General features: G+C 41.2%; 51 protein-coding genes. All 51 read left to right on the forward strand.

The annotated features are described in order from the left end of the window. Nucleotides 1-491 (forward strand): DUF3347 domain-containing protein (locus tag E1163_RS25780; protein ID WP_246223906.1); only part of this gene is annotated, 491 nt, incomplete at its 5' end. An 89-nt stretch (nt 492-580) separates the two neighbouring features. Next, nucleotides 581-976: a hypothetical protein gene (locus tag E1163_RS25785; RefSeq protein ID WP_155175831.1), complete on the forward strand. Its 396-nt coding sequence runs from the start codon at nt 581-583 to the stop codon at nt 974-976. 56 nt (nt 977-1,032) lie between these two features. Further along, nucleotides 1,033-1,521: a hypothetical protein gene (locus E1163_RS25790; protein WP_155175832.1), complete on the forward strand. Its 489-nt coding sequence runs from the start codon at nt 1,033-1,035 to the stop codon at nt 1,519-1,521. Nucleotides 1,522-1,659: 138 nt separating this feature from the next. Continuing rightward, entirely contained in the window at nt 1,660-2,364 is a 705-nt protein-coding gene (locus tag E1163_RS25795) for a hypothetical protein (RefSeq protein WP_155175835.1), read from the forward strand. Between the two features lie 17 nt (nt 2,365-2,381). Continuing rightward, entirely contained in the window at nt 2,382-2,951 is a 570-nt protein-coding gene (locus E1163_RS25800; RefSeq protein ID WP_155175837.1) for an AraC family transcriptional regulator, read from the forward strand. 402 nt (nt 2,952-3,353) lie between these two features. Beyond that, complete coding sequence (locus E1163_RS25805; RefSeq protein ID WP_155175839.1) at nt 3,354-5,678, forward strand: multicopper oxidase domain-containing protein; 2,325 nt, start codon at nt 3,354-3,356, stop codon at nt 5,676-5,678. 59 nt (nt 5,679-5,737) lie between these two features. After that, entirely contained in the window at nt 5,738-6,301 is a 564-nt protein-coding gene (locus E1163_RS25810; protein WP_155175841.1) for a DUF305 domain-containing protein, read from the forward strand. 110 nt (nt 6,302-6,411) lie between these two features. Beyond that, entirely contained in the window at nt 6,412-6,774 is a 363-nt protein-coding gene (locus E1163_RS25815) for a DUF302 domain-containing protein (RefSeq protein WP_246223911.1), read from the forward strand. A gap of 29 nt (nt 6,775-6,803) precedes the next feature. Beyond that, nucleotides 6,804-7,559, forward strand: a complete 756-nt coding sequence (locus E1163_RS25820; RefSeq protein WP_155175843.1) for an SDR family NAD(P)-dependent oxidoreductase — start codon at nt 6,804-6,806, stop codon at nt 7,557-7,559. 61 nt (nt 7,560-7,620) lie between these two features. After that, nucleotides 7,621-7,860 (forward strand): hypothetical protein, encoded by a 240-nt coding sequence (locus tag E1163_RS25825; protein ID WP_246223907.1) that lies wholly within the window; start codon nt 7,621-7,623, stop codon nt 7,858-7,860. A 96-nt stretch (nt 7,861-7,956) separates the two neighbouring features. Next, nucleotides 7,957-8,160 carry an SHOCT domain-containing protein gene (locus tag E1163_RS25830; RefSeq protein WP_155175847.1) on the forward strand — a complete coding sequence of 68 codons (204 nt, stop codon included), beginning with the start codon at nt 7,957-7,959 and terminating at the stop codon, nt 8,158-8,160. A gap of 3 nt (nt 8,161-8,163) precedes the next feature. Then, a complete protein-coding gene (locus E1163_RS25835) occupies nt 8,164-9,480 on the forward strand; it encodes an APC family permease (RefSeq protein WP_343033975.1) in 1,317 nt (438 codons plus the stop codon). Between the two features lie 12 nt (nt 9,481-9,492). Further along, on the forward strand, nt 9,493-9,615 hold the full coding sequence (locus E1163_RS31465) for a hypothetical protein (protein WP_262918868.1): 123 nt from the start codon (nt 9,493-9,495) through the stop codon (nt 9,613-9,615). A 17-nt stretch (nt 9,616-9,632) separates the two neighbouring features. Continuing rightward, on the forward strand, nt 9,633-11,300 hold the full coding sequence (locus E1163_RS25845) for a multicopper oxidase family protein (RefSeq protein ID WP_155175849.1): 1,668 nt from the start codon (nt 9,633-9,635) through the stop codon (nt 11,298-11,300). Between the two features lie 3 nt (nt 11,301-11,303). Next, nucleotides 11,304-11,825: a hypothetical protein gene (locus tag E1163_RS25850; RefSeq protein WP_155175851.1), complete on the forward strand. Its 522-nt coding sequence runs from the start codon at nt 11,304-11,306 to the stop codon at nt 11,823-11,825. 64 nt (nt 11,826-11,889) lie between these two features. Then, nucleotides 11,890-12,105 carry a hypothetical protein gene (locus tag E1163_RS25855; protein WP_155175853.1) on the forward strand — a complete coding sequence of 72 codons (216 nt, stop codon included), beginning with the start codon at nt 11,890-11,892 and terminating at the stop codon, nt 12,103-12,105. A gap of 104 nt (nt 12,106-12,209) precedes the next feature. Beyond that, nucleotides 12,210-13,496: a permease gene (locus tag E1163_RS25860; protein WP_221418083.1), complete on the forward strand. Its 1,287-nt coding sequence runs from the start codon at nt 12,210-12,212 to the stop codon at nt 13,494-13,496. Between the two features lie 8 nt (nt 13,497-13,504). Further along, nucleotides 13,505-14,410 (forward strand): potassium channel family protein, encoded by a 906-nt coding sequence (locus tag E1163_RS25865; RefSeq protein ID WP_155175855.1) that lies wholly within the window; start codon nt 13,505-13,507, stop codon nt 14,408-14,410. Next, a complete protein-coding gene (locus tag E1163_RS25870) occupies nt 14,407-14,709 on the forward strand; it encodes a phosphoribosylpyrophosphate synthetase (protein ID WP_155175857.1) in 303 nt (100 codons plus the stop codon). The genes E1163_RS25865 and E1163_RS25870 overlap by 4 nt, the downstream gene beginning before the upstream one ends. A 108-nt stretch (nt 14,710-14,817) precedes the next feature. Continuing rightward, on the forward strand, nt 14,818-15,474 hold the full coding sequence (locus E1163_RS25875; RefSeq protein WP_155175859.1) for a DUF2231 domain-containing protein: 657 nt from the start codon (nt 14,818-14,820) through the stop codon (nt 15,472-15,474). A gap of 108 nt (nt 15,475-15,582) precedes the next feature. Beyond that, on the forward strand, nt 15,583-16,050 hold the full coding sequence (locus E1163_RS25880) for a hypothetical protein (protein ID WP_155175861.1): 468 nt from the start codon (nt 15,583-15,585) through the stop codon (nt 16,048-16,050). 240 nt (nt 16,051-16,290) lie between these two features. Further along, nucleotides 16,291-17,148 carry a helix-turn-helix domain-containing protein gene (locus tag E1163_RS25885; protein ID WP_155175863.1) on the forward strand — a complete coding sequence of 286 codons (858 nt, stop codon included), beginning with the start codon at nt 16,291-16,293 and terminating at the stop codon, nt 17,146-17,148. A 104-nt stretch (nt 17,149-17,252) separates the two neighbouring features. Beyond that, nucleotides 17,253-17,666 (forward strand): c-type cytochrome, encoded by a 414-nt coding sequence (locus E1163_RS25890; RefSeq protein ID WP_155175865.1) that lies wholly within the window; start codon nt 17,253-17,255, stop codon nt 17,664-17,666. A 54-nt stretch (nt 17,667-17,720) separates the two neighbouring features. Next, nucleotides 17,721-18,848 carry a hypothetical protein gene (locus E1163_RS25895; RefSeq protein ID WP_155175867.1) on the forward strand — a complete coding sequence of 376 codons (1,128 nt, stop codon included), beginning with the start codon at nt 17,721-17,723 and terminating at the stop codon, nt 18,846-18,848. Nucleotides 18,849-18,857: 9 nt separating this feature from the next. Then, nucleotides 18,858-19,169: a cytochrome c gene (locus E1163_RS25900; RefSeq protein WP_155175869.1), complete on the forward strand. Its 312-nt coding sequence runs from the start codon at nt 18,858-18,860 to the stop codon at nt 19,167-19,169. Further along, nucleotides 19,169-19,711, forward strand: a complete 543-nt coding sequence (locus tag E1163_RS25905; protein WP_155175871.1) for a c-type cytochrome — start codon at nt 19,169-19,171, stop codon at nt 19,709-19,711. The genes E1163_RS25900 and E1163_RS25905 overlap by 1 nt, the downstream gene beginning before the upstream one ends. Further along, nucleotides 19,712-20,293, forward strand: coding sequence for a hypothetical protein (locus E1163_RS25910; RefSeq protein WP_155175873.1), 582 nt, complete (start codon nt 19,712-19,714; stop codon nt 20,291-20,293). Nucleotides 20,294-20,306: 13 nt separating this feature from the next. Beyond that, entirely contained in the window at nt 20,307-20,696 is a 390-nt protein-coding gene (locus E1163_RS25915; RefSeq protein ID WP_155175875.1) for a DUF302 domain-containing protein, read from the forward strand. Nucleotides 20,697-20,699: 3 nt separating this feature from the next. Further along, complete coding sequence (locus E1163_RS25920) at nt 20,700-21,053, forward strand: YHS domain-containing protein (protein WP_155175877.1); 354 nt, start codon at nt 20,700-20,702, stop codon at nt 21,051-21,053. Nucleotides 21,054-21,204: 151 nt separating this feature from the next. Continuing rightward, nucleotides 21,205-21,417, forward strand: coding sequence for an SHOCT domain-containing protein (locus E1163_RS25925; protein ID WP_155175879.1), 213 nt, complete (start codon nt 21,205-21,207; stop codon nt 21,415-21,417). Continuing rightward, entirely contained in the window at nt 21,414-21,758 is a 345-nt protein-coding gene (locus E1163_RS25930; RefSeq protein WP_155175881.1) for a P-II family nitrogen regulator, read from the forward strand. The genes E1163_RS25925 and E1163_RS25930 overlap by 4 nt, the downstream gene beginning before the upstream one ends. Then, nucleotides 21,755-22,588, forward strand: a complete 834-nt coding sequence (locus E1163_RS25935) for a universal stress protein (protein ID WP_155175883.1) — start codon at nt 21,755-21,757, stop codon at nt 22,586-22,588. Before E1163_RS25930 ends, E1163_RS25935 begins: the two co-directional genes overlap by 4 nt. A 4-nt stretch (nt 22,589-22,592) precedes the next feature. Further along, complete coding sequence (locus tag E1163_RS25940) at nt 22,593-23,081, forward strand: hypothetical protein (RefSeq protein ID WP_155175885.1); 489 nt, start codon at nt 22,593-22,595, stop codon at nt 23,079-23,081. A 12-nt stretch (nt 23,082-23,093) separates the two neighbouring features. After that, nucleotides 23,094-23,333, forward strand: a complete 240-nt coding sequence (locus tag E1163_RS25945; protein WP_155175888.1) for a hypothetical protein — start codon at nt 23,094-23,096, stop codon at nt 23,331-23,333. Further along, on the forward strand, nt 23,314-23,595 hold the full coding sequence (locus E1163_RS25950; protein ID WP_014022540.1) for a DUF5676 family membrane protein: 282 nt from the start codon (nt 23,314-23,316) through the stop codon (nt 23,593-23,595). Before E1163_RS25945 ends, E1163_RS25950 begins: the two co-directional genes overlap by 20 nt. Nucleotides 23,596-23,605: 10 nt before the next feature. After that, nucleotides 23,606-24,325: a lycopene cyclase domain-containing protein gene (locus tag E1163_RS25955; protein WP_155175890.1), complete on the forward strand. Its 720-nt coding sequence runs from the start codon at nt 23,606-23,608 to the stop codon at nt 24,323-24,325. Beyond that, nucleotides 24,318-25,646 (forward strand): NAD(P)/FAD-dependent oxidoreductase, encoded by a 1,329-nt coding sequence (locus E1163_RS25960; protein WP_155175892.1) that lies wholly within the window; start codon nt 24,318-24,320, stop codon nt 25,644-25,646. The genes E1163_RS25955 and E1163_RS25960 overlap by 8 nt, the downstream gene beginning before the upstream one ends. A 20-nt stretch (nt 25,647-25,666) precedes the next feature. Then, nucleotides 25,667-26,971 (forward strand): Na+/H+ antiporter NhaA, encoded by a 1,305-nt coding sequence (gene nhaA, locus E1163_RS25965; protein WP_246223909.1) that lies wholly within the window; start codon nt 25,667-25,669, stop codon nt 26,969-26,971. A 10-nt stretch (nt 26,972-26,981) separates the two neighbouring features. Continuing rightward, the gene (locus E1163_RS25970) at nt 26,982-27,539 is read left to right on the forward strand and encodes an ion channel (protein ID WP_155175897.1); all 558 of its coding nucleotides are present in this window, start codon (nt 26,982-26,984) and stop codon (nt 27,537-27,539) included. A gap of 4 nt (nt 27,540-27,543) precedes the next feature. Beyond that, complete coding sequence (locus E1163_RS25975) at nt 27,544-28,560, forward strand: type II glyceraldehyde-3-phosphate dehydrogenase (protein ID WP_155175899.1); 1,017 nt, start codon at nt 27,544-27,546, stop codon at nt 28,558-28,560. Continuing rightward, nucleotides 28,560-29,882: a dicarboxylate/amino acid:cation symporter gene (locus E1163_RS25980; protein ID WP_221418084.1), complete on the forward strand. Its 1,323-nt coding sequence runs from the start codon at nt 28,560-28,562 to the stop codon at nt 29,880-29,882. Before E1163_RS25975 ends, E1163_RS25980 begins: the two co-directional genes overlap by 1 nt. Nucleotides 29,883-29,921: 39 nt before the next feature. Next, nucleotides 29,922-30,479 (forward strand): hypothetical protein, encoded by a 558-nt coding sequence (locus E1163_RS25985; protein ID WP_155175901.1) that lies wholly within the window; start codon nt 29,922-29,924, stop codon nt 30,477-30,479. Nucleotides 30,480-30,590: 111 nt separating this feature from the next. Further along, on the forward strand, nt 30,591-31,445 hold the full coding sequence (locus E1163_RS25990) for a restriction endonuclease (protein ID WP_155175903.1): 855 nt from the start codon (nt 30,591-30,593) through the stop codon (nt 31,443-31,445). A 19-nt stretch (nt 31,446-31,464) separates the two neighbouring features. Beyond that, nucleotides 31,465-32,835 (forward strand): MBL fold metallo-hydrolase RNA specificity domain-containing protein, encoded by a 1,371-nt coding sequence (locus tag E1163_RS25995; RefSeq protein WP_155175905.1) that lies wholly within the window; start codon nt 31,465-31,467, stop codon nt 32,833-32,835. After that, nucleotides 32,835-34,355, forward strand: a complete 1,521-nt coding sequence (locus E1163_RS26000) for a thymidine phosphorylase family protein (protein WP_155175925.1) — start codon at nt 32,835-32,837, stop codon at nt 34,353-34,355. The genes E1163_RS25995 and E1163_RS26000 overlap by 1 nt, the downstream gene beginning before the upstream one ends. Nucleotides 34,356-34,359: 4 nt before the next feature. Further along, complete coding sequence (locus E1163_RS26005; RefSeq protein ID WP_155175907.1) at nt 34,360-35,256, forward strand: ribose-phosphate pyrophosphokinase; 897 nt, start codon at nt 34,360-34,362, stop codon at nt 35,254-35,256. Next, nucleotides 35,249-35,932, forward strand: coding sequence for a hypothetical protein (locus tag E1163_RS26010; RefSeq protein ID WP_155175909.1), 684 nt, complete (start codon nt 35,249-35,251; stop codon nt 35,930-35,932). The genes E1163_RS26005 and E1163_RS26010 overlap by 8 nt, the downstream gene beginning before the upstream one ends. 3 nt (nt 35,933-35,935) lie before the next feature. Then, nucleotides 35,936-36,667 (forward strand): PPK2 family polyphosphate kinase, encoded by a 732-nt coding sequence (locus E1163_RS26015; protein ID WP_155175911.1) that lies wholly within the window; start codon nt 35,936-35,938, stop codon nt 36,665-36,667. A gap of 11 nt (nt 36,668-36,678) precedes the next feature. Further along, nucleotides 36,679-38,832: a copper-translocating P-type ATPase gene (locus E1163_RS26020; RefSeq protein WP_155175913.1), complete on the forward strand. Its 2,154-nt coding sequence runs from the start codon at nt 36,679-36,681 to the stop codon at nt 38,830-38,832. Then, a complete protein-coding gene (locus E1163_RS26025; RefSeq protein WP_155175915.1) occupies nt 38,832-40,067 on the forward strand; it encodes an MFS transporter in 1,236 nt (411 codons plus the stop codon). The genes E1163_RS26020 and E1163_RS26025 overlap by 1 nt, the downstream gene beginning before the upstream one ends. A gap of 119 nt (nt 40,068-40,186) precedes the next feature. Then, nucleotides 40,187-41,237 (forward strand): class I fructose-bisphosphate aldolase (locus E1163_RS26030; protein ID WP_155175917.1); only part of this gene is annotated, 1,051 nt, incomplete at its 3' end.

Raw genomic sequence — 41,237 nt, forward strand, 5'->3', positions numbered from 1 at the left:
TGGCTCTGGCTTTCGTAACCTTCGGGGCCTTGGCACAACACGATCATGCAGGACATGGTAAACAATCCGGTGGACAACAGATGGATCCAATGTTCAAAGATGAAGCGATGAGCAAAGCTTACGGCCATTATATTCACCTCAAAGAAGCATTGGTAGCATCTCAGCCGGATGAAGCTAAAGGGGCTGCTGATAAGCTTCAAAAGTCTTTGGCTTCCTTAGAGAATACCAAATCTGCACAGGCCGAAGCAGGTAAAGTAGCTTCAGCTTCCACCCTGGATGAGCAGCGAAAAGCCTTTGCCGTGTTAAGTAATGAAATGACAACATTGGTTAAAGCCAGTACACTCTCAATGGGTGAAATATACCTGGAGTACTGCCCGATGGCCAATGGAAACACCGGTGCTTTTTGGTTATCAAATGAGAAGGAGATCAAAAATCCTTATTTCGGTGACAAAATGTTGAAATGTGGAAGTGTGAAGGAAACGATCAATTAAATCTCAAACCCTGTGGGAAAGGTTGCAGTTATTTCATCAATCAGATGATGATCATTGCATTCCCACAGGTACCATAAATCTTTTCAATTATGGACAGACAATCAATAATAATACTTTCTGGATTTGGCCTTTTAATCATTGGAGGCCTTTTCTGGCAATTTTCTGATGTGTTTAACCGAATTCCGGTTGAAGTAAAGGAAAATGAGCAAATACCGAACGAACTGGTTTGTATGGTCAATGATGCCTTCATGGGGGTAGAGCAAATTCCCGTTGAAGCAGACGGTAAAACGTACTATGGCTGCTGCCAAATGTGTGTTGCCAAAATAAAAGAGAATACCGACAATGTGCGGTACACCATAGACCCTTATTCAGGAGAAAAGGTGGATAAAGCGGAGGCATTTATTGCTTTTAAACCGGGACAGCAAAAGGAAGTCCTGTATTTTTCTTCTAAAGGAAACTATAACGCTTATTTGGATAAGCATTAAGTATACCTTTAAATGTACCGGCATAATTATTATATTTAAATATCCATTTCAGGTAAATGCTTCAATTTGTAAGAAATAAAAACCTTGTGATTGCCATACTGGTACTTTTTGTAAGTACCGGGGCTATTCGTATTGCCTGTGGCATGGGAAGTTGTTTCTGCATTGAAGAAGTAAGTTGCCCTCCATTAGCCGATGTTCATGAGGTTAAGCAGCATAACCACAATAAAAAAAGTGATTTATCAAAACCGCATAGAGGTAATGAAGATCATCATACAAAAAGTGATTCGGAAGATAAGGGAGGTTGCTGTCCAACACAAAAGTGCTGTGATTCAATAAGCCAAATTTACCTGTACAAAAAGGCTGGTGAATTTAGCCTGATTGACCTGGGCCAGAAAGAGTTGAAAGTATTTGTGAGCAATGAGTTATGGACTGCTTACTCTACATACCTATTAAATACCAACCACTGGATTAAATGGATACGACTTAAAGCTCCCCCCTTTAAGAATATTAACATTAGAATCTTTATCCAGTCATTTTTGAATTAGCCTATCATTTCTACTTACTGAATTACCCGAAGTAGAGATACTTCTATTTCTGCTCTACTTTTAAGTTTAAAATAATGGTATGGCCCTTAAGACTGCTTCAAAAGCATAAGGTGAGGCATATCAGAAATGTATTGGTGAATGAAAAAAAACAGGAATTATTATATCAGAAAAATACACCGTTACCTTGGCGTCATCATAGGTGTTCAGTTTTTATTCTGGTCAATAAGCGGATTATACTTTAGCTGGACGGACATTGACGAGATCCACGGTGATCACTTTTTAAAACCGCCCCCCGAGCATGCCGTGACCGGTCTAATTGGCCTGGATCAGATAGATTCAACCCTCGAGGTAAGCTCTTTAGTGCTCAAGTTCATTGATGGTAAGCCCTATTACTGGATTAATGAGACGTATCTTGTTCATGCCACCACTGGTGACTTGAAGCATGATATTTCTAAGGATGAGGCAATTGCCATTGCTAATGAGCATGTAGCCGATCAGTTTCAGGTTGAAGAGGCACAGTACATAACTGAAGTTACCAATCATCACGAGTACAGAGAACGGCCTTTACCTGCCTGGGCGATTAGTTATCAGCAATCGCCTAATCTAATGGCCTACGTATCGGCTACAGATGGAAGTTTTCAACGGGTACGACATAGAAGCTGGCGGTGGTTTGATTTCTTATGGATGACGCATACCATGGATTATGAGAGCCGTGATGACTTTAATAATTGGCTTCTAAGATCATTTTCTGCATTCGGCTTACTGACGGTACTATCAGGATTCGTGTTATTTTACATTTCTTCACCTACAGTGCGCAAGGTCAAAAAACTTCCATACCGATAAAATAAAGCTACTGTAAAATGACAACTACACTACATATAAAAAATATGGTTTGTCCCCGGTGTATAATGGTTGTAGAAAATGAATTAAAGGCGTTAGGTGCTGAGGTGCAAGCTGTAAAGCTGGGTTATGCCGAGGTTACATTGCCAGAGGCTATTACACTTCATATTGTAGATAATAAGCTCAAAGAATTTGGGTTTGAACTGCTATACGATGCGGATAGCATATTGGCCGAAGAGGCCAAAACTGCCGTACTGGCTTATCTGAAGCATTTAGAGCAGGAAGGTAAAAATGCGAAAAAGCTATCGGATTTTGTTTCTTCAGAAATAGGCAAGAATTACAATTATCTAAGCAAGGTTTTTTCTAAGCAGACCGCGCATACACTGGAAAAATACTACATCCTTTTGCGGGTTGAAAAGGTAAAGGAGTTACTGGATTATGATCAGCTTAATGTAAGTGAAATTGCGTTACAATTGGGCTATAGTAGTGTACACTATTTATCAAACCAGTTCAAGCGAATTACAGGGTTATCTATATCCGATTACAAAAAAAGATTAAGGATCAACAGAGGATTTTTGGATGACCTATGACTGAATTTTGTATAAAAAAGAAATCATTTTATACATTTTCAGGTCATTCAGTGGATATAATTTTATAAGCATCTGAATATCAGTGCTATAAATACATGAATGAGATCCTTATGTTTTCCGGGCTGTTTTTCTCTGTGTAATTCCTGATACACTTTTTGGATAGTCTTTCATTTTCAATTTTACAAAAGGCTTTGTAAATCAATCACTTACGTCATTTGGCTATCATTGGCAAGATTTTTTGAACTAGCCTCTTGTATTTATTGATAATGCAAGAATGTCCGCGTCAATATTAGAAAGATAAAATATCATACATCTAAAGTGAAGTTTCATAACTAAAACAGGGTTGATGTATGTTACTTCCTTAATAAAATCTAAAGATCAGAGAATCAACAAATTAAATATATGAAAATAAAAAATATACTAATTGTAGTATTACTGACCCTAGGCGCTTCATCGGTGTTGGCTCAAACTGACACGACAGTATACAATCTAACGATAAGACAAGAAACTGTCAATAAAGCTGGAAAAGAAACTATGGGAATGACTGTCAATGGCAGCATTCCAGGACCCACTATTCGGTTTAAAGAAGGTGATTATGCCGTAATATATGTAAAAAATGAGATGGATGTGGAAACCTCTGTTCATTGGCATGGATTACTACTACCCAACTTTTATGACGGTGTGCCCTATTTAACTACTCCGCCTATAGAACCTGGTCAAACTCAAAAATACGAGTTCCCACTGATACAATCCGGTACTTACTGGTACCACTCCCATACCATGTTGCAAGAGCAAAGTGGAGTGTATGGTTCTATCATAATAGACCCGAAAGAAGGGGAAACTCTGGAATATGATAAGGAGTTAGTGATGGTGCTTTCTGACTGGACTAATCAAAAACCAAGAAATGTGCTGCGCAATTTAAAGCGGGGTAACGAGTGGTATAACATCAAGAAAGGTACGGCAACTCCGCTCAATCAGGTCATTGCCCGTGGGGCCTTTGGTGCCCAGTTAAATTTCTGGAGACAAAGGATGGAAAGTGCTGACATTGCCGACATCTATTACCCTGCCTTTCTTAACAACGGGGAGGAAGTGCAGGAATACCCACAATTTGAGCCGGGAGAGAAGGTGCGTCTACGCATTATCAACGGAGCAGCCTCTTCGCAATTCTGGATGACCTTTGGTGGGGAAGCCCCCTTATTGGTAGCTGCCGATGGACTAAATGTAGTACCAGTGAGGCGTAATAAGACTTTTATTGGCATAGCTGAAACATATGATTTTATCGTCACTATTCCGAACGAGGGTAAGATTGAATTTAGAGCAATGGCCCAGGATGGGTCTGGTCATTCCCAGGCTTATCTCGGCAAAGGAAAAATTTTAGCTGCTCCCGTGGTAGAAAGGCCGGATAAGATCAAGATGATGCAACAAATGGCCAAAATGAATATGCGAATGGGAGCACCCGCTATGAAATTCAACCCCAGTAATGAAGAACCCGATGAGATGATGAACAACTGGGGTATGCAGATGGATAGTGACATGAAAATGGAGGGTATGGATCATTCCAAAATGAATCATGGCATGAACAATCAGCAGGAAACCCAAATGGAGGGCATTAAGCAAAACATGGATCATTCACAAATGGGCCATGAACAAGACATGGAAATGAAAGTATCAAAATCGGAAGACCAAATGGCTGGTATGAATATGTTCTCCGAATACAATTATGATTATTTGAAAGCTCCTGCCAACACTGTAATTGATGACAATCAGCCGGTAAGAAACATTTTGCTCAACCTTACCGGTAACATGTGGCGCTACATCTGGAGCATGAACGGTGTCCCTTTGTCAGAGGCCGACATGATCAAGATTTCCAAAGGCGAAAAGGTGCGCATCACCTTCAATAACCTGACCATGATGCACCATCCCATGCACCTTCACGGCCATTTTTTCAGGGTAATCAATAAGCATGGTGATTATTCTCCTTTAAAGCACACAGTTAATGTACCGCCTATGCAAAAAACGGTAATTGAGTTTGATGCTAATGAAGATAGTGATTGGTTCCTGCACTGCCATGTACTCTATCACATGATTGGTGGTATGGCCAGAGCAGTAAGCTATGGTACAGAGCGTGATCCCCGATTGGAAAAATATCCGGCCGAGATTTTATTTGGAGAGGCCAATCATTTCTACAGCTGGGGTATGGCTGATGTCGCTTCACACATGACAGAAATCAACCTCGTATCTTCTAACATAAGAAATCAGTTTAACCTAAATGCTGAAGTGGGTTATAATGAAAATATGGAAACCGAATTCACCTATGAAAGATATCTCTATGACTATTTCAGGGTTTTTGCCGGGGTGAACGTAGAGAACGAAATTCAGAACAGTTTAGATGATCTTTCTGTCACGGCAATTGCCGGTATTAGGTTTTTCACTCCTTATATGTTCAACCTGGATGTAAGGATGGATAACAAATTACGGCCTGAAATCAGGGTAAGCCGGGAGATTATGATCTTCCCACGAACCGCCATATTTGGCAACTACGAATACCAGGCTGATTTCGGCTTGGTTAATAATTTGACAGAGGAAGGGAGTGATGAGCCTGTAGACTACAAAGGTGAAACTACATGGTCAGCCGGAGTGGAGTACTTTCTATCCAGAAACTTTTCCCTGATGGCCAGTTACGATAATCGCTTCGGAGCTGGGGGAGGCTTATCTGTCAGATTTTAAATAATAAGAACACACTATACTAAGTGGATAAATTAATAACCTAATCAAAATCAATTAAGATGCAAAACGAACAGAAACACGGCAACAATTACGCTAAATTTTTTGCAATGATTGCAACCGCAATGGTAGCAATGTTTTTTTTAATGTACACCCACTCTTACCAGATTATTGATCATTTCTGGTTTAGTGAAACAAGGCTTTTTATGACGCTGATTATGGCCGGATCCATGATTATCATCATGCTATTGTTTATGCTTAATATGTACAAGAAGCGAAGTGCCAATATCGCGATTATTACATTGGGTGTTTTGCTCATTGCCGGTGGTATTGGACTGGTGAGAAGTCAGGTTACCGTCACAGGTGTTGACTACATGGAAGGTATGATTCCACATCATTCAATTGCTATTTTAACGAGTGAGCGTGCTCAAATAAAAGATGTACGAGTAAGGGAACTCGCTGACGAAATCATCAAAGCCCAACGCAGGGAAATCATGGAAATGCAATGGTTGATCAATGACATCAGAGAAAACGGTGTAGTAGAAACAGAAGAGGAAAAGAAAAACAGGCCTGTACCTAAGTTCGAGGGTAAACTTGATCAAGAAACCAGAAATCTGAATGAATAATCAGGTATCGAACTCTAATGTAACAATTGTTACAGAGTTTTTGTCGCTAAACCATTAAGCTATAACAGAACTAAAAAGTACATGTCATGAAATATTATCACGAAAAATAACTGAAAAATATCAGCTTCGATGAGGCTATAGAAAGAGTTACTGATGCATTGAAAGAAGAAGGGTTCGGTATCCTTACTGAAATTGATGTGAAAGAGACACTGAAGAAAAAATTGGATGAAGATTTTCGCCCTTACAGAATTTTGGGTGCGTGCAATCCACCTTTCGCTCATAAAGCACTTCTGGCTGAAGATAAAATCGGAGCGATGTTGCCCTGTAACGTAATCGTTCAACAAAGTGATGATGGTATAGAGGTCGCAGCAGTGGATCCGGTTGCCTCCATGCAGGCGGTAGATAATAAGGACCTGGCTGAAATAGCCAAAGAAATACAGTCTAAGCTAAGGTCAGTGATTGAAAGTCTTTAATGAGAGTTTGAATTTTAAGAAACAGAAAAATGGAACAATTATTAAAAGGAAAGACCGCAATAATCACAGGAGCTTCATCAGGGATTGGTAAAAGTACTGCAGTACTTCTCGCCAAAAACGGTGCAAATATAGTAGTGGCGGATATTGATGAAAAACAGGGGAAAGCAGTAGTAGAAAAGCTGAAGACCCACGAGATAGAATCAATTTTTATCAAAGTTGATACATCCAATGCTGAAGATGTTTCTAATATGGTTAACGCCACAATGGACAAATTTGGAAGCCTGGATATTGCCGTAAACAATGCGGGTGTTGGAGGAGAAAGTGCATTGATCGGTGAATACAGTGTAGAGTCGTGGGATAAAACCATAGCCATTAATTTATCCGGTGTTTTTTATGGAATGAAGTACCAGATTCCGGCCATGCTTAAAAACGGTGGAGGTACTATTATTAATATGGCTTCAATCCTCGGACAAGTTGGTTTTGCCTCCAGTTGTGCCTATGTCGCTGCCAAACATGGGATAGTTGGACTCACCAAAAATGGCGCACTGGAATATGCCAAACAAGGGATCAGAGTCAATGCCATTGGTCCCGGATTTATCAAAACCCCGCTTTTGGAGAATAATCTGGATGATGAACAGATGGAACAAATTACCTCTCTTCATCCGCAGGGAAGACTGGGGGAACCAGATGAGATAGCTGAGCTTGTACTTTGGCTTGCAACCGAGAAGTCTTCTTTTGTCAATGGAGCATATTTACCTGCTGACGGAGGATACCTTGCCCAGTAGCATCTTTTTCCAAAAGCAGCTCAGGTATAGGCAATAATTTAAATACCTAAAACAGAAAACTATGAAAAATTCAATAAATCAATTTGTTAAAATACTCATCGTATTGTTTGTTACCTCACTTACAATCTCTTGCACCACGCAACAACATGACGAAAACCAGAATCATGGCGATATGATGGATGATGACCAAACCGAAATGATGGAAGGCGATAATGACCACATGCATGAGAACGAACAGTCTGACCAACATATGATGAATGATACGACTTCTATGGACATGAATAAAGAAATGGAACAATAGTACCATTTCAGGTAACACCAGGTTAAAAATTACAGCCGGGAAGCCTCGCAATTGCCTGGGGTTCCCGGTATTACATACAATTAAAACACTCAAATTATGATGTACGGATGGATTATCGGGGTGATACTCGTCATCGTTCTGATTGTCGTGCTAGGGAGAGGTGGTATCTTTCAAAAAGGAACCAATCAATCCAACCACGAAAGCTCTGCGCTGGAAATAATGAAAAACCGCTATGCCAAAGGAGAAATAAATAAAACCGAGTTTGAAGAAAGAAAAGCTGAACTGGAAAAGACCAATTAGATAGTGGGAAAATATAAGAAGAATAGCCTATCACTCACAGGAGCTATATCACTTGGTACCGGGGTTATGATTGGAGCAGCCATTTTTGCCCTGCTGGGGCAAGTGGCTGAATTATCCGGATCATTGTTTCCTATTGCCTTTCTGGTTGGAGCAATAATCGCTGGGTTTAGTGCATATGCTTACATAAAAATGTCAAATGCTTATCCTTCAGCCGGAGGGATAGCTATGTACTTGAAGAAAGCTTATGGTAAAGGTATCATTACGGCAGTGGCTGCTCTATTGATGGCTTTCGCCATGGTCATTAACCAGAGTTTGGTAGCCAGGACTTTTGGCTCTTATACCATGCAGTTATTTGATGGAAATCAACATGATTTTTGGATACCTTTACTGGGTGTAATTTTATTGATTATCACTTTTTTGATCAATATTTCAGGCAATAAGGTCATCGACAGAGTTTCTTTTGTGATGGCAATAGTCAAGGTTGGCGGTATCGCCATTTTTGCCATTGGAGGGCTTTGGGCAGCCGGTTTTTCATTTGGCGAAGTTGTTCCAAAAGAAATTTCAGGCAACTACTCCATCGGAAGTTATTTAGGTGCTCTTGCGCTTTCAATTCTGGCTTATGCAGGATTTACCACCATCACCAATAGTGGTGAAGAAATTGTGAAGCCTCACAAAAACGTAGGAAGAGCGATATGGATATCTCTCATTATCTGTACAATTGTCTATTTGCTGGTAGCATTCGCTGTATCGGTCAACCTTTCCGTTCCAAAAATAATAGAAACCAAAGACTACTCCCTGGCTGAAGCGGCCAGGCCTGCTTTTGGAAAATATGGCCTCTGGTTCACCGTAGGAATCGCCATCATTGCTACCGTATCAAGTGTTTTAGCCAATGTGTTCGCCATTTCCAGGATGACCGCCATGCTTACCGAAATGAAGTTGATACCTCATAGACATTTCGGGATGCCAGGTAACCTGCAACAGCATATGTTGACATATACCATAGTTATCGCTATCACCTTAACCATATTTTTTGATCTCAGTAGGATAGCTTCTTTAGGTGCGATTTTTTATTTAATCATGGACGTCATTATACAATGGGGCGTTTTTAAATATTTACGCAAAGAAATCAAGGCAAACGGAGCAATACTTTTGGCCACTATTGTGCTTGACCTAGTTGTTTTGGCGGCTTTTATATGGATGAAAGTGGAGAGTGACATGCTGCTCATTATTGTTTCGGCTGTTTTGCTATCACTGATTTTCATGGGGGAAAAGTGGTTTTTGAAAATGAGGAAAGATAAGGCTGAATTAAGTAAAAACTAAAACAAGAAAATTATGATGGATCAGGGATCAGGATTTGGGATGCACGGAGGTGGCTGGATGTGGCTCTTTTGGGGGCTGCTGCTAGTCGTGCTTGTGCTATTGATTATCTGGCTGATAAAGCAGATACGGAAATAATTTGAACCTAAAGAGATATGAAAAAACCTTTCGGAATAAACAGAGGAAAATTTCTTGCAGCGGCTGGAGCAGGTGCTGCAGTAACCATGATATGGCCTTTCTTTTCTTCATGTGACAGTAGACCCTCTACCACGGTAAAGCCCGAATTAAGTGAAGGGTTCAAGCCGGATGTAGACCTGGAATTGACTGCTACACAATCAAAAGCCTCAATACTAACTGGAAATAAAACAGAGGTTTGGGTCTTCGTGAGTACTTTACTAAAGGGAGATAAAAATACACTTCAAAAACTGGAAGGCAGCTATTTGGGGCCAATTATTAAAGTTCGGAAAGGGCAAAAAATACGCATCCGTTTCAAAAATAATTTGCCGGTAGAAACCATCGTACATTGGCACGGCATGCATGTACCGGAACAATATGATGGCCATCCCCAGGATGTGATCGGTAATGGTGAAACCTATATCTATGAATACGAAATAATGAACCGGGCCGGTACCTACTGGTTCCACCCACATCCGCACGGCCGCACAGGCCCGCAGGTATATAATGGCCTGGCCGGGTTATTATTGGTCACCGATGAAGAGGAAGAAAAACTCAATTTGCCAAAAGGAGCATTTGATGTACCGGTGGTCATTCAGGATCGTACGTTTGATAACCAAAACCAACTGATCTACCTCGATGGACAGATGAAACGTATGCAAGGTTTTTTGGGCGATCAGATACTCATTAACGGGAGTGCCAGTCAGGAGATAAGCCTGAAAGCAGGTTGTACCTATCGCATGAGATTACTAAACGGGTCTAATTCGAGAATTTATAAATTGGGTTGGGACGATGGCAGCCCCATGACCATTTTTGGGGTCGATGGCAGTTTACTGGGCTCACCCAAAGAATTACCCTACCTGATGCTGGGGCCAGCCAAGAGAGTTGACCTTTGGCTGGACCTGAGAGATAAAGATGAAGGAACTGTATTAACGATGAAAAGCCTGAGTTTCCCATTAGACGGCATGTCCGGTGGAATGATGGGCGATGGCATGATGGACGGAGTAGTAAGCAAACTGCCCCACGGAAGCGAATTTGAAGTTTTTTCAGTAAAGCTTGTTGATTCTGGTAGCAACAGTGCCGAATTACCTGCCCGACTTGTCAATTATCAACCCCTTGATCCATCCACGGCAACTAACTTAAACAGTCCCAGGCAATTTGCTTTTAACATGGGCCACATGGAACTGACGATAAACGGCCGTACCTGGGAAACCACAGAAGTGGCTGACGAAGAAATAGTGAAACTAGGGACCACCGAGGTTTGGGAGTTGATCAATGGGGACGGAATGATGAGTAATGATGACGGTGGTGGCATGATGGATGGCCACGGTATGATGGGTGATGGCGGAATGATGGGAGGCGATAGTGGTATGATGGGCAATATGATGCAAATGCCACACCCGGTTCACATACATCAATTACAATTCAATATACTGGAAAGGAACGTGGATGGCATGGATCCCGGGTTATGGGATGCCATAAAAGAAGGCTTTGTAGATGAAGGCTGGCATGATACGATATTACTGATGCCTGGGATGAAAGCAAAGGTTATCATGCAGTTCAAAGATTTTAAGGGCTTGTTTGTATACCACTGCCACAACCTTGAGCATGAGGATATGGGTATGATGCGGAATTTTAAAATCGTTTAAACAATGGATTTAAGCTTTGGTATTTTCGTTGTGCCGTTTATTGCCTTAACGTTGATTATAACGTTATTTATCCATTTTTTGAAGAAGGTAGCAGACAAGCGAAATTATAAGTATTTTATAGTTTCTACAGCTATTGTAGCCTTTGTGCTAAACTTTGGTTGGGAGGTAGTTCAGGGCCCCTTATATGAAAATTTTGAATACGATTTTGAACATGTTTCTTTTTGTGCATTGGCCTCCATAGCGGATATGCTCATGGTGCTCGTTCTGCTCTTCTTATTTGGCCTTATTTACAACAACGTTTATTGGATTAAGCGTTTAAAATTTACCAGAACTTTAACATTAATCCTTACTGGTTTCCTAGGTGCTATTTTGGCGGAGTTGTGGCATACATGGCGAGGAGATTGGTCGTATGCTGATACAATGCCAATGCTCCCTCTGGTTGAAGTAGGCATTTCACCGGTCTTGCAGTTTTCTGTTTTACCGTTGATCATATTTGTCATAAGCAGAAGAGCCTTAAAACTATGAGTAATAGCAGTTGTGAAATGCACAATAAAACATGGAGAAGGATTTTAGCTAAACAATTATCAATATGAAAATGGATTATGAATTACGATCAAAGAAAAATAAGGCGTGGGGAGAAATAGGCTATGGGATTATGTGGCTTTTTGTAGTAGCCTTAATAGAGGGAATATCATATGCCGAAGGACTTGAAGGCTTGTTTTATCATATAATGTCCATACCTGCTGGAATAGCTGCTATTTATAAATTTGTAATTGGTTTCAGAAAATTTAAAAATATCAAATAAAACCGGCATGCCTGCGGTTGGCAAACAAGGCCGAAGCAAAATTAGGACACACAGGAGGATGACTAAATTTTATTGCTAGTTAGACACGTGTAAAATTTAAACGAATGAAAAAAGGTAAAGCGATTATTTTAATGGGTATGCTTATTTTGGCTCCAATGGCGGTATTTGCCCAGGAGGAATCAAAAAACATTGTAGATTTATGGGGAGAATCTGCCAAAACAGCCTTGGGCTTTTTCTGGAAATCCGGTTGGGCATTTGTTTTAGGCTATATGGTCAGTGGAGCTATTCAGGCCTTCGTCCCCAAAAAGAAACTCACCAGCCACATGGGGCAGAGCAATATCAAAAGCGTCTCACTTTCTACTTTTTTTGGTTCCATATCTTCCTCTTGTTCATTTGCTGCACTGGCAGCAGCAAGGTCACTGTTTTTGAAAGGTGCCCACTTTGTAAGTACGGTCGCCTTTATGTTTGCTTCAACCAACCTCGTAATTGAGTTGGGGATCCTCATCTTTATTTTTCTGGGTTGGCAGTTTATAGTAGCCGAAGTGATTGGTGGACTTATTCTTATAACAATTAGCTCAATTCTCATCAAGCTGACTTATCCGAAAAAGTGGATAAAAGAAGCCAGGGAAAAAGTGGAGGAAGAATCGGCTGAAGAGGAGGATTTTGACTGGAAGAAGCGCATAAAATCAAAAGAAGGCTGGTTTTTGGTGGGAAAAAAATTTGTGATGGAGTGGAAAATGGCCTGGGAAGACATTCTCATTGGCTTCACCATAGCCGGGTTTGTTTCTGTATTAGTGCCACAATCTTTCTGGGAAGCGATTTTTTTAAACGGGATGCAGGGTGAATTACCTGATTTTGTGATACGGTTGGAAAATGCTTTGGTAGCACCATTTGTAGCGGCAGCCACTTTCATTGGCTCTATGGGTAACATACCACTTGCCACTGTGCTCAATGAAAACGGTATTCTCTTTGCCGGCCTGATGGGGTTCATTTATTCCGATTTGATGGTGCCGCCTTTGGTGAATATGAATAGAAAATACTATGGGACGAGAGTGGCCTTTTATATTGCCGGGATCATGTACGTGAGTATTGTGATTACTGCTTTGATACTTAACTATAATTTTGATTTATTGGGCGTGTTACCCGAAGGCAGCAGGAAGGTCGCAGAGGTAACGCAGTTCAAGATCGATTACACCTTCTGGTTCAATATTGTTTTCGCATTATTTACGGCCCTGATGTTGTATTTCAATTTCAAAACAAAAGAAATGGATTCGGGCGGTGGAGGTCATGATCATGATCATGGGGATGATGGGGTTTCCTTTAAAAGAATAATAGTTTATGCGTTTGCCCTGATCGTGGCTGTAGGATTGATTATCTACTTATTATTTTAGGTGCCTTTATGAATTGGTCATTATTCATAGCATCAGTTTTATTACTATTTACAGTAGCCTATGACTTTTTCTTTACTGTTATATCAATCAATGGAGCAGGCCTGGTTTCCTCGAGACTTTCAGGCTGGATTTCAGAACTTTTTTTAAATCTTAACAAAGCTGTGAATGGTAGAAAAGTGCTAAACTACTGTGGGGTATCGATAATACTATCACTTATCATATGGTGGATTGGAGGGCTATGGTTAGGATTTTATCTATTGATACTATCTGACGAGCGCTCAGTGGTTACTGCTTCCACAGGAATTGCAGCTGATGTATCAGACAAGTTTTACTACAGTGGTTATGTGCTTTCAACCATGGGCAATGGTGATTTTGTGCCTGGATCGCCTGGCTGGCAAATAGTAATAGCCGTTTTTTCGTTTTCAGGCTTTATTTTCATTACCACTGCAATGACCTATCTTATTTCGGTATCATCAGCAGTCATCCATAAACGATCTCTCAGCCTTTACATAAATGATATTATGACGCTAAATGAGGAAGATAGAATAAACTGTTTGTATGAAAATGCAGCAGAGATAAGAAATATGATCAATCGTCACAATCAGAATCATTTTGCATATCCAGTGGTACATTACTTTTTTAGTACGGATAAAAAAACTTCCTTTTCAATCGGCTTATGGAGATTAAACGCATTGCTCACTTCCATTCAAAATGATTCAGGACACCCATCACACAAGGTGATGCCTCTCATTAGGTCTATTGATAACTATTTGTCCACAATGAGTGAAGCTTTTATTCCTAAAAATGAGGGAAATCCTGGTAAAAATGATGATGGGAGTGATTTAAAAAAACTGCAGTTAATTAAATTATTAAATAGTGATGGTTGGTACGCAGCAAAAAAAGAAATACTATGAAAAACTACGACACACTTTCCGAAGCGTTGAATGATCTTAAGACAAGAGGTTATTCAAACGATTTTAATCTCAAACCACATTGTATTGAATGCCCGGCCCATAAACTCGAGCTATACCCTGAACAGTTTGAAGTAAAAGAAGTATATCGGTTTGAAGGCATGAGCAATCCTGATGATAATTCTATTCTTTACGCTATTGAGTCAAAAGATGGGTTCAAAGGGGTGTTGGTAGATGCCTATGGAGTATATGCAGAATCATTGACCGAAGAAATGATCAGAAAACTGAAAGTGGTCAGGTAAACAGATAGCTGGTATATGGTAGTGAATTTTATACATATTTGATGAGATTTTGTAAAGGTGTTTCATTTAAAGAGCGATAGATTTATTGTTTTATCAGAACACGCTAATATGAAAAAACTTTGGATCACATTATATCTTGCAGTTTCAGTTTTCACCCTCTCTGCGCATGAAGGGGAGAAACATAACAAAAGTGAAAAACAGGATTCAGTGGAGACAGAACAGGTTGTAGAGAATTCACATGAGGATCAAGTACATGAAGACGACCATACAGGCCATGAGGACAAAAAAGTAACAGCCGATTTTGATGATTTTCCAAACCTGCATCCTCTGATGGTACATTTTCCCATTGTATTGTTATTGGTGGGAGCCGTATTAGCCATTGCTAATGTATTCTTTCTCAAAAAGGAAATTGATTGGGTGATCACCGGGCTTATTTTTGTGGGGGCATTAGGTGCTTACCTATCAGGGAGAACCTTTCATCCACATACCCATGATCTTACCGAGCATGCTAAGCAAGTACTGGCACAACATGACAAATGGGCGGATTGGACAATTTACCTGAGCATTGCAGGATTCGTTGTTCAGATAGTAAGCCAGTTCTTTTTTAAGCAAAAACGGTGGGCAGTGGCGGTAGTAGCCCTTATACTTATCGCATCAGCCTATACCGTGTCACGCACCGGTCATTATGGAGCCCAATTAGTACATATTGAAGCTGTGGGGCCTCAGGGTAAATTCCTTGAATCAGGAGAAAGTCACTCGCACTGATAATTATTAAATTATAACATTGATTTTTATCATGTTTTCAACCAATATCTATCATTTGACTTATAACTGATTTTTACTAGCTTTATGCAATAATTGTCACGCAAGGCCATGATAAAGAGATTGCATAAACGAAAAGAATACATAGTGATCCTGTTGCTTACAGGATTCATTAGTGTTTTTGTATGTGATGCTCTTTGTGATTTTGGGGTGATCTCTTGGGGAAATTACTCTGCAGTTGTTAATAAAACGGATACTCATCCAAAAAAAGCGCATGACCATGATCATCACGATACTAATACAGATCATCACCACGATAACAAGCATAGCCATGATGGTAACGAGGAGGATGAGTGTTGTGATGAAGTAGTGAATAACCTCTATGCCTCATTAATTAAATATGAGCTAAAGCAAATACCGGTTGAGACTCCCGTCTTTCATGTGCTTTATCAGGTTTATACTGTAGATTTTGAAGTAGAAAACTTTAATCAGCAATTACTCCCGTTTTTATATACAAATCTGCCGCCACCTCTTAGTGGTAACCATATTCGTATTTTTATTCAATCCTTCCTCAATTAGCATTCATCTGTTAGGCTGATCGTAAAGTTTGCAATACTCTATTCCGCAAGCTTATCAGCCTTGTTCTATTCTTTTCAATAATTCTTAACAAATTTTTCTGCGCGGAGCAATATGTTGCCGGCTTTAAATTATTGTTGAAACCATTCATTTGGTAATGAGCAATAAGAATTTGATTAGCTAGTACCTCTTCGCAATCACTGAAATTAATTCAGGATCAGAAAAGTTTAATCCTTATAACAGATGAAAACAATTAATCTAAATATCAAAAATATGGTATGCCCAAGATGTATTCTGGTCATACAGAACGAACTAGAGTCATTGGGAGCATTCATCTCTACAATTCGGCTTGGGCATGCCACTATACAAGTGCCTGAGACGGTAACAAAAAGCATTATAGCAGACAGGTTAAATTCTTATGGCTTTGAGCTCCTTGAAGACAAAGAGCAAATCCTCATGGAACAGATAAAGCTGGGCATCCAACACTATATAGAAAAGCTGGAGAATTCCTCCAAAGAGGCTATGTTGTCCGATTTTCTTGCCCACGAGATAGGTAAAAACTACAATTTTCTTAGCAAGCTCTTTTCAAAAAGCGAAGGGGTCACCATAGAAACCTACTATATAAACAAAAGAGTTGACAGAGTAAAAGAGCTAATAAAGTATGATGAACTCAACCTAAGCGAAATCGCAGTTAAGCTTGGATATAGTTCTGTACATTATCTATCCAGCCAGTTTAAGCGTGTAACCGGTCTTTCAGTCTCTGATTATAAAGAAATGATGCGAAACGAGAACCGGTATTATAAGAGCTTGTCCGAAGCACTGCATGATCTCAGAGAAAAAGGCTATACCTATAATTTTAGTAAGAAAAATGACTGCCTGGAGTGTAAAGACCTATGCGCGAGCTTTCAGATTGAAGATTTAAATATTTCAGAATTCTATCGGTTTGACGAAAACGAAGATGCAGCAGGTAAATCCGTGATCTACGGAATAGAGACACCGGATGGCTTGAAAGGGCTTCTTATAGATAACAGTAACCTTCAAAACAAGACACTATTCAGGAGACTTTCTGATAAGTTGAAAGACGGGTTAAACGAAAAATAGGTTGAAAGTGACAATCTAAATCTTGTACATAAAAGACAAGATATCGAAAAAAGACCATGCATTAATCGACTTATTTTTGATAAAAGCCTTAAAAACATAATGCTATGAACGAGACCAATTATCACTATTTGAAAATACCAGTCTTAATCATCCTTTCTATTTTATTGGTAGCATCGATACCTGTCCTGCAAAGCGGAGACTGGAAAGCTCCAAAAGAGGCGGATGCATTAAAAAATCCTTATAAGGGTGACAACGAGGCTATCAAAGGAGGTAAAAAGATTTACGCCACTATGTGCGTCATTTGCCATGGTGAAAAAGGTAAAGGAGATGGAGTAGCGGGAGCAGCACTTAATCCAAAACCTACCAATTTAACCACAACGACCTTTCATGCTCAAAGTGATGGAGCTATTTTCTGGAAAATCACAGAGGGAAGAGCGCCAATGGCATCTTACAAAGCCACACTTTCTGAAGAGAAAAGGTGGCAATTGGTCAGTTACTTACGAACACTGAAACAATAAATTTTTGGACTTATGAAATACAAATACTTATTAAGCTCCTTGTTGATCATTCTGGTGTTAGTTGAATCAAACGCACAGAATCAATCAGGGATACTCGACCCCAAACCGGGCAATAGTCGGTTTTTACTGCGTGGCTATTCTGATGCAACGTTTATGTCCAATGATGAAGAAACTACCTTTGGGAACGCACGGTTTGTACCTCTTTTTCTCTACAAACAATCTGACAAACTATTCTTCGAAGGGGAATTAGAATTTGAAGTTGAGGACGGTGAGGTTGAAGTTGCGCTGGAATATGCAAATGTTAACTATAGTATTGCTCCCAACCTAAACCTGAGAGCTGGTAAAATTCTAATTCCATTTGGAATATTTTTCGATAGACTACACCCATCCTGGATTAATCGTTTACCTACCGTTCCACTTGGCTATGGACATGATGGAATTCTCCCAACCTCAGATTTAGGGGTGGAAATAAGAGGAGCATCTTATTTGAGAGGGATGAGGTTCAATTACTCACTTTACGTAATGAACGGTCCGCGCATAGAAGATGGTGAGGATGAAGCAGAAGAAGTAGGAATGATAGTACACGAAGGGAATGAGGATAATAACAATAACAAGGCAATAGGAGGGCGCTTAGGCGTATTCCCTCTTAGGGATCAATCACTTGAAATTGGTTTTTCTGCTCAATCAGCTAAGCTCGGTAACCGCGACTCTGAGCTGGAAGAAGTTGGTGCCCTTCTCTATGCCTTTGACTGGACTTACGTAAGAAAAGTCTCTTTTCTTGGTGGAGTGATCGATCTTAAAGGACAAGTCAACTTCATCAATATTGACGATCAGACATACACTGTCGAAGAAGATAGTGTGATGGAGTCCTACACGTTTGACAACAAGTCCAACTCAACCTTCTTCCAGCTTGGCTATCGTCCTACTTTTGGGTCAAGCCAATTCATTAAAAATCTGGAGCTTGTTGGGCGCTATTCAACGTTAAATACACCTGAAGAAGCACCCTGGGAGTCAGAGAGTACACAATTGGCATTAGGACTAAACTATTGGATTGATTGGAGGACGGCCGTTAAGTTTGCTTACCAAATGGACAGTATCACCGGAGGACACGCTGAAGATGGCGAAGAACCAGAATCACTGGATGTGAACACTTTTTATATTCAATGGACTATAGGCTTTTAAACCAAAAAAATGAAGGATATAAATAAAATACTACTCTTAATATCTGTTGTGGCTTTTACAGCAACAGTTTTTACACAATGTGCCTCGCAGCAAAATGCTACGAGTGCTGAAAGTGCCACTAAAGGGGTACCAGAGTACGTTTTGCAGAAAAGTGGTGCTCAGCTATGGGCAGAGTCCTGTATCAGGTGTCACAATACTGCCTCTCCAGCCACTTTTAGTGATGTGCAATGGGATGTGGCGGTTAAACATATGGAGATACGGGCACAGCTAACCAGGGTGGAAGCAGAAAAGGTTTTAGAATTCCTAAAGTCAGCCAATTAATGGGACCGTTATCGAAATATTCGGTTTCTTCGGTTAAGATTATACTCTTAAGCCTTTTCTTTCTTACAGTAACGAAGGCCTTCTCGCAAAATGGAGAACTACTTTTTACTCAAAACTGTACTGCCTGTCATACCATTGGCGGTGGGCCGTTGGTTGGTCCTGATCTCAAAGGAGTCTCAGAAAAATATGAGGAAAGCTGGCTTTTGAAGTTTATTCAGTCCTCTCAGACGATGGTAAAGGCAGGTGACGAACAGGCTGTAGCCACCTTTCAGCAGTACAACATGGTACCTATGCCTGATTTTCCTTTTAAAGTTGATGAAGTTAGAGCAATACTGGACTATATAGAATCAAAGAGCACTGTGACAGCAACAGTTGAACCTGAACAACCGGAACCCACTGCAAAAGAAAATAATGCCTCGGTGTTGCACCCTGATAAAAAATCATTGGACTACTATCATCCTTACAAGAGATTGATGTTTTGGTCATTTACGCTGGCAATAGTGACTGCTTTAGTTTTAATATATTTCACAACACGGTCATAGATGGGAAGTAGCTCTTTGGTTAAAACTACACTATTCCTAGCATTTGTTATTGCTATGATTTTCTCAAATATTAATTTGGCAAAAGCTCAAAATCAATATCACACTACCAATGGTCGCGTGATGTTGACAGTTCCGGTAGGTGATTCAGTAATCAACCTTCATTCGCAGAAACTTTTAGTGGAACTTGATTATAAGGAGGCGAACTTCAAAATGAAGCTACCCATCATTTCGCTGCATTCAGGAGCAGATTCACTAGATACTATCATTTCATCCTTGGAAGATCAAGAGGTTACACTTGTGGGTAAGCTATACATCGAAAACAGTAGTGATAGCCAGGATAAAATAGATACATCTAAGCACCCTCCCATGACTTTTGAGTTCAGTGCAAAGATGAGCTACAAGCAAACTGATTTGCCGGTAACAGGAACAGGTTCCCTGGAACATATTAAAGGTGGATCACACTTGAAATGCATTCTGGGTCTGACATTTGAATTTAAAGCCGATTTTCTTCAAAATAAGTCATTGGAAAACGAAAATATCAAAGTTCATATACACCAGCTGGTGTTAGATCAAACATTATAAACTATCAGGTTTCATGGAATATTATCACAGTAAATTGATCAATGACGCAGAGTTTGAAGAAGTGATCGACCGAGTAGTTAAAGAATTAAAAAAAGAAGGGTTTGGAATTCTTACAGAAGTAGATGTACAGGAGACCATGAAAAATAAACTCAATATTGAATTCAACCCCTATAAAATATTAGGTGCCTGCAACCCTGAGTATGCTTACAAGGCATTAAAGGCCGAAGATAAAATTGGGACAATGCTTCCTTGCAACGTCATCGTTCAGGATCTCATGGAAGGGCATATTGAAGTTTCTATAGTTGATCCCATTAGTTCCATGCAGGCCGTCAGCAACGAAGACCTTGAAATGGTGGCTTTGAATATTAGAACGAAATTACTGGAGGTTTTAAAAAATGTATAAGTTATGTCAACATTTAGTAAGATAGTAGTATATGTTTTGGCTATGATGATGTTGATAGTAAATACTTCTTGTTCTGTAAATAGGAGGCACTTGACATCTAATATGCATACCGATCCTGTTTGTGAGAATTCTGTTAATGCGAACACTATACTTCAGTATCCATACAATGACGTTGTTTTCTACTTCGATAGTGACGAGTGTCTTCAAGTATTCAAAAAAAATCCTGAAAAATTCAGTACCTCAAAAAAAAGGCAAATGCATGGGGCTATCACTAACAAATGGTGGGTGCCGGTTATGGCTGGGATGATGGTTATAGTAATGGGTGCAGTTATGCTGTTTGATGATGATAACCACTAAGCTATTGATGTTTTGATGGCAAAATATCATACATCAAAGACAAGATTTCAAAAATAGGATGCGTGACAATGTGCTAATTTTGAATAGTGCAAATCAGTAATGGTTTGATACGGTCAGATTACAATATTTCAAAATTTAAAAAATACATATTATGCATTGGTTTGAAGGACACTATTGGGGTATGCACATCATCTGGTGGGTAATCTGGGTGATTTTTATCATTTGGGTTTTTGCTACACCATGGGATATCCCAGGACAAAGAACAAAAAAGGAGACACCATTAGACCTTTTGAAAAAGAGGTACGCCAAAGGAGAAATCAGCAAAGAAGAGTATGAAGACATAAAAAAGACCCTGCAAAAATGAAAGAAATAAAAGCTTTCGTCAGGCCGGACCGATTATCAGAAATTGTAAATCATCTGCGAGAAGAAGGAATTTGTTGCTTAACCGTTTTTGAAGGAGAAGGTACAGGACATTATACTGATGAGCGTAAAGACTTTCCTTCGTTACGACACCCATTTTCTCACTCCAAAATTGAAAAGCTAGAAGTAGTAATACCCGACCAGAAGGTGGACAAAGCAATGGAGATCATCCATAAATATGGGAAAACGGCTCATTCCGGAGATGGTATCATTTATATGACTGAAGTGATGGACATGGTGAAAGTTAAAACGTTAGAACCTGATTTAGAAAATTACGACTCATGAAGAATATTTTAGTACCCACAGACTTTTCCGATGCAGCCAACCGGGCGGCTGATATTGCCATTGCCATAGCAGAAAAATCCGGTGCTGAAATCCATTTTTTACATCTTCAGATCACTCCTGTTCCTTGGGTCAAACTTGATAAAGAGAAGGAGCAGCGATTTCCTGAGACCCTAAAAGAAATAGGCCATGCAAAGGACGCTCTCAATAAACTGGTGAAGAAAGCTGAGAATAAAGGATTGAAGGCAGAAAAGTTTATGGTTTATGATGTGGGAAGAGAAGAAATTCTGAAACATATTCCCTTTCATCACCACGATTTTGTGGTGATGGGTTCGCACGGTGCATCCGGTGCAAAAGAACTATTTGTTGGATCTAATGCTCAGAAGGTTTTGAGAGATGCCTCTGTACCAGTGCTAATTGTAAAAGAAGCATCTACCTGGCCCATAAAGAACGTGGTTTTCGCATCCAACTTTGAGGAAGATGTGAAAGAACCGTTCCGCACAGTAGTGAATTTTGCCGATCTCAACGAATCAAACATTCACCTTCTTTACGTCAATGTGCCGTTTTCATTTGAAGAGACCGACAGGAGCATGGAAAAGATGCATGCTTTTCATGAAAGTTGCCCTCGTGGAGGAACCTGCACAACCAATATCTATAATTCGCTGAATGAAGAACGTGGCATCCTAAAGTTTGCTGAATCTGTAGAAGCCGATCTCATTGCCCTGACCACTCATGGCAGGTCGGGCTTCCTAAGCCTAATGAGTAAGAGCATAACCGAAAGCCTGGCCAATCATTCTGAAATACCCATTCTAAGCATTAATCTTAACCGATAACGATATGAAAAATATTTTAAAAACAGTGGTGACACTTACTTTATTGATCGTGGCTTCATCTGCCTGTCAGCAACAGAAGGATGTAAGCACATTGTTAGAAAAAGATGACACCCGAAATGAAATATTTAATACCATCATTTCCGATCATGAATACGCTGAACAATTGATAACCAAAATGATGGAAGATGATCATACCCAAATGATGATGAAAGGAAACCAGGAAATGATGGGTATGATGATGTCAGAGAATGAAGACATGACGGCCATGATGAAGGATAATCCGGAAATGATGCACGGCATGATGAGCAATATGATGAATATGGCTGAGGCAGATTCATCAATGTGCGCACACATGATGACTATGATGAAAGATAAACCCAATATGATGGGACAGATGATGGAAATGATGCACAAAGAAGGCATTATGGACAAGGAAACGATGATGAGAAACAAAGAAAAGATGGGGAAAGAAAACCATCCCGGCCACCACTAAAAACCTGAAGTTATGAGAAATCACATGTTTTGGATGCTGGTAGGATGCCTGGGGTTATTCCTACTGCTATTCCTGTTGCCGGTTTTCGGCTTCAACGGGACAAATTCGCTGTTTATCTTCCTCATTATTTTTTTCGTGGCCCACCTATTTATGATGGGAAGTCATGGAGGACACGGAGGCCATCGCGGCCATGGTAGCAATCAGGAAAATCAATCTAAAAACGAAAATGATCATGCAACACATAAACATTAAAAAATTCGCACTGGCCTGGGGGGTAGCAGGTGTGGTATTCTACCTGGGCTGTATTATACTGATGGCCACTGTAGGCCGTGAAGGTACCATCCTGTTTTTTAACAGTTTGCTCCACGGACTTGACACCAGCCCCATCATCAGAATGGACGTACCCTGGACCGAAGCACTCATCGGACTGGTAGAAATGTTCATACTGGGCTGGTTATTTGGCGCACTCATAGCTACGGTCTACAATATATCTTTTAATAAAAAATACCGATGATTTAGTAAGGATGATAGACTATGTATGGCTGATTTGGTCTTTGATCATTCTTGCAGTATGGGGAATGATCTTTTTATTTAGAAAAGATTATAGAAAGGTGATGCTCAAAATGAGCCTCATCACTATGCCTTTTGGCCTGACAGAACCATTATTTGTTCCTCAATATTGGAATCCTCCTTCAATTTTTGATTTAGCTAAAAGCACAGGTTTTGATATTGAAAGCCTGATCTTTTCGTTTGCGATTGGGGGCATAGGGTCAGTGCTATATCAGTTGGTTTTTAAAAAAGTAACCGTTGAAATGCACCCATCAGAACGCACGCATAGACGCCATCGGATGCATCGGTATATCTTGTTTGTTCCTCCGGTAGTATTTCTCATCCTGGCTTATTTCACCAGCTTAAACCATATTTATTGTGGCATTATAGCCATGTTTACCGGTGCAATTGCTACCTTATACTGTCGCCCTGATCTTAAAGGCAAGATATGGATCGGTGGTTTTCTATTTACCCTGTTGTACTTTATTTATTTCGGTAGCATCTTACCATTTTTCCCCGAGTATGTGAACCTCTACTGGAACCTTGATGCTTTGACGCATATACTCATATTGGGAGTACCCCTGGAAGAACTTCTATTTGCTTTCACCTTTGGCATGTATTGGTCAAGCCTGTTTGAGCATCTGTACTGGCAAAAATTGCAAGAACACCCTTTAAAAATGCATGTTTATGAATGAATATTGTAATACAGATGAGATGGTTTGCTTACCGGAAACCAATATGCCCCGGCTTGTCATTATTGGAGGAGGCTTTGCGGGACTTGCTCTTGCTAAGGCATTAAAGAGAAGTAGGATACAGGTTGTGCTGGTTGATAGACATAACTTTCATCAATTCCAGCCACTATTTTATCAGGTGGCTACCAGTGGCCTGGAGCCGGATAGCATCGTATTCCCATTTCGCAAACAAATCAGTGGTAATAAAAATACAATATTCAGGTACGCCACAGTTCAGCAAATAGAAGCAAAACAAAACCGGGTATTAACCAATAAAGGTATCATTGACTATGATTTCCTGGTTATAGCCACTGGGACCAAAACCAATTTTTTTGGCTTGACCGATATTGAAAAGTGGAGCTTGGGCATGAAAAGCATTCAGGATTCCCTGAATATTCGCCATACCATGATCCAGAACCTGGAGCAGGCAGCTATCACCTGTGATGAACATGAAAAAGACATTCTCACCAATTTTATTATAGTGGGTGGAGGCCCTGCCGGTGTTGAAATGGCAGGTGCCCTTGCAGAATTCAAGAAATATATATTACCGGGAGATTATCCGGAATACTCCTCCGAAATAATGGATATCTATCTGCTGGAGGCAGGTGATCAATTGCTGGCATCCATGTCTGACAAAGCTTCAGAAAAGGCACTGAAATATTTGACCCGGCTGGGCGTACAGGTTATGCTTGAGGAAGCAGTAGAACATTATGATGGATCGGCTGTCTCAACAAATTCAGGAAAGAAACTCTACGCTAGTAATCTGATCTGGACTGCCGGGGTAACAGGAGATTTTCCTGAAGGTATTGGAGAAGAAAGTATTGTTCGGGGAAACAGGCTTCAAGTGAATAACACCCTGCTGGTAAAAGGATACACCAATATTTTTGCCATTGGCGATATAGCTGCAGTAGTCAGCCAAAGAACACCCAAAGGCCATCCTCAGGTGGCACAGGTGGCCATCCAACAGGGTAAATATCTGGGTGAAGTGATTAAGTACAGAATTGCGGGTAGAGAATATTCAAAACCATTTCGTTATCGGGATAAAGGGTCACTGGCCACTGTCGGTAAAAGAAGGGCGGTAGCCGATCTGGGTAAATTTCGGTTTGGTGGGTATATCGCCTGGTTGTTATGGTCGGTAGTACATCTTTTTTCCATTAGCGGTTTCCGAAATAAGCTGATGGTAGCACTGAACTGGGTGTGGAATTATTTCACCTATGACAAAGGCAATCGGCTAATCATCCGGGAGTACAAAAACAAGGACTTAGAAAAGGAGGAGTCCAAATGATTACCCGCCTAAACAACTCTTTGAATAATCTGGTAAAGAACCAATCAGCTTCAGGGATTGCCATTTTTCTGGCTGTACTGGTAGCCATGATCTGGGCTAATTCCCCATTCGGGGAAGTATATCAAAACTTTATTCACACTGAAATCTCGCTCTTGGTTGGGGAATTTGCTTTGTCAGAGTCACTATTACTTTGGGTAAATGATGGCTTAATGGCCATCTTCTTCCTGCAGGTAGGCCTGGAACTGAAAAGAGAGATTATTGGAGGTAAATTGTCCTCTCCCAAAAAGGCCATCTTACCCATAGGAGCGGCTATTGGCGGCATGGTAGTTCCGGCAGCCATTTATCTTATTTTCAACTTCAATGCTGCTACCGAGCACGGTTGGGGAATCCCAATGGCCACAGACATAGCCTTTGCCATTGGAGTGCTTTCTTTTTTTGGAGATCGTGTACCTATCGGGCTCAAAGTATTTTTGGTGGCACTTGCCATAGTAGACGATCTCGGTGCCGTACTGATTATTGCTATTTTTTACACTTCCGGAATTTCATATATTGATTTGCTTCACGGTGTATTATTCCTACTTGTGTTGGTAGGAGGTAATTACATTGGCGTTCGCAAAGCCTGGTTTTATGCACTCATTGGGATCGGTGGGGTTTGGTTGGCATTTTTTTTCTCCGGGGTACATCCGACCATTGCAGGCATTCTCACTGCTTTCACCATTCCCGGTAAGGTTAAGATCAAGGAAGAAGATTACTTAAAAAATCTCCAAAAACTTCATTTGCAATTCTTAGAGGCAACTCCTATTAAGGGTAACTTCATTTCAGAAAAACAACTCAGTATTCTGGAAGAGATCAAGCAAAAATCAGATGATGCTGAAACTCCCTTGCAAAAAATAGAGCATCACCTGGCACCTATTGTAGGATTTTTTATTCTGCCCTTATTTGCCCTGGTCAATACCGGGATTCACATTCATGGAAATTTAGTAGAAATTTTAAGTCATCCCATTAGCCTGGGGATAGGTTTCGGGCTTTTGGTTGGCAAGTTTACCGGTATCTTAGGAGTAAGCTGGCTTTTGGTGAAATTTAAGCTGGCCGAGTTACAAGAAGGAATTTCCTGGAGACACCTTTCGGGAGTAGCCATGATAGCCGGAATAGGCTTTACCATGTCACTATTCATCACTGAATTGGCATTCCAAAAAGAGGAATATACATTCATTGCCAAGCTAAGTATTTTGTTTGCTTCAGTGCTTGCCGGTGTCATTGGTGCAATTATACTTTGTCTGTATGGCAGAACAGAATCTACAACTAAACCGGCAATGAACAATTGACTTAGACACAATGGTATACAAAATAGACTACGATAGTTTCTTAAAACAACTGATCAAGCGCCTGAGTCCGGCTGTGATACTGGTGGCTTTGGTGGCCATCGTTTATGTCTACCTCATGCAATTTGTTGATCATAAAATAAGCTGGGTGCCTTACCTGGTGGTTTTATTTGCCCTGATCAAAACCATATATTTTACATTTTTTACTTTCAAACAGGTAAATAAATCCATTCGCCAGTGTCATTCCTTTGGGCAATTGCTCTGGATTTTCGGGTTACTGGTACTGTTGATTATCTTCTCCTATGCAGCAGATTATAGCTGTATTGCTGCTGCCAATAAAGGCTCATTTCAGGGATTTAACACCTCGGACAACATGGGTTATCTCAGCTTTTTATTTGAGTTCTTCTATTTCAGTGTGGTAACTTTTGCGGCAATCGGTTACGGAGACATCGTACCCTTAACGTATCCTGCCAGGATATTGGTGATCATGGAGATCGCTCAAAGCTTTGTACTGATCGTATTCGGATTATCCAACATAAATAATATTCATACCAAAATTAAAACGCAATAGCATTATGAAAAAGAAAATAGCACTTATCGGATATGGTGTAATCGGCAAAAGAGTAGCGGATGCTATTACCCTGCAAGAGGATATGGAATTGGCCGGAGTTTGTGATGTAATCAGTGATTGGCGCATTCAAGCAGCGGTAAGCAAAGGATACCCTATTTATGCTGCTACTCCTGAAGCTAAAAGCAACATGGAGCAGGTAGCTATTTCCCCGGCAGGCAATATGACTGACCTTTTAGATGTAGCAGATTTAGTAGTGGATTGTACCCCCAAGAAGATAGCTGCCCAAAACGTACAGACGTACAAAGAGCGAGAAATCAAATTTATCCTTCAAGGAGGTGAAAAACACGAAACCACCGGACATTCCTTTAGCGCAGAAAACAATTATGCTTCCGCCCTAAACCGGGACAGTACCCGGGTAGTTTCGTGTAACACCACTTCAATTGTCAGGACACTTTCGGCATTGAAAAGAGCCGGACTCTTAGAGAGTGCACGTGGCACTTTGCTTCGTAGAGCGACCGACCCCTGGGAAAGCCATCTTGGTGGTATCATGAATACCCTGGTACCTGAAAAAGACATCCCCAGCCATCAGGGACCTGATGCGCAAAGTGTAGACCCAGAGCTGGATGTAGTTACTATGGCGGTGAAAGTTCCTCAAACCCTGAGCCATCTACATTACTGGAATGTGCGACTTACCCGACAAGCTGATAAAAAGGAGGTGATAGAGGCATTTCAGACATCTACACGAATCACGTTGATGAGCTATAACGAAGGGTTGGTTTCCAATAATACGATCAAAGAAAGATACCTGGATATGGGACGACCCTGGGGCGATATGTATGAGGTAGCACTGTGGCAAGACATGCTAAAAGTAGAAGGTAATGAGCTCTATTACGCCTATGTAGTGGACAACCAGGCCATTGTAATCCCGGAGACCATTGATGCGATCAGGGCATTGACCGGGATAGAAGAAAGTGCCGAGAGATCAATTAAAAAGACAAATGAAAGTTTGGGGATCATATAATGAGCTTGTTTGATACAGAAATAAAATCTCTCAAATCACTTAATACCTATCTTAAAAAACTAGTAGCAGGCAAGCTCTGGTTAAAGGTACTCATTGCACTTTTCTTAGGAGTGGGTTTTGGCCTTCTTTTAAGCCCACAAAATGGATGGGTGAGCAAAGCCACTGCCGATGTTTTAGGTAACTGGCTGGCCCTGCCCGGCATGCTCTTTCTTAAGCTCGTGCAAATGATCATGATCCCGTTAATCGTGGCCTCTATCATTACTGGTATCGCCAGTAATGACAAAGACAACCTGAAAAAACTGGGAGGTGGTGTTTTTCTTTATTTTGTGGCTACCACCATTATCTCCGTGAGTATAGGAACCCTTCTTGCTACCGTTTTTAAACCGGGGAGATACCTGCATGAACAGGCAGCTGCCGAGCATGAAGCAGTACTGGCGGCAGGCGAAGAAAATGCTGAATTATCGTTTGGCATCAATGATATGCCGGGCATCATTACCGATCTGCTGCCTGAAAACCCGCTGGCCTCTATGGTAAGCGGGGAAATGTTGAGCATTGTCATCTTCACCATTATTATTGGAGTGGCAGTATTATCATTGCCAGATAATCTGCTGAAACCTGTGAAGTTATTGCTGAGTGCTGTACAGGAAATTTGTATGACAGTAGTTAAGTGGGCCATGATTTTAGTACCCATAGCAGTTTTTGGTCTCATGGCTCAGCTTACATCCAGTGTAGGTCTAAGCTCCCTTGCCGGACTAGGTTATTACGTGATAGTAGTCTTGGCAGGTTTACTAATTTTAGTAGGCATATACCTGATGATGGTGAGTTTGTTAGGCCGCAGGAATCCGCTAAAATTCTTGGGAAAGATCAGAGACGCTCAACTCCTGGCTTTTTCCACCACCAGTTCTGCTGCAGTAATGCCTCTTTCGTTGCAAACAGCAGAAGAGGAATTAAAAGTGGATACTGCGATCAGTAATTTTATCATCCCTATTGGGGCAACTGTCAATATGGATGGCACAGCTCTTTATCAAACCATAACCACTTTGTTCATTGCACAAGCGTACGGGCTGGAAATGAGTTTGCTTAATATTATCGTTGTGGTTATAACTATAGTTGCTGCGTCAATAGGTACACCGGCCATTCCGGGAGGAGGAGTTGTAATTCTTGCATCTGTCTTGGGCAGTGCAGGTATTCCGGCAGAAGGTATCATCATCATTATCGGTGTAGAGCGATTATTGGGAATGTTTCGTACAGCGGTTAATGTCACCGGAGATCTGACTGCCTGTGTGGTTTTCAATCAATGGTATGGTACAGTTATGCGTTAAGCAGTCATAGCTCCTAAAACCGTGGAAAGTAATAAATGAATGATTCCGAGAGTCATGGAGGAATATGTTAATCACACAAAAGCAATTCGAGGTTACTTTCTTACCGATAGAAAACTCATCAAATTCATCAAAAACCGTCCCGGTAATCAGGATATTGATGTCATCAAAGAGAAGGTTATGGCAGTAGCCGATCATGACAGGGTTGATTATTTCATCATGGGCGGCTTTCATGATCATATTGAAAGGCTAAAAATTGATGAACCTCTGACCAAAGGCGACCTTTCAATTGCCATTGGTATTGCTCAAAATGGGCATAGCGGTATTGATAATGAAACCATAGCATTTGCATCCAGGTATTGTGCAGTTCATGCCCCGATGTTTTTTCCATTATGGAATAAACATTCATTGAAAGTAATTCAAAGTTATCACCACAAGACTTTATTGCCATCCGATTATTTGGAATACGGTGAGTTGGTGCGTGAGATAAAATCAAAGTTTAGCATGGCTCCTTTAAACTTCTTTGATATCAGTAAATTCTTTTGGATTTATCAGGACTACCTCATCGATTATTACCGCGAAAAGAGCTTTGACACATAACCTCAGAAACGTTTTTGGGTATCATAATTTCATACATCGAAAGTGAGATATCGTAAATACCTCCGAGGGGTAATATTCTAACTTTAACATTGGATTGTTAAAGTAGTATAAATGTCAGAAAAGACCGTTCTCATCACAAAAGCTTCAGGAGAAAGAGCCGCTTTCTCAGCAGAAAAATTAAGGCAATCGCTGGAACGAGCCGGAGCAGATTTGGCTGTAACAGATCGGATTGTGAGCGAAATTGAGAAGCAGCTATTTGATGGAATGTCTACAAAAAAAATATACAGTCAGGCCTTTTCCATGCTCAGGAAGTACTCAAAACCTGTCGCAGGAAGGTACAAAACCAAGCAGGCTATTTTAGAGCTGGGACCATCAGGATACCCCTTTGAAAAGTTCATTGGTGAAATTCTCAAACACCAGGGATACCGCACTAAAGTAGGGGTAATCATTCAGGGCCATTGTGTGACTCACGAAATAGATGTGGAGGCCGAAAAGGATAATAAGCACTTTATGGTAGAGTGCAAATTCCATAATCGGCAAGGTTATAAGTGCGATGTAAAAATTCCACTCTATATAAAATCCCGGTTTGAAGATGTAAAAAAGCAATGGCAGAAACGTAAAGATCATGCTACTAAGTTTCATCAGGGTTGGGTGGTGACCAATACCCGGTTCACCGAGGATGCCATTCAATATGGTAAATGTTCCGGTTTGATTCTCATAGGCTGGGATTATCCCCAACAAGGAAGTTTAAGTGAACGGATTAATTTGTCCGGTTTACATCCTATCACCTGCCTCACTACGCTTACCAAATCCGAAAAGCAACAGTTGATTGATAAGATGGTAGTACTCTGCAAGGAGCTTTGTGACAAGCCAAAGATGCTTAATGAAATAGGAATATCTGATAAACGGATCAGAGGGATACTTAAAGAAGGAAACGAAATTTGTTCAAGCAGGGCGGTCTATTAAAAATGATTTGTATTTAAAGATGAAAGAAAAAATAACCATAAAATTTTTAGGTGCGGCTGGTACCGTTACAGGATCCAAATATTTGCTTGAAACCGGAAGTAAAAAGCTGATGGTGGATTGCGGTGTTTTTCAGGGATTAAAAGAACTGAGACTGCTCAATTGGGAGCCACCCAAGTATGTCCCGGCATCTATTGACGCGGTAGTACTTACCCATGGGCACCTTGATCACACAGGCTACCTGGCCCGCTTGGTGAAATTAGGCTTCAAAGGCAAAATATATGGAAGTGCGCCCACCCTCAAGATCGCTGAAATTATACTAAAAGACAGTGCTAAAATTCAGGAAGAGGAGGCTGCCAGAGCCAATAAAGAAGGATATAGCAAACACCATCCGGCAGAGGCTTTCTATGACCTGAAAGATGTTGAAAATACAATTTCTCTTTTTAATCCTGTTTCAGAAGGAAAATGGCATGTGATAGAAGATGACTTTAAGGTGAGGTGGCAGTATAATGGGCACATTATCGGGTCAACTTTTATTGAAATAGAGGTCAACGAGAAACGTTTTGTGTTTTCTGGCGATATCGGACGCAAAAAAGATTTACTGCTATATGCGCCTAAAAAGCCTGAAAAGGCAAATGTACTGCTAATTGAGTCCACCTATGGAGGCAGGGTGCATCCGGAAGAAGAAACTATAGTTCCTGAACTGGAACGTATCATCAATGAAACTATTGAACGGGGAGGCAGCCTGTTCATACCGAGCTTTGCGGTAGAGCGCACGCAATTGATGATGCTGATGATATGGCGGTTATTGAAAGAGAAGAAGATACCAAAAATACCCATGATCATGGACAGTCCGATGGGTGCCAATGTACTTCATCTCTTCCATGCCTCGCGGGATTGGCATATGCTTAAACCTGAAGAATGTGATGAAATGTGTTCTCATTTTCAGGTAGTTAGCAACTATCGGGAAACCCTGGCGCTGAGGGAAGACAACAAATCCAAGATCGTCATTGCCGGAAGTGGAATGATGACGGGCGGACGAATACTGAACTATATGGAAACAAGATCAGGCAATAGTAATGACACCTTACTTTTTGTAGGCTATCAGGCAGAAGGAACCAGAGGAAGAAAACTGCTGGAAGGAGCGAAAGAAATTAAAGTGTATGGCAAATGGCTACCATTCAAAATGCACATGGAACACATTGAAGGACTGAGTGCGCATGGTGACCAAAACGATTTGATTGACTGGCTCTCTGAAATTAAAAAACAACCCGAAAAAGTATTCATTATTCATGGGGAAGCAGCGCAGGCAGAAGCTTTATCAAAAGCCCTGGAAGATAATAAAGGATGGCAAACACATATCCCTCAACTTAATCAAACGGTAGAATTGTGATGGAAGCAAAGGATACCCGCCATAACGTATTAAAATTAGTAAGACTAGGCATTGATGCACGCAATGAATACATGGTATTTATGCGCAAGGATTGTCCGGTATGTGTGTCCGAAGGATTTGAGGCTTTAAATCGTATAAAAGTTTCAAAAGGAAATAAAACCATCGTGGCCTCACTCATCGTTTGGGACAATGAAGAACATCTGACTCATGACCAACTAAGCTTATCAGAAGCAGCCATTGATTCATTGGGAGCAAATGCTGGGGATGAACTCACCTTGAGTCATTTGGATGCCTTGGATTCCATGAGTGATGTCCGTAAGAAAATTTATGGACACCGCTTGAACCAGGCAGCGTTTGACAGGATCATTGGCGATATCGTCAATCGGAATTTATCCAATATTCAACTTTCAGCTTTTCTGGCTTCCAGCACAGGGAATGCATTAAATCAGGAAGAAGTGATTGCCCTGACCCGTTCCATGATTAATGTGGGTTTTAAACTGGATTGGGGTAAAGATAAGGTCTATGATAAACACTGCATAGGTGGCTTGCCCGGTAACCGAACTACCCCACTGGTAGTGTCTATTGTTGCCGCAGCGGGGCTGACCATTCCTAAAACTTCTTCCCGTGCCATTACTTCTCCGGCTGGTACCGCTGACACCATGGAGGTAGTTACCAACGTAAATCTTACCACCGAGCAAATGAAAAAAGTGGTGGATCTAGAAGGGGGGTGCCTGGCCTGGGGCGGATCAGTACAGTTAAGTCCGGCTGATGATATACTCATCCGCGTGGAAAAAGCACTAGATATTGATAGCGAAGGGCAGATGATCGCTTCCGTGCTTTCAAAAAAGGCGGCAGCAGGTTCTACTGATGTTGTGATTGATATTCCTGTCGGCCCAACGGCTAAAGTGCGCTCCCGGGAAGCTGCTGAGCATCTGTCAGAAAAGATGGTTGCCGTAGGCAAAGCCATCGGACTGAATATTGATATTATATTAACCGATGGATCGCAACCTGTAGGGCGGGGCATCGGCCCTGCACTGGAGGCAAGGGATGTTTTGTCCGTCTTAAGAAATGAAGACCATGCACCTGATGACCTGCGTGAAAGAGCAGTACTACTGGCAGGCAGGTTACTTGAAATGGGAGGAAAAGTAGCCGAAGGGGCAGGCGCTCTTGAAGCTTTGAAAATTTTGAAAAGTGGAGAGGGCTACAAAAAATTTACCGCTATCTGCCAGGCACAAGGCTTTTTCAGGGAACCTGAAGTAGCCCCCCATAAGCACAAGATCAAGTCCATAACGACTGGGGTAGTTTCAGAAATTGATAATCGCAGACTGGCGAAAGTGGCTAAGCTGGCTGGTGCTCCTGAAGCGATGACAGCCGGCATTTTGCTTCTTACGCCTTTGAATACTCAGGTGGAAGAAAACGATACCCTGTTTGAAATCCATGCTGAGTCTCACGGAGAGCTTGAGTACGCCCTTTCTTACCTGGATACACAAAAAGAAATTATTAAAATCAAAGAGACATAAAAATATGGAAATGATAGTTTTTGCCTTACCGGGCAACGAAGATCTTACTGAAAAAATAGCCGGACACCTTCAGGCTGAAAAGGGTGAGGCAACTATGCGGCAGTTTCCCGATGGTGAGAGCTATGTGCAGATACATTCTGACGTAAAAGGAAAATGCGTGGTGATGGTTTGTACCTTATATAAACCGGACGCTAAGTTACTGCCCTTATACTTTCTAAGTAAAACAGCCAAAGACCTGGGAGCTGCATGTACCTGCTTTGTGGCACCCTATCTGGCCTACATGAGGCAAGACAAACAATTTAACCCTGGAGAAGGGATCACCTCAACGTATTTTGCACAATTGATCTCCGGATTCGCAGAAACACTTACCACCGTAGACCCGCATCTGCACCGTAGAAGCTCGTTAAGCGAAATCTATAACGTACCTAATACTATAGTGCATGCGGCATCACACATTTCAAAATGGGTGAGTGATAATATTGAAATGCCGGTATTCATCGGCCCGGATAGCGAAAGTGAGCAGTGGGTTTCTGAGGTGGCAAAAGAAGCCAATGCGCCCTTTACAGTATTGGAAAAAATACGACATGGTGACCGGGATGTAGAAGTATCCATCCCCGATGTAGCAAAATATAAAGGTCATACCCCGGTGCTGGTTGACGATATTATTTCCACTGCAAGGACTATGATTGAGACAGTGGGCCACTTAAAAAAGGCCAACATGAGACCTCCTGTGTGTGTGGGAGTTCATGCTGTGTTTGCAGAGTCGGCTTATAAAGACCTGAAAAATTCAGGCGTGCAGCAGATCGTAACGTGCAACACCATCCCTCATGAAAGCAATGCTATTGATCTTTCTGAAACTTTGGCAATGGAGATTAAAGCGTTAATGAAGCACCATGCGTAATATCCTCTTCCTCATATTGATATTTCTGCAATTTACTCCCGGCATGTCCTATGGTCAGGAAAAGGAAATGTTGATTGAGCAGATTGCTGAAAAAAAAATAGTTCGCAAAAATTTTGACAAAAATGGAAACTCACAAGGCATGCAAATCTTTCTGACCGGAGAGTTAAAGCGGGAAAGTGAAACTTATACTGTAGAAGTGTTGGTGGAGTTGTATGATGAAAATAACCAATTGGATGAAAAATATACCACCACTTACAAGTGTAACCCCAGAGAATTTGATGTGCTGCTCAATGTATTTCCTTTTACCGATCCGGGAGATGAAAAGATAAAAGTGGATATTGCCTCAGAAGATTTTAAGCAGTTATATGATTTACAAAGTAGCACTAAGTTGAAAGATATCCATTTGAAGATAAGTGTTGAATCGGGCGTACTCAGTTTTTTTGGTTCTAAAAGCCTGGTTACCATAAAAAACAGGCAGAGCAAAAAAGAAAATGGAAAGATAACTATTAGTAGTGATGCTGTAGTTGAAGCCTATGTGATGGGCCTAAAGATAAAGACCATCAATTACACGGTTGAAGAATACCTGACTGAGAGTTTAGTATTACAGCGTCAGAAAATCACGGAGGATGACGGAGCATATTTTACCATGACCTATGAGCAAAATAATAAAGAGTAGAAAATGGTAGACTTATATCATATTACCACCTTGCCGCCAGCAGAAGCCGATAAAATGGAAACAAAGAAGGCACTTAAAAAACTGCGTAAGGAGCTTTTTAAGCTACAGAATAAGTTCTATGCCGATGGCAGATACAGTATGCTTATCATCTTGCAGGGCCTTGACACCTCAGGCAAGGACGGGACCATCCGTCACGCTTTCAGTGGTATGAACCCACAAGGTATGCAGGTTACTTCTTTTAAAAAGCCTACAGCTGACGAGCTCAAACACGATTTTTTGTGGCGCATTTATCCCCACTTTCCTGAGAAAGGGATGATCAAGGTATTTAACCGATCCTACTATGAAGACATTTTGGTGCCAGCGACAAACAAAAGCTTGTCAGAGAATGTGTTGGAGCATCGCATCAATTTGATTAACGAATTGGAGCATCACCTGCTCGCAAATAATACTTTGATCTTAAAGTTTTACTTGCATATCTCAGCTGATGAGCAGGTAAAGCGTATAGAAGATCGGAAAACAAAACCACACAAACGCTGGAAATATGCCAAAGAAGATGAACTCGTACCCAACCAATGGGATGATTATCGGGAGGTGTACCATACCATACTGAATACTTGCGACCACTTGCCCTGGCATATCATCCCTGCAGACAAGCGTTGGTATCGCAATTATACCGCAGCGAAAATTTTAGCTGATCAACTTGAAAAACTTAACTTGGAATACCCCAACATCTAAATTTTGTAAATATGGAAAATCACAAAGGACATAATCACGAGCACCATCATCACAGCAATACCTCCAAAGAAGAGGCACGAGATAAGAAAGAAGAGGTGAAAGATTCCTTAGCAGAAAAATCCAAACACGGTCATGAGAAGGCGATGGATCATTCATCTCATGGAGGACATGGTGACCATTCCGGTCATAACCCCGGACATGGAGAAATGGGCCATGACCATCACAAAATGATGATTGAGGATTTTAAAAAGCGTTTTTGGATATCCCTTGTTTTGACGATTCCGATTTTGGTCTTTTCTCCCATGATCCAGGGCTTTTTTGGCTATGAATGGCTGCTGCCGGGCAATGCGTACATTTTGTTCGGGCTTTCTACCATCGTTTATTTTTATGGGGGCTGGCCTTTTCTGAAAGGGTTAAAGGATGAGCTGAAGGAGGGTGCCCCGGGCATGATGACTTTAATTACTATGGCCATCAGTGTAGCCTATTTTTATAGTTCCGCAACAGTTTTCGGCCTTGAAGGGGAGGATTTCTTCTGGGAACTGGCCACCCTAATTGATATCATGCTACTGGGCCACTGGCTGGAAATGAAGTCGGTTCTGGGAGCTTCAAAAGCGCTGCAATTGTTGGTAAGTATGATGCCTTCTGAGGCCCACAGGGTCAAAGGCGATGCTGTAGAAGATGTGAAGCTGGAAGACCTGCAAAAAGGAGATATTATCCTGATCAAACCTGGTGAAAAAGTTCCGGCTGATGGTATTATCGTAGAGGGGGAAAGCTATCTGAACGAGTCTATGCTGACCGGGGAATCCAAACCTGTCAAAAAAGGTATGGAGAATAAAGTAATCGGAGGTTCGCTTAATGGCAATGGTTCACTCAAAGTAAAGGTGGAGCATACCGGCAAAGACAGCTACCTTAATAAGGTAATTACGCTGGTACAAGAGGCGCAAAAGTCTAAGTCAAAAATGCAAAATTTGTCAGACCGTGCCGCCAAGTGGCTTACCTATATCGCATTAGCGATAGGCTTTGGGACGCTGGCTACCTGGTTGTTTTTAGGTTTTCCATTTGTCTATGCCTTGGAGAGAATGGTGACGGTGATGGTTATTGCCTGCCCTCATGCATTAGGTTTGGCCATACCGTTAGTAGTAGCCATATCCACAGCAGTTTCTGCTCAGAATGGATTATTGATACGCAATAGAACGGCATTTGAGGAATCCAGAAAGATTTCGGCCCTTGTTTTTGATAAGACCGGAACACTAACTAAAGGTGATTTTGGTGTTACCCGTGTAGAGGCGGTAGATCAGCAATTTGAACCAGATGAATTACTGAGGCTTTCCAGTGCATTAGAGCAAAGTTCGGAGCATCCTATTGCCGTTGGCATCATTAAAAAAGTCAAAGAGAAAGACATTGCGGTTCCCAAGCCTGAAAACTTCAATGCCATTACCGGTAAAGGGGTTGAAGCAAAAGTGGAAGGGAAAGATGTGAAAGTAGTGAGCCCCGGCTATCTGAAAGATGAGCATATTTCCATACCTGATGGTGCCTACAGCAGTGCAGCCGAGACAGTCGTTTTTGTTCTCGTGGATAATAAACTGGCCGGGTACATCGCCCTGGCAGATGAGATCAGACCGGAAAGTGCCGAGGCAATTAAAGTGTTCAAAAACAACAACATCAAAGTGATGATGGCCACCGGTGACAATGAAACAGTCGCCAAAGCAGTAAGTGAAGAACTAGGCCTAGACGGCTACTATTCAGAAGTACTGCCACATCAAAAAGTGGAAATAGTAAAAGAGCTTCAGTCTAAGGGCGAGTTTGTCGCCATGACCGGTGATGGTGTGAACGATGCGCCTGCTCTGGCACAAGCCAATGTGGGTATTGCGGTAGGCTCAGGAACCGATGTAGCAGCCGAAACAGCCGACATAATCTTGGTAAACAGCAACCCGCAGGATATAGCCAACCTGATTTTATTTGGGAAGGCCACTTACAATAAAATGATTCAAAACCTGATATGGGCTACCGGTTATAACACTGTTGCAATTCCTTTGGCAGCAGGGGTGCTTTACACATCTGGTTTCGTTTTAGGTCCGGCAGTTGGTGCGGTTTTTATGAGTTTGAGTACGATCATAGTGGCCATCAATGCACAGCTACTGAAGAAGAAAATCGGTAACAAATAATGGGTAATCGCGAAATCCTTGGCAGGATCATCATTATCCTGCTAAGTATTTTTGTAGTTATGAGTGGGTATGGTGTATTGCTTCCCGTTTTGCCCTACTATACGGAAAGGCTTGCATTAAAATCCGGCATTGTAGCTGAAGAGGATATCAACTATCACATTGGAATTCTCACCAGCATTTACCCGTTTTTTCAACTTCTTTTTGCTGTCATCTGGGGCAAATTGTCTGACCGTTTCGGTCGTAAGGCACTGATCATTATGGGTTTGTCAGGCTTTGTCGTTATGCAGGTTTTAACCGGGCTGTCTACTTCTTTGGCCATGCTTTATGTCGCCCGTATTCTAGGAGGTATATTCTCGTCTTCGGTTATACCCGTGGGCAATGCTTTTCTTAGCGACCTTACCAACAGCATGCAGCGCAGAAAAGTACTGGCCTGGTCGGGGGTGGCAGTAAGTACGGGAGTGATTACCGGGCCTATGATTGGTGGTTACCTGGCCCAAACCAATTTACATTTAAATACCAGAATGGGGCATTTGCTGTTAGATAGATTTAGTATCCCGTTTCTTGCAGTCGCCCTTTTAGGAACCATTATTTTGTTGCTGGCAATCGGATGGCTCAAAAACCCCAAAGCACAAAATCTTAACATCATAGAAGCAGGCCAAAAGCCAGAGTCAAATGTGAAACGTGATTTTGTTCTACTATTGTTTCTCTCATTAATTCTTCAACTGGCCGTAACCTTGTTTGAGACGGTGTTTTCTGTTTATGCCAAAGACATTCTCTTGTTTGACACTTCCCAGGTAGGACTTGGGTTTATGCTTTGTGGCCTGGTTATGGCCGTTTTACAGCCTTTATTTGCCAATGTAGATGCAAAAACTATCTCTGTAAACACACAACTTTTTATCGGTTTTGCATTGGCTGCTTTTGCTATGATTGTTTTTTCTTTTTGGACATACAATATCTATGTATATACCATGATTGTATTTTTTGCGATCGGAGGTGCAATGGTCACCCCCAACCTAATTACCATGATTTCTTTGGTGGATAAAAACCATACCGGGGCGAATCTGTCTTTACAAACATCAGTGAATAGTATTGGTCAGGTATTGGGACCGATGTTAGGCATATGGTTATACACAATCGGTAGCTCATGGCCTTATCCGGTGATTGGCACGGTGTTATCGCTTGTAGCCGTTCTCATAATTCCGAACTTAAGATTTAAAAGCCAAAAAATGACATAAGACAGTAGTAACTATATAAAAATGAGATGCTATGAAATGAGCATGTTTGGGAAACACCAACCAGCGATGAATGCTGATGATGTGAATTCCATGTGGCCACTAAAAAAAATTACATACACATGAAAAAAATAAATGAATATTTAGGAGATCAGGCAGAATACCTTCTGCAACATACTTGTAAAACGATTGATAGAACAAGACTTACTTTACCTGGTTCAGATTATCTGGATAATGTTTTTGTCAATAGCAACAGAAATCCACAAGTACTCAATGCACTTTCACGCCTGTATAACAGTGGCAATCTCTCTGGAACAGGCTACCTATCCATCCTTCCGGTGGATCAGGGTATTGAACATTCAGCCGGAAGTGCTTTTGGCCCTAATCCCGACTACTTTGACCCCGAGAATATTGTACAACTTGGTTTGGAAGCAGGTTGTAACGGTGTAGCCTCTACCTTTGGCGTATTAGGGCTTACCGCAAGAAAATATGCACACAAGATTCCATACATCGTAAAAATCAATCATAACGAGTTACTGACTTATCCGAACAAGCATGACCAGATCTTATTTGGGACGGTGAAGGACGCCTGGAACATGGGAGCTTGTGCGATTGGTGCAACTATCTATTTTGGGTCACCCGAATCAAACAGGCAAATACGTGAAATCTCAGATGCTTTCACTTATGCCCATGAATTGGGAATGGCTACCATTTTATGGTGTTACACCCGAAATGAATCCTTTAAAACAAAAGACAACGACTATCACACAGCTGCAGACCTTACCGGACAGGCCAACCATCTGGGAGTGACCATTCAGGCAGATATCATCAAACAAAAACTGCCGGATACAAATGGTGGTTTCAGAGACCTGAAATTTGGTAAGACCTCTGAAGAAATGTACGGCAACTATATTTCCGATCATCCCATTGATATGTGCCGCTATCAAGTAGCCAACTGTTATATGGGCAAGATAGGCTTGATCAATTCGGGAGGAGCTTCCTCTGGAGAGTCGGACTATGCTGAAGCAGTAAAAACAGCCGTGATTAATAAAAGAGCAGGTGGAATGGGTTTGATTTCGGGAAGAAAAGCATTCCAAAGACCAATGAAAGAAGGTGTTGAATTGCTCAACCTGATCCAGCAAGTGTACCTGGATGAAGAAATTACAATTGCTT

The sequence above is a fragment of the Fulvivirga kasyanovii genome (assembly GCF_009711405.1).
Classification (GTDB): domain Bacteria; phylum Bacteroidota; class Bacteroidia; order Cytophagales; family Cyclobacteriaceae; genus Fulvivirga; species Fulvivirga kasyanovii.

What these genes read in the sequence shown, in the direction of transcription:
- E1163_RS25785 (WP_155175831.1), top strand. Translation starts at nt 581, where the DNA reads ATGGACAGACAATCAATAATAATACTTTCTGGATTTGGCCTTTTAATC.
- E1163_RS25790 (WP_155175832.1), top strand. Translation starts at nt 1,033, where the DNA reads ATGCTTCAATTTGTAAGAAATAAAAACCTTGTGATTGCCATACTGGTA.
- E1163_RS25795 (WP_155175835.1), top strand. Translation starts at nt 1,660, where the DNA reads ATGAAAAAAAACAGGAATTATTATATCAGAAAAATACACCGTTACCTT.
- E1163_RS25800 (WP_155175837.1), top strand. Translation starts at nt 2,382, where the DNA reads ATGACAACTACACTACATATAAAAAATATGGTTTGTCCCCGGTGTATA.
- E1163_RS25805 (WP_155175839.1), top strand. Translation starts at nt 3,354, where the DNA reads ATGAAAATAAAAAATATACTAATTGTAGTATTACTGACCCTAGGCGCT.
- E1163_RS25810 (WP_155175841.1), top strand. Translation starts at nt 5,738, where the DNA reads ATGCAAAACGAACAGAAACACGGCAACAATTACGCTAAATTTTTTGCA.
- E1163_RS25820 (WP_155175843.1), top strand. Translation starts at nt 6,804, where the DNA reads ATGGAACAATTATTAAAAGGAAAGACCGCAATAATCACAGGAGCTTCA.
- E1163_RS25825 (WP_246223907.1), top strand. Translation starts at nt 7,621, where the DNA reads ATGAAAAATTCAATAAATCAATTTGTTAAAATACTCATCGTATTGTTT.
- E1163_RS25830 (WP_155175847.1), top strand. Translation starts at nt 7,957, where the DNA reads ATGATGTACGGATGGATTATCGGGGTGATACTCGTCATCGTTCTGATT.
- E1163_RS31465 (WP_262918868.1), top strand. Translation starts at nt 9,493, where the DNA reads ATGATGGATCAGGGATCAGGATTTGGGATGCACGGAGGTGGCTGGATG.
- E1163_RS25845 (WP_155175849.1), top strand. Translation starts at nt 9,633, where the DNA reads ATGAAAAAACCTTTCGGAATAAACAGAGGAAAATTTCTTGCAGCGGCT.
- E1163_RS25850 (WP_155175851.1), top strand. Translation starts at nt 11,304, where the DNA reads ATGGATTTAAGCTTTGGTATTTTCGTTGTGCCGTTTATTGCCTTAACG.
- E1163_RS25855 (WP_155175853.1), top strand. Translation starts at nt 11,890, where the DNA reads ATGAAAATGGATTATGAATTACGATCAAAGAAAAATAAGGCGTGGGGA.
- E1163_RS25860 (WP_221418083.1), top strand. Translation starts at nt 12,210, where the DNA reads ATGAAAAAAGGTAAAGCGATTATTTTAATGGGTATGCTTATTTTGGCT.
- E1163_RS25865 (WP_155175855.1), top strand. Translation starts at nt 13,505, where the DNA reads ATGAATTGGTCATTATTCATAGCATCAGTTTTATTACTATTTACAGTA.
- E1163_RS25870 (WP_155175857.1), top strand. Translation starts at nt 14,407, where the DNA reads ATGAAAAACTACGACACACTTTCCGAAGCGTTGAATGATCTTAAGACA.
- E1163_RS25875 (WP_155175859.1), top strand. Translation starts at nt 14,818, where the DNA reads ATGAAAAAACTTTGGATCACATTATATCTTGCAGTTTCAGTTTTCACC.
- E1163_RS25880 (WP_155175861.1), top strand. Translation starts at nt 15,583, where the DNA reads ATGATAAAGAGATTGCATAAACGAAAAGAATACATAGTGATCCTGTTG.
- E1163_RS25885 (WP_155175863.1), top strand. Translation starts at nt 16,291, where the DNA reads ATGAAAACAATTAATCTAAATATCAAAAATATGGTATGCCCAAGATGT.
- E1163_RS25890 (WP_155175865.1), top strand. Translation starts at nt 17,253, where the DNA reads ATGAACGAGACCAATTATCACTATTTGAAAATACCAGTCTTAATCATC.
- E1163_RS25900 (WP_155175869.1), top strand. Translation starts at nt 18,858, where the DNA reads ATGAAGGATATAAATAAAATACTACTCTTAATATCTGTTGTGGCTTTT.
- E1163_RS25905 (WP_155175871.1), top strand. Translation starts at nt 19,169, where the DNA reads ATGGGACCGTTATCGAAATATTCGGTTTCTTCGGTTAAGATTATACTC.
- E1163_RS25910 (WP_155175873.1), top strand. Translation starts at nt 19,712, where the DNA reads ATGGGAAGTAGCTCTTTGGTTAAAACTACACTATTCCTAGCATTTGTT.
- E1163_RS25915 (WP_155175875.1), top strand. Translation starts at nt 20,307, where the DNA reads ATGGAATATTATCACAGTAAATTGATCAATGACGCAGAGTTTGAAGAA.
- E1163_RS25920 (WP_155175877.1), top strand. Translation starts at nt 20,700, where the DNA reads ATGTCAACATTTAGTAAGATAGTAGTATATGTTTTGGCTATGATGATG.
- E1163_RS25925 (WP_155175879.1), top strand. Translation starts at nt 21,205, where the DNA reads ATGCATTGGTTTGAAGGACACTATTGGGGTATGCACATCATCTGGTGG.
- E1163_RS25930 (WP_155175881.1), top strand. Translation starts at nt 21,414, where the DNA reads ATGAAAGAAATAAAAGCTTTCGTCAGGCCGGACCGATTATCAGAAATT.
- E1163_RS25935 (WP_155175883.1), top strand. Translation starts at nt 21,755, where the DNA reads ATGAAGAATATTTTAGTACCCACAGACTTTTCCGATGCAGCCAACCGG.
- E1163_RS25940 (WP_155175885.1), top strand. Translation starts at nt 22,593, where the DNA reads ATGAAAAATATTTTAAAAACAGTGGTGACACTTACTTTATTGATCGTG.
- E1163_RS25945 (WP_155175888.1), top strand. Translation starts at nt 23,094, where the DNA reads ATGAGAAATCACATGTTTTGGATGCTGGTAGGATGCCTGGGGTTATTC.
- E1163_RS25950 (WP_014022540.1), top strand. Translation starts at nt 23,314, where the DNA reads ATGCAACACATAAACATTAAAAAATTCGCACTGGCCTGGGGGGTAGCA.
- E1163_RS25955 (WP_155175890.1), top strand. Translation starts at nt 23,606, where the DNA reads ATGATAGACTATGTATGGCTGATTTGGTCTTTGATCATTCTTGCAGTA.
- E1163_RS25960 (WP_155175892.1), top strand. Translation starts at nt 24,318, where the DNA reads ATGAATGAATATTGTAATACAGATGAGATGGTTTGCTTACCGGAAACC.
- E1163_RS25970 (WP_155175897.1), top strand. Translation starts at nt 26,982, where the DNA reads ATGGTATACAAAATAGACTACGATAGTTTCTTAAAACAACTGATCAAG.
- E1163_RS25975 (WP_155175899.1), top strand. Translation starts at nt 27,544, where the DNA reads ATGAAAAAGAAAATAGCACTTATCGGATATGGTGTAATCGGCAAAAGA.
- E1163_RS25980 (WP_221418084.1), top strand. Translation starts at nt 28,560, where the DNA reads ATGAGCTTGTTTGATACAGAAATAAAATCTCTCAAATCACTTAATACC.
- E1163_RS25985 (WP_155175901.1), top strand. Translation starts at nt 29,922, where the DNA reads ATGATTCCGAGAGTCATGGAGGAATATGTTAATCACACAAAAGCAATT.
- E1163_RS25990 (WP_155175903.1), top strand. Translation starts at nt 30,591, where the DNA reads ATGTCAGAAAAGACCGTTCTCATCACAAAAGCTTCAGGAGAAAGAGCC.
- E1163_RS25995 (WP_155175905.1), top strand. Translation starts at nt 31,465, where the DNA reads ATGAAAGAAAAAATAACCATAAAATTTTTAGGTGCGGCTGGTACCGTT.
- E1163_RS26000 (WP_155175925.1), top strand. Translation starts at nt 32,835, where the DNA reads ATGGAAGCAAAGGATACCCGCCATAACGTATTAAAATTAGTAAGACTA.
- E1163_RS26005 (WP_155175907.1), top strand. Translation starts at nt 34,360, where the DNA reads ATGGAAATGATAGTTTTTGCCTTACCGGGCAACGAAGATCTTACTGAA.
- E1163_RS26010 (WP_155175909.1), top strand. Translation starts at nt 35,249, where the DNA reads ATGCGTAATATCCTCTTCCTCATATTGATATTTCTGCAATTTACTCCC.
- E1163_RS26015 (WP_155175911.1), top strand. Translation starts at nt 35,936, where the DNA reads ATGGTAGACTTATATCATATTACCACCTTGCCGCCAGCAGAAGCCGAT.
- E1163_RS26020 (WP_155175913.1), top strand. Translation starts at nt 36,679, where the DNA reads ATGGAAAATCACAAAGGACATAATCACGAGCACCATCATCACAGCAAT.
- E1163_RS26025 (WP_155175915.1), top strand. Translation starts at nt 38,832, where the DNA reads ATGGGTAATCGCGAAATCCTTGGCAGGATCATCATTATCCTGCTAAGT.